Below are 55,822 nucleotides of genomic sequence, written 5' to 3'. Positions count from 1 at the left end.
CGCGGCACAGGCAAGGAGCCTGCGCGCGATCGGGGAGAGTTGCGGCTTCAAGGGCAATCCACCGTGATCTTGTTGGCGAACATCATGCCGAAATTGGTGTTCTCGCCGCTCATGAAGGTCTGTTCGTTGAGCTTCTGCGCGGTCGCGGCGCCGTCACTCGGGCGATCCAGCTTCATCTGGCAGCCGGCGGGCGCCCCGACCAGCTTGACCGGATTGTCCTTGGCCATCTGGAAGTCAATGAAGAAGGAGCGGTCGAACACTTCGAGCACCAGCTGCTTGGGCTTGACCGGATTCTTCAGCGGCAAGGTGAAGTGCAGGGTCAGCACCGTGTCCTTGTAGTCGAGGAAGTAGTCGACTGGCTCCTCGAACCGCTCCTTCTTGCCGTCTGCCTTTGCGAAGGTGAAATAAGCGTACTCCTTCAGCGACTCGACATTGGTCTGCGCCAGCGGCCCGAGCTCCTCGCGCGTATAGGCCCCCTTGGTCTTGCTCTCGAGCCCCTGCACCGCATAGGCCGAGAACATGTCGTCAAACGTCCAGGCGTGGCGAACGCCGGTGACGGTGCCGTCGGCGGCATAGAGCAGTTCGCTGGTCGCGGTGATCCAGACATGTGGATGCGCGCGCGCCGCACCCGCCGCGAGCGTGAGGACAGCGGCGAGCAGCCATCCCAGCAGGCTGCGCATGCCCATCAGGCCGCCTCGGCGTCGTCGAGCAGGCCGCGACGGCGCAGCAGCGCATCCGGCTCCGGCGGCCGTCCGCGGAAGGCTTCATAGGCGGCTTCCGGATCGACCGATCCACCGGTCGAGTAGATGTCGTCGTGCAGACGCTTGGCCACATCAGGATCGAAGATGTTGCCGGCCTCCTCGAACGCGCCGAAGGCGTCGGCGTCCATCACCTCGGACCACATGTAGCTGTAATAGCCGGCGGCATAATGATCGCCGGAGAAGATGTGGCCGAACTGGGTGGGACGGTGGCGCAGCGAGATCTCCTCGGGCATCCCGATCTTCGCGAGTTCCTTCTGCTCGAAGGCGCGGACATCCTGCGCGGCCGCGGCCGGCTGGGTGTGGAATTCGAGATCGACCAGCGCCGAAGAGACGAACTCGACCGTGGCAAAGCCCTGGTTGAATTTTCGCGCGGCGAGGAACCGCTGGAGCAGCTCGTCCGGCAGCGGTTCGCCGGTTTGATAGTGGCGGGCAAACTGCTGCAGCACCTCGGGCCGCTCCTGCCAATGCTCGTAGAGCTGGGAGGGCAGCTCGACGAAGTCGGTGAATACCGAGGTGCCCGACAGGGACGGATAGGTCACGTTGGAGAGCATGCCGTGGAGGCCGTGGCCGAACTCGTGGAACAGGGTGCGGGCATCGTCGGGTGAGAGCAGCGAGGGCTCGCCATCGGCTCCCTTGGCGAAGTTGCAGACATTGATGACGAGCGGCGCGATCTCGCCGTCGAGCTTCTGCTGGTCGCGCAGCGAGGTCATCCAGGCGCCCGAGCGCTTCGACGGCCGGGCATAGTAGTCACCGTAGAACAGCGCCTTGTGCTTGCCGTCGGGGCCCTTCACCTCCCAGACCCGGACGTCGGGGTGCCAGACCGGGATATCCTTGCGTTCCTCGAAGGTGATGCCGAACAGGCGGGTGGCGCAGTCGAAGGCGGCGGCGATCATGTGGTCGAGCGCGAGATACGGCTTGATCGCGGCATCGTCGAAATTGGCGCGCTGGAGCCGGAGCTTCTCGGCATAGTAGCGCCAGTCCCAGGGCGCGAGCTTGAAATTGCCGCCCTCTTCCGTGATCAGCGCCTGCATCTCGTCGCGGTCGGCAAGCGCCCGCGCCCGCGCCGGCTTCCAGACTCGCTCCAAAAGGCCGCGCACAGCCTCCGGAGTCTTGGCCATGGAATCCTCGAGCCGATAAGCGGCGAAGGTCGGATAACCCAACAGCCTGGCACTCTCTTCGCGCAGCTTCAGGATCTCGACGATCGTTGCGTTGTTGTCGTTGGCATTGCCGTTGTCGCCGCGCGCCGTAAAAGCCTTGTAGACCTTCTCACGGAGGTCGCGCCGGGCCGAGCTCTTCAGGAACGGCTCGACCGAGGAGCGCGACAGCGTGACAATGGCTTTGCCTGCCATGCCGCGCTCTTCTGCCGCAGCCTTGGCGGCGGCGACGAAACTCTCCGGCAGGCCCTGGCGGTCGGCCTCACCTAACTCCATGAACCAATCCTGCTCGTCGCCGAGCAGGTGATGACTGAAGCTGGTGCCGAGCTGGGCGAGCTTCTCGTTGATCTCCGCCATCCGCGCCTTGGCCTCTTCGGAGAGGCCGGCGCCGGAGCGGTGGAAGCGGGTGTAGGTGCGCTCCAGCAGGCGGAGCTGCTCGGGGCTGAGACCCAGATTGGCGCGGTTCTCGTGCAGATGGGCGATGCGGCCAAACAGCACGGCGTTCATCATGATCGGATTCCAGTGCCGCGCCATCCGCAAGGAAACCTCCTTGTCGATCTCCAGGATGGCCGGATTGGAATGCGCCGAGACGAGGTCGTAGAACACCGCCGCGACCTTGCTCAGCAGCTTGCCCGAGCGCTCCAGCGCCGTGATGGTGTTGGCGAAGTCGGGCGCGGCCGGATCATTGGTGATCGCGGCGATCTCGGCGGAGTGATCGGCGAAGGCCTGCTCGAAGGCGGGGAGGAAGTGCTCCGGCTTGATCTCGTCGAAGGGCGGGGTCGCGAACGGCGTCACCCAGGCCTTCAGCAGCGGGTTGGTCTCGGTGTCCGTAGTCTGGCGGGGTTCTGACATCACAAGTCCGGATTTCTGAGCTGATTTGTTACCGCCAGCTATAGCACGCGATGGGGCTTTTTTGGGCCATTTGCCCTTGCTCCCGGCCGGCTTTTCGGGGAGATTGCGGCCCTCGAAGCCACGGACCTAAAGCCTCATGAACGCGCCTTCCTCGTCTTCCCGCCGGATCGTCTGGCCGAGCGTCATCACCGTCATCAGCGCCGCGATCCTGATCGGCGCCGAGGTGTTCGGCGCGGCCTTCGCCGGCGGCTGGGCGCTCGCGATCCTGATCGGGCTCGGCGACCAGGGCGCGCACATAATCCAGGCCGTGCTGTTCGCGCTCGGCGTGCTCGTGATGACCGCCTTCATCCGCGCAGCTCAGCGCGTCGAGCCCTTCACCAAGCGCGGCTGACGCGCGCACGCGCGTGAGAGACACGCGCGCGACACAGAAAACTTAACGCGCATTCATCTTCCGCGTCGCTCGCGCAACACCGCGCAAGCGGATGTTAGGCAATTCTGTCCGCAGCCTAAAAAAATTCTTGCGATCGCGATTCAAAACCCTTATGTGCGTTCTTGCCCAATTTCGCACGTGCCTGTGGTCGTGTGTCAGTCGGTAGGTATCCGGACAAGAGGCCGGACAGCCGCCAAGGGGTGAAGAAGCCGAGGGGCTCTTCGGAAGTGCGGAAGTCGGAAGGCTCATCGCCGGAAGACTGAAGGCAAACCCGGAGCGTCCAGCATCTCTCTCAAGAGGTGCCTTGTCGAAGGTGACTTCACTTCTTGCAACCGTGACTGGCAGCCGGAGGCGAACCGGCGCACCCCGCTCTCAACGGGGGACGCGACTTAAAGCAACGACGGATCGGGCTTTTTTGGTCTCTACCGGCAGTCCAACGCCGGCGCGGGCTACTGAAAAGGCTTGTCCTTCATTGCCAGGTGTGCGGGCGGGAAATTCCCAACCAATCCACGGCAGCACAGTCTGGTTTGAGTCTCGTGGCTTCGTCGCGCCTCCATCGCGCGATCCGGCCGGGGTGCTCATATCCGACGCAATTTTTTGAACGGATCCCCGTCGCTGGGCCGTTTGGGAGAGTGCTATGACCGAACGTATTCAGGAATTCCTGCGCAACCGCCGCAGCGAGGGCCGGGACACCGAGCCGTGCCTCGTCGTCGACCTCGAGGTCGTGCGCGACAATTACCAGAGCTTCGCCAAGGCGCTGCCCGATAGCCGCGTGTTCTATGCCGTCAAGGCCAATCCGGCGCCGGAAGTGTTGTCCCTGCTGGCCTCGATGGGCTCCTGCTTCGACACCGCGACGGTCGCCGAGATCGAGATGGCGCTGGCCGCAGGAGCGACGCCCGATCGCATCTCCTTCGGCAACACGATCAAGAAGGAGCGCGACATCGCGCGCGCCTTCGCGCTCGGCATCCGCCTGTTCGCGGTCGACTGCACCGCCGAGGTCGAGAAGGTCGCCCGTGCCGCTCCCGGCGCCAAGGTGTTCTGCCGTATCCTCTATGATTGCGCCGGCGCCGAATGGCCGCTGTCGCGCAAGTTCGGCTGCGACCCGGAGATGGCGGTCGAGGTGCTCGACGTCGCCAGGCGCCTCGGGCTGGAGCCGTGCGGCATCTCCTTCCATGTCGGCTCGCAGCAACGCAAGGTGAAGGCGTGGGACCGCGCGCTGGCGATGGCCTCGCAGGTGTTCCGCGACTGCGCCGAGCGCGGCATCAACCTGTCCATGGTCAACATGGGCGGCGGTTTCCCGACCAAGTACCTGAAGGACGTGCCGCCGGTCGTGACCTACGGCCGCTCGATCTTCCGCGCGCTGCGCAAGCACTTCGGCAACCAGATTCCGGAGACCATCATCGAGCCGGGCCGCGGCATGGTGGGCAACGCTGGCATCATCGAATCCGAGGTCGTGCTCATCTCGAAGAAGAGCGACGAGGACGAGGTGCGCTGGGTGTACCTGGACATCGGCAAGTTCGGCGGTCTCGCCGAGACCATGGACGAGTCGATCCGCTACGCCATCCGCACCCCCCATGACGGCGCAGACATGACCCCGTGCGTGCTCGCAGGTCCGACCTGCGACAGCGCCGACGTGCTGTACGAGAAGAACCCGTATCCGCTTCCGGTCACGCTGGAGATCGGCGACAAGCTGCTGATCGAAGGCACCGGGGCCTATACGTCGACCTACTCGGCGGTGGCGTTCAACGGCATCCCGCCGCTCAAGACGTACCATATCTAAGCTGCCTCTCTTCTGAGGCCTGACGAACCCGGAGCCGGCTTGCCGGCTCCTCCCTGACATTTCGATCTGACGACGTCTTGGATCGGCGCGCCGCGCGCGCGCCGGCTCAAGCGGGGACTGACGCGCCATGACTGCTCCTCGGAAGCCACAAATCGCCCTCAACTCGAAAGCCGCTCCGTTCGCAATCCGCAGCGAACGTGCTGCCGACGTCGCGATGCGTGAAGCGCTGCTCGATGCCTGCTTTGGCGAGAACCGCCACGGCCGCACCTGCCAGCGCCTCCGCGACGGGCGCGCACCTGCCGCAGGCCTTGCCCTGTCGGCCGTGCGCGAGGGGACGCTCGTGGGAACCGTGCGGCTGTGGCACGTCAGCGCTGGAGGCAGGCCCGCTCTGGTCCTCGGACCGCTGGCGGTGGACCCTGCCTGTCGCGAGCTCGGGATCGGCGCCGCGCTGATGCATCAAGCGCTCGCCGCCGCCCGAGCACGCGGGCATGAAGCCGTGATCCTGCTCGGCGATGCGCCCTATTACGCCCGCTTCGGCTTCTCGGCGGACAAGACCGGCGCGCTGTCGCTGCCCGGGCCGTTCGAGCGCGACCGCCTGCTGGCGATCGAGTTCACCGAGGGCGCGCTCGACGGCGCCGAGGGAATGATCGTCCCGACCGGCGCGGCCCTGCCCAAACGGAGGGCGGTTCGCGCCCTCCACGCGCACGCGGCCTAAGGGATTGCCATGATGGCGACGACCCAAGCCGCGTGAGCGGCAACGTCCAGCCGCGCCTGCGCCAAGCTCACTTCCTTTGGGGTTGCGCGGGCTCCGGAAACGCCTTTTAACCCCACGACATTCCCCTTTCAGTCGAGCCCAAACGCATGTCCCGTCGCCTGATCTCCACCGGCTCCCCTTTCGAGAAGACCGCCGGCTACAGCCGCGCCGTGATCGACGGCGATTTCGCCTTCGTCGCGGGAACCACCGGCTATGACTACACGACTATGACAATGCCGGCCGATGTCACGAGCCAGTCACGCAACTGCTTCAAGACCATCGAAGCCGCCCTGAAGGAGGGCGGATTCGAGATGGCCGATATCGTCCGTGCGACCTATTACGTCACTGACGCGAGCTACATCGATGCCCACTTCGTCGTCTGCGGCGAGGTCCTCGGCGACATCAGGCCGGCGGCGACGTTGCTGGTCGTCACCGCCCTCGCGAAGCCCGAGATGAAGGTCGAGATCGAAGTCACCGCCAAGCGCCGCAGCATCTGAAAAGCGCCGCAGCGCCTGATCCACCCCTTCACTGCCAGCACTTTCCGGAGAATCTATCCCATGAGCCCTCCCTCGCAGATCTACGCGAAGATCACCGGTCCCATCGTCATGGTCGGCTTCGGCTCCATCGGCAAAGGCACCTTGCCGATGATCGAGCGGCATCTCGATTACGACAAGTCGCGCATCACCGTGATCGATCCCAAGGACGAGGGTCGCAAGGCCCATTGCGAGAAGCACAATGTGCGCTTCATCCAGAAGGGCGTGACCAGGGATAATTATCGCGAGCTGCTGACGCCGCTGCTGACCGAAGGCGGTGGCCAGGGCTTTTGCGTCAATCTCTCGGTCGACACCGGCTCGACCGACATCATGGAGCTCTGCAACGAGCTCGGCGCGCTCTACATCGACACCGTCAACGAGCCCTGGCTCGGCTTCTACTTCGACAAATCCAAGGGTCCGGAAGCGCGCTCCAACTACGCGCTACGCGAGGTGACGCTGGCCGCCAAGCGGGCGCGCCCTCCGGGCTCGACCACGGCCGTCTCCTGCTGCGGCGCCAACCCCGGCATGGTCTCCTTCTTCGTCAAGCAGGCGCTGCTCAATGTTGCCGCCGACCTCAAGCTCAATGCACCCCGGCCGAAGACCAAGGCCGAATGGGCGGACCTTATGCGGCAGGCCGGCATCAAGGGCATCCACATCGCCGAACGCGACACCCAGCGCTCCAAGACGCCGAAGGAGCCTGATGTCTTCGTCAACACCTGGTCGGTGGAAGGTTTCCTGTCCGAGGGCGTTCAGCCGTCGGAGCTCGGCTGGGGCACCCATGAAAAATGGATGCCGGAGAATGCGCGGACCCACGAAGCCGGGTGCGGCGCTGCCATCTATCTGATGCAGCCCGGCGCCAACACGCGCGTGCGCACCTGGTGCCCGACCCGCGGCGCGCAATATGGCTTCCTCGTCACCCACAACGAGTCGATCTCGATCTCCGACTACTTCACGGTGCGCGACGCATCGGGCAAGGCGGTTTACCGGCCGACCTGCCACTACGCCTATCATCCGGCCGACGATGCCGTGCTGTCGCTGCATGAAATGTTCGGCCGCGCCGGGAAGATGCAGGAGAAGCACCACATCCTCGACGAGAACGAGATCGTCGACGGCATCGACGAGCTCGGCGTGCTGCTGTTCGGCCACGACAACAACGCCTATTGGTACGGCTCGCAGCTCTCGATCGAAGAGACCCGCAAGCTTGCGCCCTATCAGAACGCCACCGGCCTGCAGGTGACCTCCGCCGTGCTCGGCGGCATGGTGTGGGCGCTGGAAAACCCGAACGAAGGCATCGTCGAAGCCGACGAAATGGATTTCGATCGCCTGCTGGAAATCCAGCTGCCCTATCTCGGCCCGGTGAAGGGCTTTTATACCGACTGGACGCCGCTGACGGATCGTCCCGGACTGTTCCCGGAGGACATCGACACCAGCGATCCCTGGCAGTTCAAGAACATTCTGGTGCGCTGAGGGCGCACCTGTCCGAGCCGCAACGAACGGGAGGCTAATAGCCTTCCGGCCGCCCGGATGCTAACCAGCCGCCCGGTCGCACGGCAACCGGAAGGTCCACATGAATCATATCGCCTGCATCGCGGGAGGCGTCAGCCTCCTGATCGCGTCCCACGCCTTGGCCGCGGACACCGGTCAGTTGCCCTGCAAGACCACGCAGGAATGCAACGAAAACGCCGCCAAGATCGGCGCCAACGCCCCGAGCGCCGCGCAGCCATCGACCAGCAATTCGGACGCAGCAGAGGACCAGTTCTACTGGCTCAACAAGATCAACAAGGCCTCCACCGTGACGCTGGTGGAGGAAGGCATCTTCCCGAAAAATACCGGCCAGTTGATCGCCGGGGGCGTGGACTACACGATCCGCCAGGCGCGTGAGCCCGACGGCAAGCGCCCGAGCGACGTCCTTCAGATCGAGAAGATCATGACCGACAAGGTCGGCGAGGAGGCCTCCGTCATCCACGCCGGGCGCAGCCGTCAGGACATGTACGCGACCTATCGCGCTGCCAAATTACGCAACCAGACGCTGGATTTTGCCGAAGCGTTGCTCGGCTTGCGCGGCAAACTGCTCGCCAAGGCGGCCGACAATCTCGATGCATTGATGCCAGGCTACACCAACGGCGTGCAGGCGGTACCAATCACCTATGGTCACTACCTGCTGGCCTATGAGGAATCGTTCGAACGCGACCAGCAGCGCATCAGCGAGGCCTATCGCCGACTCAACCTCAGCCCGATGGGCGTTGGCGTCATGTCCGACTCGATCTGGCCGCTGAACCGCACGCGTCTCGCCCAACTGCTCGGCTTTGACGGCATCGTCGAGAATTCGATGGACGCCAACCAGGTGATCCCATTCGACAACCAGCTCGAGGCCACCGCGATCGCCAATTCGGCCGCCATCCGCATCGGCGTGATGATGCAGGACCTGCATACGCAATACGCCGAGGTGAGACCGTGGCTTTTGCTGCAGGAGGGCTCGACCTACACCAGCAGCTCGATGCCACAGAAGCGCAATCCGGGTCTGATCATGCAGGCGAGGATTGCAGCTTCAGATGTGGTGGGGCTGTCGGGGGCGGTATCGATCCGCGCTCACAACGTCACGTCGGGCATGGTCGATTCCAAGGCCCAGTCCGAGGATATCGGCCTGTTCCCGCGTGCCATCAAGATGGTCACCGCGACCGACCGGGTGTTCGATGCGATCGTGGTCAACAAGGCCCGTGCCAAGGAAGAGCTGGAGAGCGACTGGACCTCGACAATGAACCTCGCCGAGCTACTGTTGCAGGCGCACCAGATCCCGTTCCGCGTCGGGCATGGCTTCGCTTCACAGATGGTCAGCTATGCGCGGCCGCTGGATCTCACGCCCAAGACCATACCGTTCAGCGAAGTGACTGACCTCTTCGCCAAGACGCTTGCCAAATTCAACATGCCGGCGAGGCCCTTCCCGATGAGCGAGGCCGAATTCAGGGAGGTGATGTCACCGGAATGGATCGTGGCGCACACCAAGGGGGTCGGCGGTCCGCAGCCGGAGGAGACTGCACGCATGCTCAAGCTGGCTCAGCAGCGCCTAGATGCCGACAAGCTCTGGCTTGCCGCCCAGCGCGACAAGCTCGCGAAGGCCGATACCGCGCTCGATCAGGCGTTTGCGGCGCTCTTGCCGAACGACCCGGTGCGTTAGCGGCGGACCGGGGCGCGCGCCGAGGCGAGATCATTAAGTCGGCATCAGTTGTCGCGTCAGAATAGGCCGGCCGTCGCGGCTACTTGTCCTTGATTGGCGGCGCGATCTTCTCGGCCGGAGCCGGCGGCAATGCCGGCTTGGTCGCCGCGCCCTGGGTCTGCGGATCGGGGCGCGCGGGCTCCGGGGCCGGCGTCGTTGGCCGATCGCCTCCGGGTTTGGCTTCCGCGGGTGTTTTGCTCTGTTCGTCGGACGGCGTGCCTTGCAGCGGCTGCGTCGCCTGCGCCAGCTGCGTCCGGCTCTCGGCGCGAATTTGGGCGAGCGACATCACCGATATCACGAGGCCTGCAGCGAACAGCGAACAGGCGATTGTCAGGTCGAGCTTCAGTCTGCGCTTGTCATCTTGGCCGGGCATGTCGATCACCGCCTTTGTCTGCGGGACCAACGAAATTGCCGGACTGCGGTTCCGTATCGGGGAAAGCGGGAACCCGCTATTGCGCGCCAAAACGCCGCGCTCACTCCGTCGTGCTGACTTCCCAGGTCGCGTGGCGCACGCCCGGGAGGTGCTGGAGATCGGTCGCCACCGCGTTGAGCTCGTTCGGGTCGACCGCGCTTGCGACCAGCTTTGCGACGATTTCCAGATTGTCCTCGCCGATCTCGGCGACCTCGACATCGGCCACCAGATATTGCGCGGCCTCGAGCTTGTCGACAAGACGGTCGCGCATGTCGGGCAAGGCGTCGGGGGCGACCGCAAGCTTGAAATAGTAGGTCGCTTCCGACGCCTTCTCGTTCAGCGGGACGCGGTTGATGGCGTTGACCAGCGGACGCAGCAGCGTGTTGCCGGCGATAACGAACACGGTCAGGGCAACGGCCTGCGCGACCATGTCGGCGCCTGCGCAGGAGCCGACCGCGGCCGAGGCCCACAGCGTCGCCGCGGTGTTGAGTCCGCGCACGTCCATACCCTGCTTCATGATGACGCCGGCCCCTAAGAAGCCGATGCCGGAGACGACGTAGGAGATCACCCGCACCGCTCCGTCAGCGCCGGTCAGGTGCATGGCGAGATCGACAAAGGCAGCGGCGCCGACCGCGACCAGCACGTTGGTGCGCAGGCCGGCGGTGCGCTGCCGGTACTGCCGCTCGGCGCCGATCAGCGTGCCCAGCACGAAAGCCGTGAGCAGGCTGATCAGCGTGTCCGCGAAGTCGGCAAGCTGGAATGTGGTCAGAAACCGCATGGCCCCCTATACGGTCGGAACGATGACAGATTAAAGCTCCAGCAGGCCGCCATCCCCATTTTCATCAGCGAAGGCCAGCAGCGTGCCCTTGGCGTTCCAGGCGAGCGCGGAGACGGGCGGGGTGCCGTTGCGGCGCACCAGGATCTCGGCGCCGTCCTCCAGTCGCACCATCAGCACGGTGCCGTCGCTGTAGCCGGCGGCGAGAATGTCGTTCTTGGGATGGCATGCGACGACAGACACCCGCGCCTGCAGCGGCGCGAGCATCGCGGGCTCCTTGCCCATTGGGCCGTCCTTGCTGCCGAATGGCCAGACGATGACGGTGTCGGCGCCCGAGGTCGCCAGCCCCTTGCCGCCCGCGCTCCAGGACATCGAGCGGACCCGGCCGGGATAGCCGGTCATGCGCATATGCTTGTTGTCGGCGAGCCGCCAGCCGTGCAGGGCTGCCTCGTGCATCGAGGTGACCAGGAATTTGTTGTCAGGGCTGAAGGTGACGCCGAGATGCGAGCCGGCCCAGGGCAGGAATTCGGCCGAGCCTTCCATATTCGGAAACCACAGCGTCGCGCCATTGTAATGGGCGATCGCAAGCCGCAGGCCCTTCGGCGCGAAGGCGAGGCCGCCGACGGTTGAGGGCACATCGAGCGATTTCTCCTCGGCCTTGCCGCTCTTGACCGTCGCGGTCTTACCAGCCGACCAGGCGAAGGCTCCGTCGGCGTGCAACGCCACCGCGTCGATCCAGCGCCGCTTCGGGTCGGTCGCAAGCAGCGTCACCTCGCCCTTGGCATCGAGCGACACGACCTTGCCGTCGTCGCCACCCATGACGAGGCGCTTGCCGTCGGAGGCGGTGGAGAGAATGCCGCCGCTGTGCACGGCGACGGTGGTGATTTCGCCTTGGCTATCGACGAACGCGACATTCTCCTCGCCGCCGACGAATGCGGCGCGGTCGGCCAGGAAATGCACCGAGGTCACGCCCATGCTGAGCGTAACAGGCTTGACGCGGTCGGTGACGGAGACGATCGAGGCGGACTCTGGCGCCGGCGTAAACTCTTTCATCACGAGACGATGCAGCTCTCAAAACCCTCGCGAATGGCCTTTTCCGGCAATTCGCGGCCGATGAAGACGAGGCGGCTCTCGCGCGGCTCGCCGTCCTTCCACTTCCGCTGGTGGTTGCCCTCCAGCATCATGTGGACGCCCTGGAACACATAGCGGTCGTCGTCATCGTGGAAGGCGAGAATGCCCTTGGAGCGCAGGATCTTGCCGCCCTCGACCTGCACCAGGTTCTGCAGCCAGGGCATGAACACGTTGGGATCGAGCGGCTTGTCGGTCTTGAGCGAGAGCGACTGCATGTCCTCGTCGTGATAGTGCTTCAGGCCATGACCATGACCTTGGCCGTGATCATGGTGGTGATGATGGTCGTGATCGTGGTGATGATCGTGGTCATGATCATCGCCGGCTTCGAGGAAGTCCGGCTCGATGTCGAGGATGCGATCGAGGTCGAACGCGCCGCGGTCGAGCACGTCGGCCAGCGCCACCGAGCAGCGCTCGGTGCGATGCAGCTTAGCATAGGGATTGATGCCGCGGATGCGCGCCTCGACCTCGGCAAGCTCTCCCTTGGTGACGAGATCGGTCTTGTTCAGCACGATGACATCGGCAAAGGCGATCTGGTTCTTGGCTTCGGGCGCATCCTTGAGCCGGTCGGACAGCCATTTGGCGTCGGCAACCGTCACCACCGCGTCGAGCCGCGCATTCTTCTGCACGTCCTCGTCGACGAAGAAGGTCTGCGCCACCGGCGCCGGATCGGCAAGGCCGGTGGTCTCGACGATGATGGCGTCGAACTTGCCCTTGCGCTTCATCAATCCGTCCATGATGCGGACGAGGTCGCCGCGTACGGTGCAACAGATGCAGCCGTTGTTCATCTCGAACACTTCCTCATCGGCGCCGATGATGAGGTCGTTGTCGATGCCGATCTCGCCGAATTCGTTGACGATGACGGCGTATTTCTTGCCGTGGTTTTCCGACAGGATGCGGTTGAGCAGCGTGGTCTTGCCGGCACCGAGGTAGCCGGTCAGGACGGTCACGGGAATTTTTGGGGAGGTCGCTTCAGACATAACTACTCCGGGTCGGGCTGGTCGCGCGACGCGAGGCGGGGTGGCCCCTGCCCTAATGGTCAAGCGCGCTGGTCAGGGCCTTTATATTGTGCCTGACCATGTCAATGTAAGTGGGTGCGGGCCCCTTTTCGCCGGTCAAACCGTCCGAAATCAGGGTCCCGCCGACCCTTGCCCCGGTCTCCGCCGCGATCCGCCGGATCAGCCGGTCATCGCTGATATTTTCCAGGAACACGGCCGGGATCCTCGCGGCCCGGATCTGGCCGATGATCGCGGCGATGTCCCGCGCGCTGGGCTCGGTTTCGGTGGAGACGCCCACGGGCGCGATGAACTGGACGCCGTATTCGGCAGCAAAATAGCCGAAAGCGTTGTGGGTCGAGATCACCCTGCGCCGCTCGGGCGGGATTTTTCCAATGGCCTCGCGGACCTCGCGGTCGAGGGCTTCGAGCTGTTCCAGATAGGCCTTGGCGTGGTCGCGGAAGAACTCGGCGTTATCGGGGTCCGCTGCGGCCAGCGCATTGGCGATGTCAGTCACATAGATCTTTGCGTTCGGGACCGACTGCCAGGCGTGCGGATCGGCCGCCGAACCGAGCTTCAGCGGCGCGATGCCGTCGCTGACGGTGACTACCTGCGCCTTGCTGCCTGCAGACTGCACCAGACGCGGCAGCCAGCCTTCGAGCCCGAGCCCGTTGACGATGACGAGCTTCGCCGCCGCGATCCGCTTCGCATCGCCTGGCGCCGGCGTGTAGACGTGGACGTCGCCGTCGGCGCCGACCAGCGTGGTCAGATCGATGCGGTCACCGCCGACATTGCGGACGAAATCGGCGAGGATGGAGAAACTCGCGACGACGTTGAGCCGCTCGGCGGCATGCAGCGGTGAAGCGATCAGCAGAAGGACGGAGAGCAGAAGGAAGCGCATCGTCACGCTTCCAGATGCCGGCCGGGAAACAGCTGCCTGACGACGCCGCCGACACGGCCGAACAGCACCGAGACGATGTAGAGCACCGTCGCGACCAGGATGATCGCAGGGCCCGACGGCACGCGGGTCTGGAACGACAGCACCAGCCCGGCATAACCCGAGACGGCGGCGGCAACGACCGCGATGCAGATCATCACCGTCAGATCGCGCGACCAGAACCGCGCGATGCCGGCCGGGAGGATCATCAATCCCACCGCGAGCAGCGTTCCGAGCGCCTGAAAGCCATTGACGAGGTTGATCACGACCAGCGCGAGGAAGGCAAGATGCGCAGGTCCTCCCGCTCGGCTCACGGTCCGCAAAAACAAGGGATCGACGCTCTCGATCACCAGCGGCCGATAGATCACCGCGAGCACCAGCAGCGTTACGGTGGCATTGAAGGCGACCACCAGCAAGGTCTGGTCGTCCATCGCGAGGATGTTGCCGAACAGCACGTGGAGCAGGTCGACATTGGTACCCTTGATCGAGACGATGGTGACGCCGAGCGCCAGCGAGGCCAGATAGAAGGTCGCGAGCGAGGCGTCCTCCTTCAGCCCGGTCGAGCGCGCGACCACGCCGGCAAGAATCGCAACGGCAAAGCCGGCGATCAGGCCGCCGGCGGTCATCGCGAACAGGTTGAGACCCGAGAGCAGGAATCCCACCGCGGCGCCGGGCAGGATCGCGTGCGCCATGGCGTCGCCGACGAGGCTCATCCGCCGCAGCATCAGGAACACGCCAATCGGCGCGCCGGCCAGCGCCAGCGCGATGACGGCGGCGAGCGCGCGCCGCATGAACTCGAATTCGGTGAACGGACCGATCAACGCGTCATAGATCATCGGATATCAAGCCGCCCGCGAGCTGGCGTCATCGGCCGCGCAGGCCGCCGCGCTGTCGTCAAACGCTTCGCACATCCGCATCGCGACCATCAGATTTTCCGGCGTCAGCACCTCCACCGTCGGTCCCCACGCCACGGGGCCGCGCGCCAGCACCAAAGTCTCGCTGAAATGGTTGCGCACCATCTCCATGTCGTGCAGGGCGGCGAGCACGGTTCGGCCTTCGGCGTGCCAGCGCCTTACCAATGCGAGCAGATCGGCAATGGTCTTGCTGTCGATGGCGTTGAAGGGCTCGTCGAGCACGATCAGGCGCGCATCCTGGAGCAGCACGCGTGCGAACAGCACGCGCTGCATCTGCCCGCCCGAGAGCGTGCCGATCGGACGATTCTCGAAGCCGCTGAGGCCCACGGACGCAATCGCCCGGAGGATCTTTTCGCGCGCGGCCTTGCCGATGCCGCCGAACAGGCCGGCCTCGCGCCACAGCCCAGTGCCGACGAAATCGAACACCGAGATCGGAAAGCTGCGGTCGATCTCCGCGCTCTGCGGCAGATAGGCGATGTCGCGGCTATCGAGCCCGCCGAGATGGATGCTGCCGTCCAGCGGCCTGAGGATGCCGACGATGCCGCGCAGCAGCGTCGACTTGCCGGCGCCGTTCGGCCCGATCACAGCGACCAGTGCACCGGATGCGACCTCGCCGTTGAGATGGTGCACGGCCGGATGGCGGTCATAACCGAGCGTGACGTTGTGAAAATGCAGCGCGGCCATGGTCACCTCATCGCCAGGAAGACCATGGCCCAGAGCACGGCGCAGACGGCCGCAGCAGCCGCAAGGCGCGCGGCCATGGTCATGCGCAGGATCGACCAGGGCGCGTCCTGGGCCGGATGTGGCGAGGCCGCGTCATGGACATGGGCATGGGTGTGGTCGTGCCCGTGCGAATGGCCTTGGGTATGGTCGTGCTCATGGGCGGGGGACGCGGCGGGAACCATGCCGCAGACGTTATATTATAACATTACGCTTGTCCACGTCCCGGGGGAGCGGTGAATTCCGCACAGCAGAAGGCGGCCGCTTGAGCAGCCGCCTTTTCGATTCATCGCTCGGCGACGAAGCCGAACCCGGAATGTGTAACGATTCAGGCCTTCTCGAACAGGGACTCGACGTATTCCCAGTTCACGAGGTTCTCGACGAACGCCTTCAGATAGTCCGGACGGCGGTTGCGATAGTCGATGTAGTAGGAGTGCTCCCAGACGTCGCAGCCGAGGATCGGGGTGGCGCCATGCACCAGCGGATTCTCGCCGTTTGGGGTCTTGGAGATCTCGAGCTTGCCGTTCTTGACCTGGAGCCAGCACCAGCCGGAGCCGAACTGGCCGACGCCGGCCGCCTGGAAGTCGGTCTTGAACTTCTCGAAGCCGCCGAGGTCCTCGTTGATCTTCTTCTCGAGCTTGCCCGGCAGCTTGGTGCCGCCGCCATTGGGCTTCATCCAGCTCCAGAAGTGGATGTGGTTGTAGTGCTGGCCGGCATTGTTGAACACCGCGGGGTTCTTGCCGAACGAGCCCTTGACGATCTCCTCAAGGGACTTGCCTTCCCATTCGGTCCCCTTGAGCGCGTTGTTGCCGTTGGTGACGTAGGCCTGATGATGCTTGTCGTGATGATATTCCAGCGTCTCCTTCGACATGTACTGGCCAAGGGCGTCATAGGCGTAGGGGAGTGGGGGCAGCGTGAAGGTCATGGCTTGTTGTCCGCAACTGATGGGGAACGAGGCTTAACGGTCACTCTTATAGAAGGTTCCGCGGCCGTTAAATACCGCCAATTTGCGAAAACGCGTGATGCGACCGCTGGGCCGGATTGCATAAAATCGACGCAGCACGCAGACATTCGCTGCAGACGTGACGGCTCGACGCAAAATATCATTGCCATTGAAGCGCTTATGACAGAACGAATGCGCCGCGAAGCGGAGCTACAAAGGACCACGCCATGAGCATCGAAATCGACATCCTGAACGGGGATGCCTCGTGGCCGATCGCAGAGCCGCTGCATCAGGCGGTTTGGGGCCCGCACATGGTGGCGGGCAAGCCTTGGGCTCACGTCAAATGGGACAATGCCCATCTCCGCGTCCTGCTGGAGACCCCGGAGGATGGCCTCGTCTGCCACGTTGGCGTCTATTTCCGTACCATCACCTGGAACGGACAGAAGGTCCATGTCGGCGGCATCGGCGGCGTCGCTACACGTGAGGACCGCCGCCGCCGCGGTTATGCGACCTTGGCGATCGACGCGGCCATCCATACCATGCGCGCCAACGAGGCCGTTCGCTTTGCGCTGCTGTTCTGCGAGCCGCACAATTTTGCGTTCTACGAGGCCCGCAACTGGCTGCCCTTCAAGGGCGAGGTCTATTGCGAGCAGCCGGAGGGGCGGATCCGCTTCGAGTACATGGCGCCCTATGTCTTAAACATCGTCCGCGCGCCGACGCTCGGCACCATCGACCTATGCGGGCTGCCCTGGTGAGCCCTGCGTGAACGGAGGGCTGGCGCGGACACCGGCCATCCTATAGTATGTCGATCATCATCTCATATCGCGCGGTGACACATGACGATCGACGCCCCTATAGACGCCGCGCCGCCGCGTGCCGCCGTCGCCTCCCCCATTGCCAGCCTGCTGACGGCACCGATCCTGCCGACGCTGCTGCGGCTTGCGATCCCCAACATGGTGGCGATGGTCGGCAGCACGCTGGTTGCGATCGCCGAGACCTCCTATATCGGCCGGCTCGGCACCCTCCCGCTCGCCGCCATCGCCCTGGTGTTTCCGTTCGCGATGCTGACGCAGATGATGAGCGCGGGCGCGATGGGCGGCGGGGTCTCGTCCGCGATCAGCCGCGCGCTCGGCGCCGGGGATCGGGACCGCGCGGCGACGCTGGCGCTGCATGCCGCGATCATCGGTCTTGCCGGCGGACTGTTCTTCACGGTGATGATGCTCGCCTTCGGGCGCTCGTTCTTTACGCTGCTTGGCGGGCGCGAGCGCGTGCTCGAGGAGGCCTGCGGCTATTCGCAGGTGCTGTTCTCGGGCGCGGTCGCGATCTGGCTCGTCAACACGCTGGCTTCGGTGATCCGCGGCACCGGCGACATGCGCCTGCCCTCGATGACGCTGATCGGGGCGAGCGTGCTCCAAATCGCGGTCGGCGGCACGCTCGGGCTCGGCCTGTTCGGCGTCAAGCAATTCGGCATGCCCGGTGTTGCCGCCGGCCAGCTGATCGCGTTCAGCTGCGCCGCCTTCTTCTTCCTCTGGTATCTCCTGTCCGGCCGCAGCCGGCTGCCGCTGAATTTTCGCGCATTCGATTTCGAGCGCGCCATGTTCCTGGACATTCTCAAAGTCGGCGCGGTGGCCTGCCTGTCGCCGCTCCAGACCGTGCTCACCATTTTGATCTTCACAAAAATACTGGCAACTTTCGGCACCGAGATGCTGGCCGGCTACGGCATCGGCTCGCGGCTGGAATTTCTGCTGATCCCGATCACCTTCGCCTTCGGCATCGCCTCGGTGCCGATGGTCGGCATGGCGATGGGCGCCGGACATATCAAGCGCGCAAGGCGCGTGGCCTGGACCGCGGCTGCAGCCTCCGGACTGACCGTCGGCCTGATCGGCCTCGCCGTCGCGCTCGATCCCGCGCTGTGGGTGTCGCTGTTCACGCGTGATCCCGGCGTCACCGCCGCCGCGCACAGCTATTTCCACTGGGCGGGCCCCGCCTTCGTGTTCTTCGGCATGGGCGTGTCGCTATACTTCTCCTCGCAAGGAGCCGCGCGCGTTGGCGGCCCGGTGCTGGCCTCCACCGCGCGGCTTCTGATCGTCGCGATCGGCGGCGTCGGCCTGATGACGGCGCAGGCGCCGGCCTGGACCTTGTTCGCGCTGGTCGGCGGCGCCATGGTGGTGTTCGGACTCTCGACGGCTGCCTCGGTCGCTTTCGCACGCTGGGGCAAATGAGCGCAGGCCAGATAAGCTCAGGAATGTGATTCCATCGGCGTTGCACTATCCTGCCGGGCTGCTATGGAGGCGCCTCCATTTTCGGGGCTCTTCATGTTCAGCAGATTCGCGATTCCTTCAGTCATCCTGGCTGCGCTGCTTGGCGCGATGGTCGCCCATGCGCAGAGCATTGATGCAAGCGGGACCTGGCTCACCCAGGCGGGCGATGCGCGCGTCAGAATCAGCAAATGCGGCAGCGGCATCTGCGGCCATATCGTCTGGCTGCGCGAGCCCATGGACACCGCGACCGGCCAGCCCGCCACCGACAGCAAGAATCCCAATCCCGCGCTCGCGAAGCGCCCGATGATCGGCCTGCCCTTGTTCAACGGCATGCAGCCGTCAGGTCCGGCCAAATGGTCCGGCCAGATCTACAATGCCGACGACGGCAGCACCTATGCGAGCAGCGTCGCGCTCACGGGCGCGGATTCGCTTCGGGTCGAAGGCTGCGTCGGCGCGCTTTGCGGCGGCGAGACCTGGACGCGCGCGGGACGCTAACTCGCCACCAGCATCGCCTTCAGTGCCGTCGCCGCCGAGGCGTAGCCGCCTCTTGCGCCGTCGATGAAATGGACGTGATCGCTGCGCAGCGCCGAGGGCGTGAAGCAGGTCATCATCGCGGCATCCTGCTGGTAGAGACCGTAGCGCACGATGCCGTCGCGCGCCGCAGTCGCGAGACGCTCGCTCAGCGCGCGTTCGAGCTGCGGCGTGCAGTCGAGGATCATGCGCAGGCCGTCGTCATATTTGCGGAAGTCTGAATTCTCGACCACCTGGCGCTTGTAGATTTTTGGCACGAAGCCGCCGACCTTGAGGTCGAAACGCATGATTAGATAGACGAACAGCGTAGAGGCCAGCACTCTGGCGCGGCGCGCAAGCAGCGGACCACCGCGCTTGGTGCGGGCCTCGTAATCCAGCCCCTGTGGCGGCCATTTCAGCGGCGGTCCTTGTGGTGGCACGGGACGGCCGCCATCTGGACTGCTATCGACGAGGTGGATGACGTCTTCGATCACCTGGCGGAAGGCGTGTGGGTCGGCGCCGCGCGCCGGCATTACCAGCACCGAGAGGATGAGACCGCGCGCGGACGGCATCACCTCGAAGCGGCAGGACAGGCCGGAGAGATCGGGTTGCGTGCCCGCAGGTGCCTCATTGACCGCGAACTCGCCGCGCTTCATCGCGGCGTCGGCCCATGCGAGCCCGCCGCCGGAGAACATCGCATAGGACAAATTCGCCGACGGACCGAACCGCGCGATGCGCACGTCGAGGCCTTGCGCGCGGATGGCGCTGACCGGCACCAGTGCGACGCGCATCTTCAGATCGAGGTCTTCCCGCACCCAGCTCGCGGTCGCCGCCAAGGCATCGCGTGCGGCTTCGAGATCGGACGGCGCGACCGCAAAGCTCGCGCCGTCGCCGCCGAATACGAAGGGGAATTCGCGGCCCTCAAGTGCATTGGTCACGGCCGCGATCACGGCGGCTCCGGCCATGTTGACCGCCTTGTAGCGCTGCCCGGCAATTGCCTTGGTGGAGTCCACGATGTCGGCGACGCCGATGCTCCAGTCATCCGGGAGCGGCGCATAGAGCGCGGGGTCCATCAGGCTGGTAAAGCCGCGGAAGACGGGAATGCCGCCATAGAAGGAGTCGCTTGATGTCATCGGGTGATGCCGGATGTTAGGACGCGTCCGAGAAGGTACGAGGCTGGATCGATCCGGGTTCGCCCGGCCACGTCCCTTGTTCCGATCATTGGCTGAAATGATCCGGACAACAAGACCGCGCACGAGCGCAGTATCTGCCGCCTCGCCGAAGGCCGCCTGGATTTTTCCCACGAATGGATTGATTTGTCGAAACACTCGCCGCGAGTGCTGGGACCGGCTAGTGCAGCTTCTCGTCCTCACGCTTGCGCAATGCTTCGAGAGACGCGTCGTGGCAGCCGACAAGCCGCACGAATTGCTGCGGATACATTTCATGGCCGTGGCCGCCGGAATTCTGCTGCGCCATCGGCGGGCAATGGATGTCGTCCTGCTTCGCGCCCGGCTGCTCGGCTCGGCCGTGATTCGAAGCGGTCATGTCTTGCGTGGTCATGGACGGCTCCCTGTCGATTAGGACAGATCGATTGACGTAACCCAATCGATTGCGCGGCATCTTACGACCATTTCCGGCTGAATGTCATTGCGCCGGATCAATGCAATCGGGGCAGCGCGGTTCCTTCTACGCCGTGTTGCCCGCGTCGATCGTGAAAACGGCGCCCGTTACGTTGCGGCCGCCCTCGCCGAGCAGATATTCCACCATGCGCGCGACGTCGTCCGTCTCGGGCAGGCGACGCAGCGCGCTGCGGCCGGCAATGCGCTTGCGGCCTTCGTCGGAGAGATTGTGCGTGAGCTCGGTGTCGATGAAGCCCGGTGCGATCGCATTCACGGTGATGCCGAGCTTGCCGACCTCGCGCGCGAGCGAGCGGGTGAAGCCGGTGGCCGCGGCCTTGGTCGCGCCATAGACCGACAGGCCATTGTAGCCCGTGGTCGCGATGATAGAGGAGATGTTGACGATGCGACCGGCGCCGTCCGCCATCATCTGCCGTGCGACATATTTGGTGAGGATGATCGGCGACAGCACATTGAGTTGCACCAGCGCCTCGATCTCCGAATTGCGCATGGTGGCGAGCAGCCCTTCGGAGCCGAGGCCGGCATTGTTGACGAGGCCGTAGATCGGGCCGAACTCGTCGCGCACCAGTTTTGCGAAGGCGGGGATTGCGTCGATCACCGCAAGATCGCAGGCACGGAAATGCAGGCGGCCCTCGGACGTCGCGATCGCGGCTTTGAGCTCGTCGCTCTCGCGCCGCGCCGCCGCGATCACGTTGAAGCCGGCGCCAGCGAGACGCCTGCCGATCGCAAGGCCAATACCGCGGCTGCCGCCGGTGACGAGGACATTATGCATCGGTGCGCGCCAGTTTGCCGGCCGGGGTGACGTCAAGCGTCTCAACGAAGCGGATCACCGCGGGCACCTTGTGGGACGCCAGCTGGGCGCGGCATTGATCGAGGATCTGGTCGCGGATTTCCTTCACGCGCGCCTGTTCGGTGCCCTCAGTGAGGATCACGTCGGCGACGACGATGCCGCCTGTGATCGGGCTCTTGCGCGATTTGGCCCGCGACATCCGCACGCCGGGGTGGCGGTTGATCACCGCCTCGATTTCCTCGGGGTGGACCTTCAAACCACCGATATTGATGATGCCGCCGCGGCGGCCGACGAAATAATAGCGGTCGCCGCGGAGCTCGACGATGTCGCCGCTGTCGACGAACCCGTCGGCGTCGGTGAGCGCGGCGGCGTTGGGGCCGACATAGGCATGCGCCGTACGTGTCGAGCGGATGCGCAGCGAGCCATCGACGACCTTCATCTCGACGCCATTGCGGTTGCCGAGATAGTCGGCCGGAAAGCCTTCGAGCCCGTCGTTGACGGCGAAGCCGACGCCGGCCTCGGTCGAGGCATAGGCATGGCCGACCGAGGCGTTCGGGAACGCCGCCTTGAGGCCGTCGAGCACGGCCTGGTCGGCGATCTCGCCGGAGAGGCGGACATAACGGGGGGCGAACTGTGCGGCTGCGCCGCTCATCAGCAGCTTGCGCCAATGCGACGGTGTGCCTGAGATATGCGAGACGCCGCGCGCGTTCAGCCGCGCGACGTGATCGGCGAGCGCCTCACGCGGGTCCGAAAGCACCATGGAGCCGCCGGAGAGGATGGCGCGGAGGAATATCTGGAGGCCGCCATAACGGCGAATGTCATAGAACGTCGCCCACACCGGCGGAGGGCCTTTCGCGGGACCCTCGGCGACGATGGCGCCGGTGAGTGCTTCCAGCGTATGGCCGACGATCTTCGGCACGCCCGAGGTGCCCGAGGTCAGCATCAGCCATTCGGTGGCGCGCTCGGTCCTGGCCGGCGTGGCGGCTTGAAGCGGCAATTGGGCGGTGACGACGAGCGACACGCCGGCATCAGTCCAGCGGCCGGGCTCGTCGGTGACGACCGCATCGATGCCGGCGTCAGCGATCAGCGCATCGAGATGCGCCGGGTTGAGATCGGGCGGGCACAGCAGCATGCGACGGGCGATGCCATCGAGCTCGACCATGGCGAGGCCCGAGCGGAGCTGATCGGACAGCTTGAGCAGCACGGCACGGCCGGACAATTCGGGCAGGCGGCCGCCCAGGACCGTCTGCGACAGGATATCGGTCAGCGACACGACGTGGTGCGCATCCGACAGCGTGCGGCCGGTCAGCTCCGCGCCGAGATGGTCGCGGAGCGCAAAAATCTCACGCGGGGACATTTTCGTAGGCCCGCACAAAATCGCCCACAGTCGCGGGGAACGCTGCGTCCTCTGAAATGGTGAAGGGGTCGACGCCGGTCTCGTCCTCGAGGCGCGCCACCAGAATGGCAAAGGCGAGCGAGTCGAAGCCCGTCTCGTGCAGGGACAGGTCGTCCGAGAGGGCGGGAAGCGTCACGTGCTGCTCTTTGGCGATCTGCTGGATCGCTTCGATGACCTTGGACCGTACCGACATGGCTGGCTCGCTCTTGTTTTTGATCCCAGAGTTACGGCGGCGCTTGATGACCGCCTCCCCATGGCCAACTGTTTACCCGACAGAAGTAAATGGCCTCTTGGACAATTCAGATAAAATTGGACACATCTTTCGAATTTCCGCGGCGCTAGAGCCGGATCGTGCCGTCGACAATTTTGGTAAACGTCCCTGAATGGAGCGCGACATAGGCACCGGATGTCGGGTCGAGCATGAACAGCGGATCGCTTATCGCGCCCGGATCAAATCCCTCCCGCGCCAGCTCACCCTTTTTCTGCTTGAAGGTCTCGGTCGCATCGAGCTCGCGCGAGATGCGGATGAAGACGGGACGGGCATAGGCCGGCAGGCGCTGCGCAAGATGCGCAGGGAATGCAGCGATATCGAAGCCCTCATTCACGACGATCGCGCTCATGCCGGCGCGCCCGTCGGTGCCGGGAATGCTGACGCCATAGGTGGTGGCGTCTACGACGCCGGAAAAATCGCGCACGGCATCATTCACCTCGGAGGTCGCGACATTCTCGCCCTTCCAGCGGAAAGTGTCGCCGATGCGATCGACGAAATGGAAAAAACCCTTGTCGTCGAGCCGCATCAGATCGCCGGTGCGGAACCAGGCATCGCCCTTGGCGAAGACATCCCGCAGGATCTTCTTCTCGGTCTCGCCGGCGTCGGTATAGCCCTCGAAGCGTCCACCGCCGTCATCCGCCGTGCCGATCCGGCCGATGGCTTCGCCGGCCTCGCCGCGGGCGCAGGCGATGCAGATGCCATCTTCATTGCGCAGCGGCGCGCCGCTGTCGGGATCGAGCCTGACAAGGCTGGCGGGGAAACGATGCCCGAGCAGCGGCGGGATGCGGCCGATCGCGCCCGGCTGGCCCTCGACGTTGAACAGCGAAAAATTGCCCTCGGTGGCCGCATAGAATTCGAGGATGCGCGGAATGGCAAATCGCCCCTGGAAATCCTCCCAGATGTCGCCGCGCAGGCCGTTGCCGCAGATGAGCCGCAGCCGATGGCGGTTCTCGTATTCCGACGGCGGCGCCTTCAGCAGATAGCGGCAGAGCTCGCCGATATACTGCAACAGCGTGCAGTCGTGCCGCACGATGTCGGGCCAGAAATTAGAGGCCGAGAATTTCTCCGCGATCACCACCGAGCCGCCGGCGGCCAGCACGCTGCACGGCGCGACGATGCCGCCGACCGAATGGAACAGCGGCAGGCAGTCATAGAGCCGGTCCTGCGGCGTGGCACTGGTGAGGCCGGCGAACCAGAAACCCCAGTTGAGGATGCGGCGATGGCTGATGCTGGCCGCCTTCGGCAGCCCAGTCGTGCCCGAGGTGTAGATCAGCAGCGCGCGGTCGTCGATGGTGACGTCGCCATGCTCGTCCGGCGACAGCGGCGCATCGTCAAGCACTGCAAGCGCGACCTCGATCGCGCGCTCGCTGCCGGCATCGCCAAGGGTCCAGACTTTTGCGCGGGTCTTCGAATGCGGTGTTGCGCCCTCCAGCATCTCTACCAACGCATGCGCGACGACGATGTGTGAAGGCTTTGCGACGTCGATGCAATGCGCGAGCGACTGTCCGACCAGCCTGGTGTTGATCAGCGCCACCACGCCGCCGATCCGGCTGATGCCGAGCCAGGCCGCGACATAGTCGACGCCGTTCGGCATGATCAGGGCGACGGTGTCGCCCTTGGCGATGCCCACCGAGCGCGCCCAGCGCGCGTAGCGGTTGATCCGTCTCGACAGACTATCGTAGTCGAGCGTCGTCTCGTCTGCGACCAGTGCGACGCGGTCGGGCTGGCGCTGCGCCCAATCGTCGATGACATCTGCGAACAGACGGCCCGGCAAGGTCTCGATCCGCGCCGTGAGCTCGATGGCCTTCAGCCAGATCTTTGAAGCCGAAGGCGCACGCGCGGCTTTTGGTTGCTCGATAATGCCGGTCGTCATGCCGTTCATTCTTTCGGAACGTATCTGCTGGTTCCGGCAGCTTAGCCCGCGCCCCCTGCCCAGGTGTTAAGAGACAGGGTAAAAGCCGGTTAGTGCGTGATTAACGCCAGTCATCCTTTACCAAGCCGACGGGATCGGCGTGCGGTCTGGCGCGATCCCGCTGCACCGGCAATGCGGGCGAGTTCGGCACCATGCTGAGCGCGGCGACCGACCGCTGGCGCAAGGTGGTCGAACTGTCGGGGATCGGGAAGGAGTAGCGGCAGGTCGCTAGCCACCTCGCCTGTGGCGCAGGCGCGGCGGCGGCACGTTGACCGGATAATACGGATTGAGATCGCAGGTCGCGGGTCGGCCGGAGGCTGTGGCGCGGCACTGCGCCAGCGAGATGAAGGAGCAATCGTACCATTCCCCACCGCCGCCATTCGCGCCGGAATAGACGTGCATGCAGACGGGATAGCGCGGATCGAACGTCTGCGCCTGCGATGGCGCGGCCGCCAGCAATGCGCTGACAGTCATGATCAAGCCAAATGAGAATCGCATGAGTGCTCCTGCACGCCCATCCTGGATCGCTAGTGCACCTTCTTGTGACGCCGGCGCGGCGGCGGCGGTTCATCGAAGGCGTAATAGGGATTGAGGTCGCAACTTGCGGAGCGGCCCGACGCCGTGGCGCGGCACTGCGGCAGCGAGGTGAAGGAGCAGTCGAAATAGTCGCCGCCGCCGCCACCGAAGCCGCCGGGCGTATAGACATGCATGCACACCGGATAGCGCGGATCGTAGGTTTGCGCGCCGGCATCCGCCGCAGCAAACAGCGAGGCAATCGCGGTCAGGGTCAAAATCGGCAGGCGCATCGGACAATTCCTCGAATCGGTAGCAACGGCACTCGTTATGTCATTTCGATATGGCACAACGGCGCGCAAGAAGCGATTGTTCCTGTTCATACCTCCCCCGCTTGTGACACGCGGTGAAATGGATGGGACACAGCGCCGCAACAGCGTGAAAACGGAAACGCGCGACGTTTTCGCGCCTGCAACGAACGCATAACTCGCTGCGGCTCCTCTCCGACAAAGGTCGCAAGCATCCGGCGCTGGAATCCGTTCGCACGCGAGAGCGAACAGATTAGTCTTCCGATCACAATGCTGGCCCTGGACCAACGACGTTCCAGGGCGATCAACAAACAAATAGGCTGAAGGAAACGCACATTCGCGCTCGGCGCTCCGGGCGCGGCTCCGCCATGCGCGGGGGGAAGATGCGCTGGCCGATCCGTGGGCTCAGGGCATGCAAGAGAGCTTTTCGTCCCCGTTCATCCGCTATCCGATCGGCACCTCGCTGCTGATGGCCGGCATCCTGTTCGTAGGCCTTGTGGCCTATCCGCTGCTGCCGGTTGCACCGCTGCCCCAGGTCGACTTTCCCACCATCCAGGTGTCCGCGTCGCTGCCGGGCGGCAGCCCCGAGACCATGGCCTCCTCCGTGGCGCAGCCGCTCGAGCGCCAGCTCGCCCAGATCCCCGGCATCACGCAGATGACGTCAACGAGCTCGCTCGGCTCGGCGTCGATCACCATCCAGTTCGATCTCAACCGCCTGATCGATGCCGCCGCCAACGACGTGCAGGCCGCCATCAACGCCGCAAGCGGACAGCTGCCGAAGAACCTGCCCTCGCCGCCGACCTATCGCAAGGTCAACCCGGCGGACTCGCCGATCATGATCCTATCGGCGACCTCCGACACGCTGCCGCTGACCACGGTCAGCGACCGCACCGACGCCCAGCTCGCCCAGCAGATCAGCCAGATCCCGGGCGTCGCCCAGGTGTTCGTCGGCGGCCAGCAAAAGCCCTCGGTGCGCATCCAGGTCGATCCGGCCAAGCTCGTCGCCAAGGGATTGTCGCTGGAGGACGTGCGCAGCCAGATCGCGACCGCCACTGCCGACAGCCCGAAGGGCAACATCGACGGCACCCGACGCTCCTACACCATCTACGCCAACGACCAGTTGCTCGAGGCGGCGCACTGGAAGGACGTCATCGTCGCCTACCGCAACGGCGCGCCGTTGCGGATCCGCGACATCGGCGAGGCGGTCTCCGGCCCGGAAGACATGAAGACCGCGGCCTGGGCCGACGGCAAGCGCGGCGTGTTCCTGGTCATCTTCAAGCAGCCCGGCGCCAACGTCATCGAGACGGTCGACCGCATCAAGGAGAAGCTGCCGCGCCTGATCGCGGCGATCCCGCCCGCGATCAAGATCAAGATCATCAGCGACCGCACCATCACCATCCGCGCCGCGGTCGACGACGTGCAGATCACACTGATGATCACGATTGCGCTGGTGGTGATGGTGATCTTCATTTTCCTGCGCAGCTTCTGGGCCACGATCATCCCGAGCATCACGGTGCCGCTGGCGCTGCTCGGGGCCTGCTCGCTGATGTGGGTGTTCGGTTATTCGCTGGACAATCTCTCGCTGATGGCGCTGACCATCGCGGTCGGGTTCGTGGTCGACGACGCCATCGTGATGCTGGAGAACATCACGCGCTATGTCGAGCGGGGCGAGAGCCCGCTCGCTGCGGCATACAAGGGTGCGGCCGAGATCGGCTTCACCATCGTCTCGATCAGCATCTCGCTGGTCGCGGTGCTGATCCCGCTGCTGCTGATGGGCGGCATCATCGGCCGGCTGTTCCGCGAATTCGCGGTGACGCTGTCGATGGCGATCTTCGTCTCGCTCGTGGTGTCGCTGACCCTGACGCCGATGATGGCCTCGCGCTTCCTGCGCGCCGACCACGAGGCGCGGCGCGGCCGGTTCTATCAGTGGAGCGAGCGGATGTTCGAGCGCCTGCTCGGCGCTTACGAGCGCGGACTGGACCTCGCGCTGCGGCACAGCTTGGTCACGCTGCTCATCTTCTTCGGCACCGTCGCGCTCTCGGCGCTGCTGTTCATCCTGATCCCCAAGGGCTTCTTCCCGCAGCAGGACAACGGCTTCCTCACCGCGGTGTCCGAAATGCCCCAGGACATCTCCTTCGCCGAGATGAAGCGGCGGCAGGAAGAACTCAATGCTATCGTGCAGGCCGACCCTGCCGTCGATTCCATCGCGATGTTCATCGGCGGCGGCGGCACCGCGCTGAATTCGGGACGCATGTATGTCACGCTGAAGCCGATCGGTGACCGCGACGCCAGCGCGCAAGAGATCATCGCACGGCTGCGGCCGAAGCTCGCCAAGGTCGAGGGCGCGCGCCTCTATATGCAGGCCTCGCAGGACGTGCGGCTCGGCGGGCGCGCCACCCGGACCCAGTTCGAGTTCACGCTGCAGGACGCCAATCTCGCGGAGCTGAACGAGTGGGCGCCGAAGATCCTGGCCGGCATGCGAAGCCTACCGCAGCTGCGCGACGTCGCCACCGACCAGCAGACCGAGGGCACGACGCTGCAGCTCAGGATCAATCGCGACACCGCGGCACGCTACGGCATTCAGCCGCAACTGATCGACGACACCCTCTACGATGCCTTCGGCCAGCGCCAAGTCGCGCAATATTTCACCCAGACCAACAGCTATCACGTGGTGCTCGAGATCACGCCGGCACTGCAAGGCCAGCTCGAGACGCTGGAGAAGCTCTACATCAAATCGCCGCTGACCGGGGACCAGGTGCCGCTCTCGGTGATCTGCAACTGGACCAACGTGCCGGTGCGACCGCTCGCGATCGCGCATCAGGGCCAGTTTCCGGCGGTGACGATCAGTTTCAACCTTGCCGAGGACGTGGCGCTGGGACAGGCCACCGATGCGGTGCTGCGCGCGGTCGGCGCGATGGGCGCGCCGCCGACGCTGTCGACGAGTTTTCAGGGCACCGCGCAGGCGTTTCAGCAATCGCTCGGCACGGTGCCGATGCTGATCCTCGCCGCGCTGGTCGTGGTCTACCTCGTGCTGGGCGTGCTCTATGAGAGCTACATCCATCCACTGACCATCCTCTCCACGCTGCCGTCGGCCGGCGTCGGCGCGATCGCGATCCTGATGATCTTCGGTTTCGATTTCAGCCTCATCGCCCTGATCGGGGTCATCCTGCTGATCGGGATCGTCAAAAAGAACGGCATCATGATGGTGGACTTCGCCATCGCCGCCGAGCGCGAGCAGCATTTGACGCCGGAGCAGTCGATCCGCCAGGCCGCGCTGCTGCGCTTCCGCCCGATCATGATGACGACGATGGCCGCACTGCTCGGCGGCGTCCCCTTGATGCTCGGAACCGGCACCGGCGCCGAGATCCGTCAGCCGCTCGGCTATGCCATGGTTGGCGGCCTCTTGGTGAGCCAGGCACTGACGCTGTTCACGACGCCGGTGGTCTATCTCTACCTCGACCGCTTCTCCAACCTGTTGTCACGCTGGATGGAGAAGAAGCCGGAGGCGGAAGAAGAGAGTGACGAGCAGAAGGATGCGGCGGAGTAGTCAGGCCCGCTCCGCCGGCCCCGTCATTGCAATGACAGCGGAGACGAGCAGAGCCGTCAGCCCAATCCCTGCAGCACCAGGCGGTTCAGCCTTGCCGCGAACGCCGCCGGATCCTCCGGCAGTTCGCCGTCCAGAATCTGCGCTTGTTCGAGCAGGAGCAGGCTGAGATCGTCGACCACACCGGAGCCGGCTTGCGCCTTGGTGATCGCCGTCACCAGCGGATGGCGCAGATTGATCTCGAGGATCGGCTTGGTGCGCATGCCGCGGTTCTGTTGCGACAGGATGCGCTCGAGTTCGCGGCTCGGCCCCTGGCTGTCGGCGACGAGGCAGGAGGCGGAGCTGGTCAGGCGGGTCGAAGCCTTGACGTCGCTGACGCGCTCGCCGAGCGCGGCCTTGATCACCGCGATGGTGGCGGCCTCATCCGCTTCCGGCTCGTCCTTCTTCGCCTCGTCCGCCGCGTCGAGCCGCGGAATCAGGTCGAGGTTGAGATCGCCCTGGCTCAGCGACTTCAGCGGCTTGCCGTCGAACTCCGCCGGCATCGAGGTCCAGAAGGCGTCGACGGGATCGGACAGCAGCAGCACCTCGATACCGCGCGCGGTCGCAGCTTCCAGCCGCGGATTGGACTTCAGTCGCTCGATGCTGTCGCCGACGAGGTAATAGATCTCGGTCTGGTTCGGCTTGAAATCGGCGATCACCTGCTTCAGCGACCGCTTCTCGCCCGAGGTCGTGGTGAAGCGCGACAGCGCCAGCAGCTTTTCGCGCCGTTCGAAATCCTCGTAGATGCCTTCCTTCAGCACCGCGCCGAAGGCGTCCCAGATCTTTGCAAAGTTCTCCGGATCCTTGTCGGCAAGGCCTTCCAGCTCGGACACGACCCGGGTCGCGACTGCCTTGCGGATCTGCGTGAGCTGCGGATTGTTCTGAAGCATCTCGCGCGAGATGTTGAGCGGAAGATCCTCGCTGTCGACGACGCCGCGGATGAAGCGCAGATAACCTGGCAGCAGATCGGCATCGTCGGTGATGAAGACGCGGCGGACGTAAAGCTTCACCCGGCCTTTGCGGTTCGGCTCGAACAGATCGAACGGCTTTGCCGATGGCGCGAACAGCAGCACGGCATAGGAGTAGCGGCCCTCGGCGCGGTAGTGCAGCGTCATCGCGGGATCGTCGAAGGCGGACGCGATCTGCTGATAGGCCTTCTTGTAGTCTTCCGCCGTCAGCTCGGATTTCGAGCGCTGCCACAGCGCGCTCGCCGAATTGATCTGGCGCGACTCGCCCTCTTCCGGCACGAGCTCGATGGGGAACAGGATGTTATCGGAATAGGCTCCGACGATACGCTCGATCTCGTAGGTTTCGAGATATTTCTTGGCATCGTCTTTCAGGTGCAGGACGATCTCGGTACCGCGCGCCACACGCGCCGCTTCCGCCTCGCTCGCCCGCGCGATCTCGAAGCCGGAGCCGCCGGAAGACGTCCAGGTCCAGACGTCGCTCTCGCCGGCGCGGCGGCTGATCACGACGATCTTCTCGGCGACCATGAAGGCGGAATAGAAGCCGACGCCGAACTGGCCGATCAGGCCGAGGCCGTCCTTGGCCTCCTTCAGCTTCGACACGAACGCCTTGGTGCCGGAGCGGGCGATGGTGCCGAGATGGTCGATCAGCTCCTGCCGCTCCATGCCGATGCCGTTGTCGGCGATCGTGAGCGTTCCGGCCGTCTTGCTCGGGATGATGCGGATCTTGAGCGCGTCGCCCTCGCCCAGCAGAGCGGGACTTTCGATCGCCTCATAGCGCAGCTTGTCGCAGGCATCCGAGGCGTTGGAGACGAGCTCGCGCAGAAAAATGTCGGTCTCGGAATAGACAGAATGCACCATGAGGTGCAGCAGCTCGGAAACCTCGGCTTGGAAAGGCTGCGTATGCGTGGCCGTATCGGACGTCGTCATGCGTTTACCCGGTCAATCAAAAGTGGAGAAAGCCGGGATATAACGCGATGGGACAGGGGATCAAGTGGACGCACAAAGTCGCCCTCCAGCGGGAAGGCGGCTCTTTGCATGAAGGCGATGCGGATCAGGTCACGCAGCGGCCGGGCTGGAGCAGCTTTGCGACCTCGGTCAGCGCGCTGACCATCGGCTCGCAGGCGATCGCGGGCTTGTGGCGGCCCTGCTTCTGGTCCTTGTCCTTGAGCAGCACCGGCGGCTTGGCGTTGCCGGTCTCGACGACCGCAGGGACCCGTAGCAGCACCGAGGTATCGGCAAGATCGTTCAGCCGCATCGACACGGTGCGGGTCGGAACCGGGGCCGGCTTGATATCGGCGAGCCGATCGGACTTGCCGGAGCGGTTGACGTTGTGGGCGGGCTTGTCGGCGATCGCCTGCCAGCGGTCGGCCAGATCCTGGCCGGGGGCGAGTTGTACGGCGCCAACCTGGACAGCGCCCAACGTCGCGGCAACCGCAACGGCGGCCAAAAATATCTTTTGAATCTGTGACATGGCTAAGTATCCCTCGCCCCATGGCGATCGCGGGAACAACGCGAGGAGAGGATCGGAGTTTCCCAGTCGTTAAGATCACTTAACCGTGTGCGCAAATCACCTCAGGCGGCACAAAAAATTTTGCAACCGACGGGAACGACTCTGGGGCCCGGGAGTCGTCTCAGCAGCCGGCTATTCCCCCCTGCCCCATAAGCCGGTGACGTAGGGCGCGACTGTGGTGATGCCAGTCGCGCCTTACTTTTGTCTGGGGTTCAGTTCGCCTTCGCCGCCAACCACTCCCGTCCCTCGCCATAGAGCTTCTGGACCTCGGGCCCGACCAGCCCCGGCATGTCGCGCTTGACCTTGTAGCCGATCAGCTCTTGCATGTAGGCGAGATGGCGGTAGCCTTCGGGCAGTGCGGCCAGCGCGTTCTGGTCGAGTTGAAGCGTTGCGGCGGGGTCGACCGGATCGATGCGGTCCTTCTCATAGATCGGCTGGCGCCGGACGATGCCCCACTTCCCCTGCCGCTTCTCCAGAAAGTCATAGAAGCGTCCGGTGCAGACGACGTCGCAGAGCACGTCATGCACCAAGGCGCGCTGCGAGATCGTCATCTTGGTCTGCGCGATCGCCCGCTCGCCTGAAAGATCGATGCTGGTGCCGCCGAGGAAATGCAGGATGCGCACGCCCCGGGCAAAACCCTCCTGGCTGACGCGCATGAAGTCCCGCGCCGGCCCCTGAAACCAGGTGGCGGACATCCAGCCCTCATCGTGCCACACCGTCGCAAAGCGCTCCCAATCGCCGGCGTCGCGCCAGACCGCCCAGTTCTCGACGAGGTCGCGGATCGCGAGGCGATCGAGCAGTTGCTGGTCCATGTCCATGGGCACGTCTCCGGCTGGGATCAATGCACGAGGTATGAGCGGCGAATTCGATCGCCGTCAAGCGCGGGGCAGGCGGCCATGAAAAATCCGGCGTACCTTGCGGCACGCCGGATGAATCACTTGGCCGCAGCGCCTTATCAGGCCGCCGGCGCCTTGGGCGTACGGTTGCGCGAGTTGCGCTGGAAGAACAGCGCCTGGCTTGCCACCGCCGACACCATCGCGGGCTGGAACGGCTTCGAGATCAGGAACGCCGGCTCGGGACGCTCGCCGGTGAGGAAGCGCTCCGGGTAGGCGGTGATGAACACCACCGGCACCTCGAAGGTGCGCAGCAGCTCGTTGACGGCATCCAGGCCCGACGAGCCGTCGGCAAGCTGGATGTCGGCGAGGATCAGACCCGGCCGCTTGTTCTTGGCCAGCGCCACCGCATCGGCATGGGTGCGCGCGACGCCGACGACGTTGTGGCCGAGATTTTTCACCAAGCTTTCGAGGTCCATGGCGATGAAAGTCTCGTCCTCGATGATCAGCACGTCGGTGGCGATCTCGGCCGCCATCTCGCGTCCGGCGGCGTCGGCCAGCCGGCGCGTCTCGGCGACGTCGGTGCCGAGGATGTAGCCGACTTCCTCTTCCGAAAATCCCTCGAGCGAGAGCAGCAGGAACGCCTGCCGCGGCAGAGGTGTGATGTTCGACAGCCGCCGCTCCGGCGGCATCGGCAAGGTCGTCACCTCGGAATCGTCGTTGACGGAAACGGAATTCCAGATCTGGGTGAACAGCCGGAACAGACCGGCGCGCGGTCCATGGCTTTCGTCGAGCACCGACGGATCCCCCAGCATGGCTTCCAACATGGCTGCGACGTAGGCGTCACCGGAGGCCTGGCTGCCCGTCAGGGCGCGTGCGTAGCGGCGCAACAACGGCAAGTGTTCAGCGACAAGCTGTGAACGGGACATCCCCACTCCATTCATCTTCGGGCCAACCTTGGGTCCGGCGGTACGCGGGGGGCCCGGGTTCCCCTGCTCGGCTGTTTACGCATCAGGACAATAAAAGTTCCGCAGAGGCGCGGAACTTTTTATCTCACGTCGCATTGTGCCTATCTAGGGAACGGCTCCCGGTTGAGAAAACCTCTCGATTTTACAGTCACTTAACTCGGGGAAACGTGGAACAGGTCATGAAAGATCTCAAATCTCAAGCCAGCAAAAGCACGACCCCCGGCAAAGGAGGGCTCACTCCGGAGATTCAATCCAGGATTGGGCATCAGCTCCGCGCCATGTACGATGACGTCGTGCGGCAAGGAGTTCCCGACCGGTTCGCGGAGCTCATCAAAAAGCTTGATGCGCCGGGAGCGACATCCCAAGTGGGAAATGATGGGGGATCCAACGACAACAATGGGAGGGACTAATGCCTCTCACGGAATCCCTTCGTAACGACATCCTGGCCGCCGTGCCCAGCCTGCGCGCGTTCGCCATCTCGCTCAGCGGCAACGCGGACCGCGCCGACGATTTGGTGCAGGAGACGCTGTTGCGTGCGCTCGCCAACATCGACTCGTTCCAGCCGGGCTCCAATCTGCCGGCGTGGCTGTTCACGATTCTCCGCAACCTGTTCCGCTCCGACTATCGCAAGCGGCGGCGGGAGGTCGAGGATGCCGAGGGCAACTACGCCAAAACGCTGAAGACGCAGCCGTCGCAGAATGCGCATCTCGAGTTCGAGGAGTTCCGCACCGCGCTCGACAAGCTTCCGCAGGACCAGCGCGAAGCGTTGATCCTGGTCGGTGCCTCGGGCTTCTCCTATGAGGACGCAGCTTCGATCTGCGGCTGCGCGGTCGGCACCATCAAGAGCCGCGTCAATCGCGCGCGCTCGAAGCTCGCCGCGCTGCTCTATGTCGACGGCGCCGAGGATTTTGGCCCCGATGAGACCGTGCGGGCCGTGATCGGCGGCAGCGGCGGCTAGCGGCCCGCGTCAATCGGATAGTGACTGCTACGAAGGCGGCCGTTCACGCGGCCGCCTTCGTATGCGTGCGAGCACCTGATCCTCGCTCGATCAGTCCTCGACGAACGTCACCGTGTCCGCCACGCTCGCGCGCGAGGTGCGGTAGCTGTTGACCTTGTGGGCATGGTCGGCATAGCCGAACGAGATGCCGCAGACGACGCGGCGGTCGTCAGCTAAGTTGAAGTGGCGGCGAATTAGGCCGGAATGGCGCGCCAGCGCCGCCTGCGGAATGGTGCCCAGCCCAAGCGCCTGCGCGGCCAGCATGAAGTTCGAGACGTAGGCCCCGCAATCGATCGCACCATAGATGCCGAGCGGCTCGTTGGTGTGGATGATGGCGACGTGCGGGGCGCCGAAGAAATTGTAATTCTCCAGCGCCTGTTTTGCGTAAGCGCTTCTGTCGCCGCGGGCGATACCGAGCGTATTGTAGAGCTGAAAACCGCTCTCGCGGCGGCGCTCGAGATACACCCCGACATATTCACGCGGCGGAGTGAAATCATAGTCGTCGCCGAGACCGCTGGATGCCTCCTTGTAGATCAGCTGGCGGAAGCGCTCCTCGGCCTCGCCGCTGGCGATGATGACCTGCCAGGGCTGGCTGTTGCACCAGGACGCGGTGCGCTGCGCGGTCGTCAGCACATGCTCGATGGTCGCGCGGTCGACCTCCTTGGGGAGGAAGGCGCGGACGGAGTAGCGCTCGTTGAGGAGTTCTTCGAGCACGCCGATGCGATCTTCGTTGGAATGACGGGCGTTGGGCACTTTGGCGTCCATGGCTTTGACTCGCTTTCGTGCCCCGGACGCGACGCAGCACGAATTGATGCGGCGCAGAGCCGGGGCCCATTATGGCCTGTCTATTGCGGCTCCTGGGTTCCCGGCTCCGCGGAGCGGCACTTCGCGCCGCACCGCGTCCGGGACACCGAACCTCTCATCGTCCCTTCGTGGGAATCTTGTTGTACGGCACGTCCTTGTCGACGCGAATGTCGCCCGGCAATCCCAGCACACGCTCGGCGATGATGTTGCGCAAGATCTCGTCGGTGCCGCCGGCGATCCGCATCGAGGGCGAGGACAGCAGCATCTGCTGGAACTGGCCCTGCACCGTCTCCTCGTCACTGCCGGTGAGAACGCCGGCCGCGCCCTGCAGGTCCATCGCGTAGGTCGCGATGTCCTGAAGCATCATGCCCGAGACGAGCTTGCCGATCGAGTTCTCCGGCCCCGGCCGCTCGCCCTTCGACAGCGCCGAAATCGCGCGGTAGCTGGTGTATTTCAGCCCGCTCGACTTCACCGCCCAGCTTGCAAGCTTCGAGCGCACGGCGGGATCGTCGATGGCGAGCCCGTCCTCCAGCATCAAATTCGAGCAGAACTCGAACATTTCAGGCACGCCGGTCGCAAGCCGCGCGCCGATCGACATGCGCTCGTTCATCAGCGTGGTCAGCGACACGCTCCAGCCTTCGCCGACGGCACCGAGCCGCTGGCCGTCCGGGATCACGACGTCGGTGAAATAGACCTCGTTGAACTCCTGCATGCCGTTGGCCTGCTTGATCGGACGGACCTCGACGCCCGGGCTCTTCATGTCCAGGAAGAACATGGTGAGGCCCTTGTGCTTGGGCACGTTCGGATCGGTGCGCGCGATCAGAAGACCATAGTCGGAGTAATGCGCGCCGGAGGTCCAGATCTTCTGGCCGTTGACAACCCAATTGTCGCCCTTCTTCTCCGCGCGGGTACGCAGGCCCGCAACGTCGGAGCCGGCTGATGGCTCGGAGAACAGCTGGCACCAGATCTCCTCGCCCGAAGCGAGCTTCGGCAAATAGCGGCGCTTGGCGTCCTCACTGCCGAAAGCCATCACGGTCGGCCCGCACATGCCCTCGCCGATCTGGAACGGCTGCGTCAGTTTGCCGTAGACGCCCTCTTCCTGCTGCCAGATCACGCGCTCGATCGGCGTCGCGCCGCGACCGCCATACTCCTTCGGCCAATGCAGGCAGGCCCAGCCGCCTTCGGCCTTCTTCTTCTGCCAGGCCTTGCCGACGTCGACGATGTCGTGATTGGCAAGGCGGATGCGACCGAGCGAGGATTTTGACAGCTCGGCATGGAGCTCCTTCGGCGCATTGGCCTCGATCCATTTGCGCGCAGTCTCGCGGAATGCGGCTTCCTGCGGGGTATCGTCGAAATTCATTTTCGAACTCTCCTCTCTCGTGCCCCGGACGCTGCGCAGCGCGTAGCGGTGCGCTGCAGAGCCCGGGCCTATTTGCGTGGTCCCGGCTCTGCGAAGCAGCGCTACGCGCTGCATCGCGTCCGGGACACGATCAGCCTCTTCCCTTGGTCGGGATCTTGTTGAACGGCACGTCCTTGTCGACACGGATATCGCCGGGCAGGCGCAGCACCCGCTCGGCGATGATGTTGCGCATGATCTCGTCGGTGCCGCCTTCGACGCGGGTGCCTGGCGCACGCAGCAGCATGGCCTGGAAACGGCCTGCGAGTTCGGCATCCTCGCCGCCGATCACTCCGCCCGCGCCTTGGAGATCCAGCGCATAGGTCGCAACGTCCTGGATCATCGAGCCGGCCACCAGCTTGCCGATGGAATTCTCAGGACCCGGACGCTCGCCCCTCGACAGCGCGGAGATCGCGCGCATGCTGGTGTATTTCAGCCCGCTCGCCTTCACCGCCCAATTGGCGAGCTTCGAGCGCACCGCACGATCTTCGATCGCCGGGCCGTCGTCGAGCATCAGGTTGGAGCAATATTCGAACAGTTCGGGAAAGCCGGTTGAGACGGCCGCGCCTATGGCGCTGCGCTCGTTCATCAACGTGGTCAGCGAGACGTTCCAGCCGTCACCGACCTCTCCGAGGCGCTGATGGTCGGGGATGCGGACATCAGTGAAATAGACCTCGTTGAAGTCGGAGGCCCCGCTTGCCTGCTTGATCGGCCGCACCTCGACGCCAGGGCTCTTCATGTCCAGGAAGAACATGGTGAGCCCCTTGTGCTTGGGCACATCAGGATCAGTCCGGGTGAGTAGAATGCCGTAGTCCGAGTAATGCGCGCCCGAGGTCCAGATCTTCTGGCCGTTGATAATCCAGTCGTCGCCGTCCTTCTCCGCGCGGGTGCGAAGGCCCGCGACGTCGGAGCCGCCGGCCGGCTCGGAGAACAGCTGGCACCAGACCTTTTCGCCGGAGGCGAGCGGCGGCAGGTATTTGCGCTTATGCTCCTCGCGCGCGAACGCCATCATGGTCGGTCCGCACATGCCATGGCCGATGATGAACATGCGCGACAACTGGCCGAACGGCCCCTCTTCCTGCTGCCAGATCACGCGCTCGATCGGCGAGGCGCCGCGCCCGCCATACTCTTTTGGCCAGTGGAGGCAGGCCCAGCCGGCATCGGCCTTCTTTTTCTGCCAGGCCTTTGCCACACCGAGGATGTCAGCGTTCTTGAGTTGGGTCCGGCCGAGCGAGGATTTGCGCAGCTCATCCTCGTATTGCTTGGGTGCGTTGGCGCCGATCCAGGCGCGAGCTTGGCTACGGAATTCGGCTTCCTGCGGGGTGTCGTCGAAGTTCATGGTCTCATCTCTCGGTTCGTTCCCCGGACGCTGCGCAGCACGAAGTGATGCGCTGCAGATCCGGGGTCCATTGCGGCCTGGGGTCCCGGCTCTGCGAAGCGGCACCGCGTGCCGCATCGCGTCCGGGACGCGAGCGGCGGATTACGCCGCGTTCTTCTTCCGCATCCGGTCGATCAGCTGATCTTCCCAATAGGACAGGCTGCCGAGACCGAGCGCCATCGCGTTGGCGCGGCGATAGTACATGTGGCAGTCGAACTCCCAGGTAAAACCCATGCCGCCGTGAACCTGGATATTGTTCTTGGCGCAGTGCTGGAACGCCTGCGTCGCGCTGATGCGCGCAGCGGCAGCCGCTTCCGGCAATTCGGCCGCGTTGGTCGAAAGCGCCCAGGCGCCGTAATAGCTGTTGGAGCGCGCGAGCGTCGCCGACACGTACATGTCGGCCAGCATGTGCTTCACTGCCTGGAACGAGCCGATCTGACGGCCGAAGGCGATACGGTCGAGCGCGTAGTCGCGGCCCATCTCCAGCGCGCGGTCGGCGCCGCCCACCTGCTCGAAGGCGCAGAGCACGGCGGCGCGATCCAGCACTTGAGTCAAAATGCTCCAGCCTTCGCCGGCGGGGCCGAGCGGCTCGGCCTTGCAATCCCTGAACGTGACCTCGGCCTGCCCGCGGGTCGGATCGAGATTGGTGAGGCTTTTCACCTCGACGCCGCCGGCCTTGAGATCGGCCAGGAACAGCGAGATATCGCTATCGCGCCCACTCGATCCCGTGCGCGCGGCAACCACAGCGAAGTCGGCGATGGCCCCGTCGGCGACCGGCTTCTTGACACCATTGAGCACGCCGCTCGCAGCCGTCAGCTTCACGTTCTTCGGCGCCGGATTGCCCTTGCCCTCGAACAGCGCCAACGTGCCGATCGCCTCGCCTGCGGCAATGGCCGGCAACCACTTCTTCTTTTGTGCCTCGCTGCCGGCGATCAGCAAAGCCTCGGCGGCGAGATACACCGTCGAGGAAAACGGCACCGGCGCATTGGCCCGGCCCATCTCTTCCGCGATCACGCAGAGCTCGAGATGGCCGGCCCCGGCGCCGCCAAACTCTTCCGGGATCGCAACGCCGAGAAAGCCCATCTCGGCGAGACCCTTCCACAGTTCCTTGTCGTACGGCGTCTTGCCATCGAGCACGATTCGCACCGCCTTCGGCGAGCATTTTTCAGCGAGGAATTTGCGCGCCTGATCGCGGAGCTGCTTCTGGTCGTCGGAGAAATCGAAGTTCATGGCGCGTACCTGTGTTGATGATGTTGATTACTTGAGAATGATGACGTCCTGATCCGGCTCGTCGGCATACAGCCGCTCCACCAGCGCCCCACGGCGTTCCAGGCCGGCGCGCTGGTTGATGTAGCCCTTGTCGGTGAGCTCGTTGCCGTCGATCGAGGGCGGCTCGGCCATCAGCATTGCGCGCGAAATGACGCGGCTGCTGGCGCCTCCGCATTCCTTGTTGTGGGCCTCTAACCCACGCTTGAAGCAGGCGATCACCTCAGGATGCCTCACCGCCTCCTCGAAGCTGAGATCGGCACTGCCGACGAGCTGCCGGCAGGCGTGCAAATTGGGCCACGCAAGCAGGCCGATGAAGGCGCGGTCCTGCCCTGCGACCAACGCATCATGCACGACAGGCGTCGCAGCCGCGATCGCATCGGTGCGGAGCGACCCGACATGCACAAAGGTGCCGGTGGTGAGCTTGAAGTCCTCGACGACACGACCGGCAAAGATGATGCCCTGCGCCGGATCGGCATCGTCGACGAAGACGCCGGCGTCGCCGATACAGTAAAAACCCTCCTCGTCGAACATCTTCCTGGTCAGATCAGGCTGACCGAAATAGCCGGGCGTGACGTTGACGCCGCGCAGGCGCAGCTCATATTTCGAGCCGCACGGCACCATCTTCAGTTCGACGCCGGGGAACGGCAGGCCGATCAGGCCGACGCGCTCGGTGTCCCAATAGGTGCCGGTCGAGGTCGGCGCGGTCTCGGTCGAGCCCCAGCCGGTATAGAACACGATGCGCTCGCCGGTGGTCTTCACGGCGAGAGCCTGCATGCGATCATAGAGATCATCCGGCAGCCGCGCACCGCCATAGGCCATGATCGACAGGTTCCTGAAGAACGAGCGGCACAGCGCGTCGTCCTTCTCCATCGCCGCTGCGAGCGCGGCGTAGCCGGCCGGCACATTGGCGTAATAAGTCGGCGAGATCTCGCGCAGGTTTCTGATGGTCTCCTCGAGCTGGCCCGGCATCGGCCGGCCGTCGTCGATGTAGAGCGTGCCGCCGTCGACCAGAACGGGATGGAACGCGGCATTGCCGCCCATGGTGTGATTCCACGGCATCCAGTCGAGCACGACGGGCAGCGGTCCGCCCGGGACACGCGGCCGCACCTGCATCATCATCGCCGCATTGGCGCACATCATGCGTTGCGTGTTGATGACGGCCTTAGGCATGCCGGTGGAGCCCGAGGTGAACAGCAGCTTGCCGACGGTGTCGGGCGTGATCTTCGCGATCGATGCATCGACATCAGCTGTCACCGGCGTTGCCGCGAGCTCGGCAAAGCTGACGCTCTTGATGCCCTCGCAAGGCCGCACGACGTGAACGACGGTGACGCCGGTGAGATCGAGCGCTTTCAGCGCCTTCTCGAAGGTCGCGCCGTCCTGCACCATCACCACGGCCGGCTTGATCAGGTCGAACAAATATTTCAGCTTGACGTGATCGTGGCTCATCAGCGAGTAGGCCGGCGACACCGGCGCTGCCGGAACGCGTGCCTGCATCGCCGCCTGCGTCATCAACGCGTGCTCGATCGAATTGCCGGAAAGGATGGCGACCGGCCGTCCGTCCAGCTTGAGATCGAGCAGCGCCTGCGTCAGTGCATCGACAATGCGCTTGGCTTCACCGTAGGAGACCTTGCGCCATTCGCGGTTCGGGCCGCCGCGCTGCGCGAGCCAGATGCGCTCGGGCGCTTCCCTGGCCCATTTCGCCAGCGAAGCCGGGATGTGCGTCTCGTAAGCCTGCAGCGGAATGCGCGACTTCAACACGACCGTGCCGTCAGCGCGCCGCGCGACATCGATGTCCCGTGCGAGCCATTCGACCTTGCGAAAGGCGGGCTTTGACATCACCGCCACCGCGCTTCCACTCATTTTGCGTCTCCCGGAATTATTGTCCTTTGCGGATCTTTGTCGTTCAGCGCTTGATATAGACAGGCTTTCGCTTCTCAAGGAAGGCCCTGATGCCTTCCGAAAATTCCTCGGAGCGGCTGCACAGGACCTGGTTGCGATCCTCCATCGCGATCACGGCTTCCAGCGATCCGGCATCGACGCTCATGTTGAGACATTCCTTTGACAGCCGCAGCCCCACGGGCGAGGCCGTCATCATCGCATCGACATAGGGCTCGGCCGCCGCATCGAGCTTGTCTTCATCCACGACCTCGGAGACGAGCCCGACCGCGAACGCGCGCTCGGCGCCGATGAAGTGTCCCGTGAGGATCAGCTCGGAGGCGACGGAGACACCGACCAGCCGCGGCAGAAAGTAGCTGGTGCCGATGTCGCAGCCGCCGAGACCAAGCTTGATGAAGGCGCAGTTCATCCGTGCCGATCTGGTCGCGATGCGAATGTCGGAGGCCAGCGCCAGCGCAAAGCCGCCGCCGGCCGCCGCGCCCTGCACCAGCGAGATGATTGGTTGCGGACAGCGCCGCATCAGCATCACGATGTCGGCGATGCGCCGCTGCGAGTCCAGCGACTCCGTGACGCCGGACGGCTCCTGCTGCCCGGCACGCCGCGCCATCGCGGCCTTGAGGTCGAGGCCTGCGCAGAAATTCTTGCCGGCCCCCCTGAGCACGACGACGCGCGTGTCGCGGTTGCGCTGCAGGCCTTGGAAATAGACGTTGAGCGCATCGATCAGCGCCGGATCGAGCGCGTTGAGACTGTCAGGACGATTGAGCGTCACCCGGTCGACGCCGTCGTCATGCTCGATCAGCAGCGGTTGGGACATGGGGCGTTCCTGCTACAGGTGCCGGTCAGTCACCCTCCCCTCGAGGGGGAGGGTCGGCTCACATTGAGCGCAGCGAAATGTGAGACGGGGTGGGGTGACAGTCTCTCTGCTTGAGATGCTGCCCGTGTGGAGAGATCACCCCACCCCGCTCGCGCTTCGCGCGATCGACCCTCCCCCTCCAGGCTAAGGCGTGCACACGATTTTTCTTGCCTTGAGGGAATCGAGTCTGATTCCTTGCGGTGCGGTTTGCAAGAAGGATAACCGCATTGAAGGCAGGAATGGATTGGTCAGTCGGCCGTTTTGGTGACGTTCGACTGGCCAAAAGGGGGCGCTGTTGTTGCAGCGCGCCGTCGAACGCGTCACGATGAACCTGCGCGCAGCCGCCGATGGCCGTGCCGAATGGGTGGGGTTCAGCCGCTGGCTGAACAATCCGAGCGTGACAGTGGATGAGATCGCCGGGCATGGCGCAGAGGTGCTGTCGGAGCGGGTTGCAGGGCTGCATGCGCTTGCGATCCAGGACACGACGGAACTGAACTATGCGAGGCATGCCGGCCGGGTCCGGGGCCTTGGCCCTTCCGGTAACGGGATTGACCCGGGCTTGTTTGTGCATCCGGTATTGGCAGTTGACGCCGGGAGCGGAGCCTTGCTCGGGCTCGCTGGGATGCAGATTTGGACGCGCCGGGGGCCTGCATCGCCTGATTACCGAAACCAGCCGATCGAAGAGAAGGAGTCCTATCGTTGGATCAAGGGCGCTGCGGGCGCCAAGAGTGCGCTTGCTGCGGCGGCGATGATCACGGTGATTGGCGACCGTGAGAGCGACATTTACGAAGAATTTGACCGGATTCCTGACGCTCGGACCCATTTGCTCACGCGCGTCTGTCGCGATCGCGCCTTGGTGGGTGGCGGAAGGTTGTTTGATATTGCCCAGAACTGGCCGGTCCAGCATCGCTTCGATTTGGAGGTTCGGGCACAGCCCGGCCGTCCGGCCCGAACGGCCAAGATCGCACTGCGCTTTGGCGAGGTGACCATCAAGCGCCCGGCCAACTGCAGCGACCGGAAAGCGGCGCATCAATTGACGTTGCGTTTGGTAGAGGTGAAGGAACTCGATCCCTCTGTCGAAGAGCCGATCCACTGGCGCCTTGTTACTACTCATGCGGTGACGACGGTTGAGCAAGCGCTGCAGATTGTCGCTTGGTACCGTCAGCGCTGGCACATCGAGCAGCTGTTCCGCACCAGCAAAAGCCAAGGGCTCGACATCGAGAGCAGCCAGGTCGAGGCGGCCGAGGCGCTGTTCAAGCTCGCCGCCATCGCGGTGATGGCAGCTATCAAGATCATGCAACTCGTCCTCGCCCGCGACGGCACGGTCGACCGTCCGGCCACTGACGTAGTGCCGGCGGACCAGCTGCCGATACTCAAAACCTTGCAGGTCAAGCTCGAAGGCAAAACCGTCAAGCAAAAGAACCCTCATCCCGAGCACTCCATCGCTTGGCTTGCATGGATCATTGCTCGGCTCGGAGGATGGACCGGCTACGCCTCCGAGCGGCCGCCCGGCCCCATCACCATGCGAAGAGGTTGGCACCGCTTCGAGCAGATGGCTCTCGGTTGGAGGCTCCGAGAAGTGTGCACGCCTTAGCCCTCCAGGGGAGGGTAGGAAGTGCAGCGCGCTACCGCGGCGCCATGCGGATGGCGCCGTCGAGACGGATGGTCTCGCCGTTGAGCATGGCGTTCTCGACGATGTGCACGGCGAGTGCACCGTATTCCCTGGCATCGCCGAGGCGCGAAGGGTGCGGCACCTGGGCGCCCAGGCTCTTGCGAGCTTCCTCGTTCAGGCCCATCAGCAGCGGCGTGAAGAACAGGCCGGGCGCGATGGTGTTGACGCGGATTTTCTGGCTCGCGAGGTCGCGCGCAGCAGGCAAAGTCAAACCGACGACACCGCCCTTCGAGGCCGAATAGGCGATCTGGCCGATCTGACCTTCGTAAGCGGCCACCGAAGCGGTGTTGATGATGACGCCGCGCTCCTCGCCGACCGGCTCGATCGTGACGAGGCGCTCGGCGAATAGGCGCAGGCAATTGAAGGTGCCGATCAGATTGACGTTGATGATGCGCGCGAACTTTTCCAACGGATAGACGCCGTCGCGGCCGACGATGCGCTGCGAGCCGCCGATACCGGCGCAGTTCATTAGCACGCGGGCGACGCCGTGCGCGGCTTCCGCCTTCGCGATCGCCGCCTTGATCTGCTCCTCGCTGGTGACGTCGGCATGGAGCGCGACGCCTTTCACTTCAGTGGCGACCTTCTCGGCGTTCTCCTTGTTCTGGTCGATCACGCCGATCCTGGCGCCCTTGGCCGCCATGGCGCGGGCGGTGGCTTCGCCGAGGCCCGACCCACCGCCGGTGATGAGAACGGCTACGTCTTTCAATTCCATGACAGGCTACCTTTCCTTGGGCGTTTCTTCTCTAGACTTGGGTGATGGCCGGATTATCCGGCCGCGGCAGCTTCCCCGGCTTGCGCGAGGATGCCGCCGCAGATCAGCGTTTCCATGTGCTTGATGTATTGCCGGCAGACGTCGTCGGTGACCGGACCGACGCCGGTCGCGCGGGACATTGCGTGCCGGCCGAAGAACAGATGGTCGCAGGCGCCGATCAGGCTGGTGTAGAACAGCACCGGATCAGTCTGGCGAAACTCGCCGCGACTCACGCCTTCGGCAAGCAGGCGGCGATGAAAGTCCAGCAGCGGCGCCACAAAGAATTTCGAGACTTCGTCGGCGGAGCCGGCCACGCTCTCATGCAGCAGATAATGGATCAGCCGGTTCATGTAGGGGAACCGGTGATAGGCACGGATGATGCCGGCGATATGCAGCTTCAGCTTCGCCGTCGAGGTGATCGGCTGCGCCAGCAGATATTCGAGATTGGACATCTCGGTCGCGGCATCGCGCGCGAGCAGCGCCAGCAGGAGGCCGTCCTTGTTGCCGAAATGATATTTGACCAGCGCGGCATTGGCGCCCGACTTCTGGGCGATGTCGGAGAGCGAGATCTCGATCGAGGAGCGTTCGATCATCAGCTCGCTCGCGGCCACGAGCAATTTCTCTGCCGTGGAATTTTTTCCGCTGGGGAGCCTGTTCGGTACGCTGGTCGTCACGGAAATCCCTGTTCTCGCCCCCTGGAAGCGGTCCGCAGATAAGCCCAAGCAGCGCCTCCCCACAAGAGTTAATTGATCGATTGACTAAACGAGTTCGCACCCCTTAAATCCATTTCGACAACCAAACCCAATCAAGAATTCAGGGAGAGACCGGCATGGCCGAGGCTTACATCGTCGCCGCTGCGCGTACTGCGGGCGGGCGCAAGGGGGGCCGGCTCGCCGGCTGGCATCCGGCGGATCTCGCCGCCAAGGTGTTGGACGAGCTGGTCGATCGCACCAAGGTCGATCCTGCGCTGGTCGAGGACGTGATCATGGGCTGCGTGATGCAGGTCGGCGAGCAGTCCAACAACGTCGCGCGCAACGCGATCATGGCGTCGAAGCTGCCGGAGAGCGTGCCGGGCACCTCGATCGATCGTCAGTGCGGCTCCTCGCAGCAGGCGCTGCACTTCGCCGCACAAGCTGTGATGTCCGGCACGATGGACGTGGTGATCGCCGCCGGCGTGGAGTCGATGACGCGCGTGCCGATGGGCCTGTCCTCGCAGCTTCCGGCCAAGAACGGCTTTGGTCACTACAAGAGCCCGGGTATCGAGCAGCGTTACCCGAATATCGTGTTCAGCCAGTTTACCGGCGCCGAGATGATGGCCGAGAAGTACGGCCTGTCGAAGGACGAGCTCGACGAATATTCCTTCCAGAGCCATCAGCGCGCGATCGCGGCGACGCAAGCCGGCCACTTCAAGAAGGAGATCGTGCCGCTTGAGATCACCCGTGCCGACGGCAGCAAGGATACCCACCACATCGACGAGGGCATCCGCTTCGACGCCACCCTCGACGGCATCAAGGGCGTCAAGCTGATCGCCGAGAACGGCAAGCTCACCGCGGCGAGCGCCAGCCAGATCTGCGACGGCGCCTCGGGCGTGATGGTGGTGAACGAGCGCGGCCTCAAGCAGCTCGGCGTCAAGCCCTTGGCGCGCATTCATCACATGACCATGATGGGCGGAGATCCCGTGATCATGCTCGATGCGCCGCTGCACGCCACCAAGCGCGCACTGGAGAAGGCCGGCATGACGATCGACGACATCGACCTGTTCGAGGTCAACGAGGCCTTCGCCTCGGTGCCGACCGCGTGGCTGAAGACCACCGGCGCCGATCCGGAGCATCTCAACGTCAATGGCGGCGCCATCGCGCTCGGCCATCCGCTCGGCGGCTCCGGCACCAAGCTGATGACGACGCTGCTCCACGCCCTGCACCAGCGCGGCAAGCGCTACGGCCTCCAGACCATGTGCGAAGGCGGTGGCATGGCGAACGTGACGATTGTCGAGCGGCTGTAAGAAAAACAAAAGCGAATAGTGGGTGGCGAGTAGCGAATAGCGAGTAGGCGAAGAGCGGGCTGTCCTTCTTCCCTATTCGCCATTCGCTGCTCGCCATTCGCGTTTTGAGGAAACGCCATGACCCATCCGTCCGTCTACGCGAAGACCACGCCCGACAAGATCGCCTATCAGATGGCCGGCACCGGCAAGGCGATCACCTATCGCGAGCTCGACGAGCTCTCCAACCAGGGCGCACAGCTGTTCCGCTCGCTGGGTCTGAAGGCCGGCGACCATATCGCACTGCTGATGGAAAACCGGCTTGCCTTCATGGAGATCTGCTGGGCGGCACAGCGGAGCGGGCTCTATTACACCGCGATCAGCCGCTATCTGAAGCAGGACGAGATCGACTACATCATCGGCGATTGCGGCGCCAAGGTCGTCATCACCACACCGAAATGCGCCGACCAGATCAAGGATCTGGTCAAGGACGCCGCCGGCGAGCCGATCTTCTACATGGTCGACGAGCCGCTGCCCGGCTTCCGCTCCTACGACAGGGAAGCAGCGGCGCAACCGGTGACGCCGATCGCCGACGAGGTCGCCGGCTACGACATGCTGTATTCGTCGGGCACCACCGGCCGGCCCAAGGGCATCAAGAAGGCGTTCGAAGGCAAGCCGATCGACGAGCCGAACGCGTTCCTGCGCGTGCTCTGCGCGGGCATGTGCGGCATGAACGACGAGAGCATTTATCTCTCGCCGGCGCCGCTCTACCACGCAGCTCCGCTGCGCTTCAACATGATGGCGATCGTGCTCGGCGGCACCTCCGTCATCATGGAGCATTTCGACGCTGAGGAGTTCCTCAAGCTGGTCGAGAAATACCGGGTCACACAGTCTCAGCTCGTGCCGACCATGTTCGTGCGCATGCTGAAGCTGCCCGACGAGGTCCGCGCGAAGTACAATGTTTCGACGCTGAAGGGCGCGATCCACGCCGCTGCCCCCTGCCCGGTCGACGTCAAGGCAAAGATGATCGAATGGTGGGGGCCGATCCTGATCGAATATTATGCGGGCTCGGAAGGCAACGGCGTCACCGTTTGCAACTCGAAAGAATGGCTGGCACATCGCGGCAGCGTCGGCCGCGCCGTGGTCGGCAAGATCAAGATCCTCGACGAGAACGACGAGGAGCAGCCGGTTGGCGAGATCGGTACGGTCTACTTCGCCGACGCGCCTGCCTTCACCTATCACAACGATCCCGAGAAGACGAAGAAGGCCTATAACGCCAAGGGATGGTCGACCCTCGGCGACGTCGGCTATCTCGACAAGGACGGCTTCCTGTTTCTCACCGATCGCAAGTCCTACATGATTATCTCGGGCGGGGTGAACATCTACCCGCAGGAGACGGAGGACGTGCTCATCACCCACCCCGACGTCGCCGACGTCGCCGTATTCGGCGTGCCGAACGAGGAGATGGGCGAAGAAGTGAAGGCGGTGGTGCAGCCGCACGATATGAAGCGCGCCGGCAAGGCGCTCGAGGCCGACCTGATCGCCTACTGCAAGACGCGTCTCTCGGCGATCAAGTGCCCGCGCTCGATCGATTTCGAAACCGAGCTGCCACGCACGCCGACCGGCAAGCTGGTGAAGCGGCATCTGCGCGATAAGTATTGGCCGAAGACGGCGGCGAAGATTTAGCGGTTTCTTACCCTCCCCCTGGAGGGGAGGGTAAGGAAGCGATGTCCAGACCGGATAGATAGGTAACAGAGTAGACCGGATGGATGGGTGACAGTTCTCTGTCGGCTGGGAGGATCAGCCGATGCCTTGGCGGGAGAGCTGTACAATGGACGAACGAGTTCGCTTCATCTCGGATCAGCGAACCGGCTTGTGGACGATGACGGAGCTTTGCGAGCGCTACGAGATTAGCCGCAAGACCGGTTATAAGTGGCTGGAGCGCTACCGGTTGGAAGGACCTGCCGGGCTGGCGGATCGCTCCCATGCCGCGCGGGTTCATGGACGGGCGACACCACAGCACATCGTGGATGCGATTGTGGGGCTGCGGCTTGAGCGGCCGAGCTGGGGACCGCGCAAGATCGTCAGCAAACTTGAGGCTCGCCAAGGGGACGTCGATTGGCCGTCGGCCTCGACGGCGGGCGGGATTCTCAAACGGGCGGGACTGGTGAGCAACCGTCGGACCCGGCGGCGTGCGCCGCCGCGCATGGGGCAACTGACGGTGCCTCAGCATGCCAACCATGTATGGGCGCTCGATCACAAGGGCTGGATCCGCCTGGGCGACGGATCTCGCGTTGAACCGTTCACGGTGACCGATGGCTTCAGCCGCTATTTGATTAGCCTGGCGGCGACGGGCAGCACGCAACATGCCGAGTGCCAACCGCTGCTGGAGCGGGCGTTTCGCGAGTACGGCTTGCCGCAGATCATCCGCTCCGACAACGGCTCGCCGTTCGCCTCGACCGGAACCACGGGCCTGACGGCACTGTCGGTATGGTGGATCAAGCTTGGCATCCGCCATGAACGGATTGATCCCGGCCATCCACAGCAGAACGGCCGCCACGAGCGTTTTCACCTCACGCTTCTGGAGGCCATGCAGCCGCCGCCGCCGACCCAGGCCGCGCAGGCTCGTCGCTTCGCGGCATTCGTGCGCGACTACAACGAAGAACGACCGCACGAGTCACTTGGCCAGCGCCCACCTGCCAGCGTCTATCAGCCTTCGTCTCGTGCGATGCCGAGGCGGCTTCCGGAGCCGGATTATCCAGCCGAAGCCGCGGTGCGCCAGGTCCGCTCCAACGGCGAGATCAAGTGGCGCGGCGAACTCATTCACATCTCCAGCGCTCTCATTGGTGAGGCCGTTGCCGTCGAGGAGGCCGCCGATGGGCAATGGCAAGTGCGCTTCTTCCACATACCGATCGGCATCATCGACCAGAAAACACGCAGGCTGCGGCGCTGCGCTAGCGCAGCGCCGCAGCCGACCAAACCATGAACGATTGTTACCTATCCATCCGGTCTGTTTTGTTACCCATCCATCCGCTGGACATCGATCAACCAAACAGGCTCGGCGTGTGGTTCACCAGGGCGCCTTCGATCTCCAGCATCTTCAGCTTGGTCACCACGCCGCCGTTCGCCGAGAAGCCGCCAGGCTTGTTGCCGGCCGCCAGCACGCGGTGGCAGGGCACGACGATTGGGCACGGGTTGCGGCCGAGCGCCTGGCCGACATCGCGGGACAGCTGGACGCCGCCGAGCTGCTTGGCGATGTCGCCATAGGTGATGGTCTTGCCCGGCGGAATGGCGCGGGCGATCTCGTAGACGCCGCGGTTGAAGTCGGGCACGCCGTCGAGGTCGAGGGGGATGTCGGTGAGGTCATCGGGCTCGCCCGCGAGCAGCCTGATGATGCGGTCGATCGCCTGCTGCACCTCAGGGGTCGGCTCGGCCTCGGTGGCGTCAGGATGGCGCTGGCTGATGCGGGTGCGGATCTTCTGCTCGCCGCCCATCGGCAGCTGCGTGCCGTTGATACCGCGGGGGCCCCAGGCAATGGCGCAGAGGCCGATCCTGGTGTCGAACAGGGCAAAATGCTGGTCGGTCATGGTCCAATTCCTGGCTTGCTTCCTGGTAGCAGGCCCCCACTTTCATCTCCCGCCAAATCTAGGCTTGGAAATAGTTGCGATCCACCCGGTTTCCGGGAATCTTGCACAGGAGTTCCGCCCCCTTCCGCGAGCCTCGAATGCAAAGCCTTCACGTCAACGGATACGACATGCCCTATCTCGACGTGGGCGAAGACAGAGGCAGGCCGCCGCTGGTCTGCGTGCACGGCTCGCTCAACGACTTCCGCGTCTGGGGCTGCGTGCTCGGCCCGCTGACGCAGCGGCACCGGGTGATCGCCGTCAGCCTGCGGCACTTCTTCCCCGAGCGCTGGGACGGCGTCGGTGACACCTATTCGATCGCCCAGCATGTCAGCGACTTGATCGCCTTCATCGAGAAGCTCGATCTCGGCCCAGTCGATTTGATGGGCCATTCCCGCGGCGGGCATATCTGCTTTCGTGTGGCACAGCAGCGGCCGGAGCTGCTGCGGCGGCTGATCCTGGCCGAGCCCGGCGGCGAGCTCGATGCGAGCCTCGATCCCGATTATGCCGGCGGCCCCTCGCCGCTGCTGGCGCGGTTCACGGCCTCGGCCGAGAAGATCAGGGACGGCGATGTCGACGGCGGGCTCGCCGTGTTCGTCGACACGCTCGAGGGCGCCGGCACCTGGCCGCGGCTGCCGGCGATGGTGAAGCAGAACTTGCGCGACAACGCATACACGCTGATCGGCCAGGTCCGCGACAACCGCCCGCCGTTCTCGAAGGCGGATGCGGAGCAGATCAGGATGCCGACGCTATTCATCCTGGGCGCGCGGACCAAGGGCCTGCTGCCGACGGTGCTGCATGCACTCGCGGCGCATGTGCCCTATTCCAGGACGGCGATCATCCCGAACGCGACCCATCCGATGTTCGAGCAGGCGCCGCAGAAATACTCCGAAGTCGTCCTGGACTTTCTGGCGGGCTGAGCATGCAGAGCTTTCGCGTCAACGGTTACGACATGGCCTATCTCGAAGTCGGCGAGGGCCCGCCGCTGGTCTGCGTGCATGGCACGCTCGGGGATTTCCGCACCTGGTATTCGGTGCTCGGCCCGCTGTCGAAGACGCATCGGGTGATCTCGGTCAGCCTGCGGCACTTCTTTCCCGAACATTGGGATGCCGCCGGCGACGATTACAAGATGGCACAACACGTCTCCGACGCGATCGCCTTCATTGAACAAGTCAAGCCGGCACCGGTCGATCTGATGGGCCATTCGCGCGGCGGCCATATCGCATTCCGCATCGCGCAGGCGCGGCCTGATCTGTTGCGCAAGCTGGTGCTGGCCGAGCCTGGCGGCGATCTCGATGCCAGCCTGCCGGTCCCGGCGGGAACGCGCGCGCATCCGCTGCTTGCCGCGCGTACGGCGCGCTCGGTCGAGATGATCCGCGCCGGCGACATCGAGGGCGCACTACAGAACTTCTACGAGGGCATCGAAGGCGACGGCTCGTGGCGACGGGTGCCGGCCGCGGCGAAGCAGCAGCTGCGCGACAACGTGCTCACCTTGCTCGGCCAGCTCGACGAGCAGCGCCGGTCCTACACGCTTGCCGATGCGCAGGCGATCAAGACGCCGACGCTGCTGATCGGCGGCGGCGCCACCACAGGCAGCCTGTCGGTGATTTGGCGCGTGCTGGCCGGGCACATCGCCGGCGCAAAGACGGCGGTGATCCCCAATGCCGGCCACTGGATGTTCGAGCAGGCGCCGCTGGAGTTCGGCGAGGTGGTGAGCAGGTTTTTGGCCGAGTGAGGGTATTTGCGCGAAAACAACCCCATGCACAGTAGACTGCCCTAATAGAATCAAAGGCTTATCCAGCAAGCGACGGCCCGATTGACGCCCCGCCTCTCGCGCGATAGCTTCGAATACGGAATTCCGTATTCCCTCTTCGGAGCCGCCGGCGTGATCCTCTCGACCCGCTCCCGAACCTGATCGACCAGGTCTACGCCAGGATCCTCGAGGCAATCTCCGATCGCACGCTGCAGCCCGGCCAGCGCATCCGGCAGAACGAGCTCGCCGACAAGCTCGGCGTCTCGCGCCAGCCGGTGTCGCATGCGCTGCACCTGTTGCACCGGCAGGGGCTCGTTGCTGAGAGCGGCAAGCGCGGCTTTGAAGTCACCCAGCTCGATCCCGCACGCATCCGCCAGCTCTACGAAGTGCGCGGCGCCATCGACGCGCTCGCAGCCAGGCTTGCCGCCGAGCGCGTGGCAACCGACGCGCCGGGGCGCGCACGGCTTAATGCGGCGCTCGCTGCCGGACGGAGCATCGACCGCAAGACTGCGCTCGCCGAGCTGATTGCGCTCGACGTCGACTTTCACCGCGCCATCTATCAGCTCGCCGGCAATCCCGTCATCGAGGAGACGATCACGCCGCAATGGCCGCATATGCGCCGCTCGATGGCGACGGTGCTGTCGGAGCTCGATTATCGCGACAGCGCCTGGGCGGAGCATGCCGAGATCGCGAAACACATTCTCGCAGGCGATGCAAAATCGGCCGAGCGCGCGGCGCTGGCGCATGCGCAGACGGCGGGACGGATGACGGAGGAGAGATTGAGGGCAACGGACGTAGTGGCGGCGTAGGCCGCCGTCATTCCGGGGCAATGCGCAGCATCGAACCCGGAATCCATCGGACGGCATACACCGAGGAGAAATGGATTCCGGGTTCACGCTTCGCGTGCCCCGGAATGACAAAAACAAAACAAACCAAGGAGGACGAGCCATGAAACTGTCCCAGGAGCAATTGGAGTTCTTCCACCGCGAGGGCTGGCTGTTCCTGCCGGAGCTGTTCAGCCAGGAGGAGGTCGATCTGCTCGCCCGCGAGGCGGTGGCCATCTACGACGCCAACCGGCCGGAGGTCTGGCGCGAGAAGAGCGGCGCGCCGCGTACCGCCTTTGCCGCACATCTCTACAACGAGGCCTTCGGCATTCTGGGTAAGCATCCGCGCATGATCGAGCCGGTCGAGCAGCTCTTCGGCGAGCCGGTCTACATGCACCAGTTCAAGATCAACGCGAAATCGGCCTTCACCGGCGACGTCTGGCAGTGGCACCAGGATTACGGCACCTGGAAGCGCGACGACGGCATGCCGGAGCCGCGCGCGATGAACATCGCGATCTTCCTCGACGAGGTGATGCCGATCAACGGACCCCTGATGCTGGTGCCGCGCAGCCAGAACGCCGGCGATCTCCAGGCCTCGCATGACCTCTCGACGACGTCCTATCCGCTGTGGACCCTGGACGAGGAGACGGTGATGCGCCTGGTCCAGCAGGGCGGCATCGTGGCGCCCACCGGCAAGCCCGGCGGCATGCTGATGTTCCACGGCAATCTCGTGCACGGTTCGAGCGGCAACATCACGCCCTACCCGCGCAAGATCGTGTACCTGACCTTGAATGCGGTCTCGAACCACATCCGCAACCCGACACGGCCGGAATATATTGCGCACCGCGATTTTACGCCGATCAAGACGGTGGATGATGATGCCCTGCTGCGGCTTGCCCGCGCGTCAAGACAGGCGGCGGAGTAGACAGGACTCGTGCCCCGGACGCAGCGCAGCGCGCAAGCGGTGCGCTGCTGAGCCGGGGCCCACGCCACACGGATAGTTTCTCTGGGTCCCGGCTCTGCGGAGCAGCGTTTCACGCTGCACCGCGTCCGGGACACGATACGGGTAGCTTCATGAACCTCTTTCGCCTCCTGCAAGCCCGCGCCTCCGCCGGCAAGCCCGTTCGGGTCGCGCTGATCGGCGCCGGCAAATTCGGCTCGATGTTTCTGGCGCAGGTGCCGCACACGCCGGGGCTGGAGGTGCCGATCATCGTCGACATCGACCGAGATCGCGCGCGCGAGGCGTGCCGCACCGTGGGCTGGAGCGACGAGCGGATCGCCGCCACCGTCTTCACCGATGACGGCGCCCGCGCCATCGCCGGCGGCGCGATGGATGTGGTCGTGGAAGCGACCGGCAATCCCGCCATCGGCATCCGCCACGCGCGCGCCGCGATTGCGGCGGGCAAGCACATCGTGATGGTCAATGTCGAGGCCGACGTGCTGGCCGGCCCGCTGCTTGCCGAGGAAGCGCGGAAAGCCGGCGTGGTCTATTCGCTCGCCTATGGCGACCAGCCGGCGCTGACGGCGGAGATGGTCGACTGGGCCCGCGCCACAGGCTTCCGCGTGGTTGCCGCGGGCAAGGGCACGAAATACCTGCCGGCCTACCACGACGTCACGCCTGACGGCGTCTGGCAGCATTACGGCCTCACCCCGGGCGAAGCGCAATCGGCCGGCATGAATCCGCAGATGTTCAACTCGTTCCTCGACGGCACCAAATCGGCGATCGAGATGGCGGCGATTGCGAATGCCTGCGGGCTCGACGTGCCTGCAGAGGGATTGCTGTTTCCGCCCTGCGGCGTCGACGACCTGCCGCACATCATGCGGCCGCGCGAGCGTGGCGGCGTGCTGGAGCGGTCGGGCGTGGTGGAGGTCGTCTCGTCGCTCGAACGCGACGGCAGGCCGGTGTTTCGCGACCTGCGCTGGGGCGTCTATGTCGTGCTGGAGGCGCCGAACGACTACGCCGCAGACTGCTTCAGGCAATACGGCCTCAAGACCGACGCCAGCGGCCGATACGCGGCGATGTACAAGCCTTATCATCTGATCGGGCTCGAGCTGAATATCTCCATCCTGTCGGCCGCGCTGCGCGGCGAGCCGACCGGCCAGCCCTACGGTTTCCGCGGCGATGTCGCCGCTGTCGCCAAGCGAGAGTTGCGCGCCGGCGAGATGCTGGATGGCGAAGGCGGCTACACGGTGTGGGGCAAGCTGGTGCCGGCGGCCGCGAGCCTGAGGACCGGCGCGCTGCCGATCGGCCTCGCGCATCGGGTAAAGCTCAGACATGACGTCGCGCACGGTGACGTCGTGCGCTGGAGCGACGTCGAATTCGATGCCGGCAACGAGGCGGTGAAGACCCGCAAGGCGATGGAAGCTGCGTTCGCAGCGCAGCATTGAGCGGCGGGCAAGTACGACGCGGTCAACTCGCCGGCCTTGACGCGCCTGTTGGCAAGCCGTTCGCCGAAGCTCAGCTACGACAGCTTCATAATGCGGACGCGGACGTGAGCTGCGGCGCACCGCGAGCCATGAAACGACGAAAGCGCCGGACATGTCTCTCCGGCTTTTGGTTAGGGCGCGCTGTCATAAGTTAGCAAAGCGACTTGTCCGCCATAGCTCGAAGACCGCACACCTTTGCCGACCCCTACGATGCCGAGATATTGAGGACAGGTGCCAACCGGCTTGCGTTCTCGTGCCCCGGACGCAGCGCAGCGGCTCTTCGACGATGCGCTGCAGAGCCGGGGCCCATAGAGCCGAGGCCCATGCATGCGCGAATCCGCGGCTCTCTGGGTCCCGGCTCTGCGCAGCAACGCTGCACGTTGCAGTGCGTCCGGGACACGAGAGTTACCGTCAATTCTGATCATCCCCGAGCGCGGCA

Annotated in this window: 55 protein-coding genes (2 of these 55 only partly in view); 21 read left to right on the top strand and 34 right to left on the bottom strand. The window is 64.6% G+C overall.

The genetic code is table 11. From position 1 onward, the window contains the following. The 3 genes in view from JJB99_RS05815 to JJB99_RS05805 are tightly spaced (each overlapping or abutting the next) and all read right to left on the bottom strand, a layout consistent with a single transcriptional unit that may run on beyond the window. On the bottom strand, positions 1-51 hold the beginning of the coding sequence (locus tag JJB99_RS05815) for a nickel/cobalt transporter (RefSeq protein ID WP_200497837.1). Its footprint begins 1,044 nt before the window's first position; 51 of the gene's 1,095 nt are visible here — the first part of the coding sequence; its start codon is at positions 49-51; the stop codon falls past the left edge of the window. After that, positions 48-686, bottom strand: a complete 639-nt coding sequence (locus tag JJB99_RS05810) for a DUF1007 family protein (RefSeq protein ID WP_200497835.1) — start codon at positions 684-686, stop codon at positions 48-50. Before JJB99_RS05810 ends, JJB99_RS05815 begins: the two co-directional genes overlap by 4 nt. Then, positions 686-2,767, bottom strand: coding sequence for a M3 family metallopeptidase (locus JJB99_RS05805; protein WP_200497833.1), 2,082 nt, complete (start codon positions 2,765-2,767; stop codon positions 686-688). Before JJB99_RS05805 ends, JJB99_RS05810 begins: the two co-directional genes overlap by 1 nt. Positions 2,768-2,903: 136 nt before the next feature. Between JJB99_RS05805 and JJB99_RS05800 the strand changes: the two genes are divergently transcribed. From JJB99_RS05800 to JJB99_RS05775, 6 genes are all read left to right on the top strand, one after another. Next, positions 2,904-3,158 carry a hypothetical protein gene (locus JJB99_RS05800; RefSeq protein ID WP_200497831.1) on the top strand — a complete coding sequence of 85 codons (255 nt, stop codon included), beginning with the start codon at positions 2,904-2,906 and terminating at the stop codon, positions 3,156-3,158. Between the two features lie 676 nt (positions 3,159-3,834). Beyond that, the gene (locus JJB99_RS05795; RefSeq protein WP_200497829.1) at positions 3,835-4,977 is read left to right on the top strand and encodes a type III PLP-dependent enzyme; all 1,143 of its coding nucleotides are present in this window, start codon (positions 3,835-3,837) and stop codon (positions 4,975-4,977) included. A gap of 127 nt (positions 4,978-5,104) precedes the next feature. Next, positions 5,105-5,692: a GNAT family N-acetyltransferase gene (locus tag JJB99_RS05790; protein ID WP_200497827.1), complete on the top strand. Its 588-nt coding sequence runs from the start codon at positions 5,105-5,107 to the stop codon at positions 5,690-5,692. A 146-nt stretch (positions 5,693-5,838) separates the two neighbouring features. Next, entirely contained in the window at positions 5,839-6,228 is a 390-nt protein-coding gene (locus JJB99_RS05785; RefSeq protein WP_200497826.1) for a RidA family protein, read from the top strand. Positions 6,229-6,288: 60 nt separating this feature from the next. Then, on the top strand, positions 6,289-7,731 hold the full coding sequence (locus JJB99_RS05780) for a homospermidine synthase (protein ID WP_200497825.1): 1,443 nt from the start codon (positions 6,289-6,291) through the stop codon (positions 7,729-7,731). 100 nt (positions 7,732-7,831) lie between these two features. After that, positions 7,832-9,439: a lyase family protein gene (locus JJB99_RS05775; protein WP_200497823.1), complete on the top strand. Its 1,608-nt coding sequence runs from the start codon at positions 7,832-7,834 to the stop codon at positions 9,437-9,439. 79 nt (positions 9,440-9,518) lie between these two features. On the opposite strand, the gene JJB99_RS05770 is transcribed toward JJB99_RS05775, so the two are convergent. From JJB99_RS05770 to JJB99_RS05735, 9 genes are all read right to left on the bottom strand, one after another. Next, the gene (locus JJB99_RS05770; protein WP_200497821.1) at positions 9,519-9,851 is read right to left on the bottom strand and encodes a hypothetical protein; all 333 of its coding nucleotides are present in this window, start codon (positions 9,849-9,851) and stop codon (positions 9,519-9,521) included. Positions 9,852-9,951: 100 nt separating this feature from the next. Next, positions 9,952-10,668 carry an MgtC/SapB family protein gene (locus JJB99_RS05765; RefSeq protein ID WP_200497819.1) on the bottom strand — a complete coding sequence of 239 codons (717 nt, stop codon included), beginning with the start codon at positions 10,666-10,668 and terminating at the stop codon, positions 9,952-9,954. A gap of 30 nt (positions 10,669-10,698) precedes the next feature. Beyond that, positions 10,699-11,718, bottom strand: coding sequence for a WD40 repeat domain-containing protein (locus tag JJB99_RS05760; protein WP_200497817.1), 1,020 nt, complete (start codon positions 11,716-11,718; stop codon positions 10,699-10,701). After that, a complete protein-coding gene (locus JJB99_RS05755; RefSeq protein ID WP_200497816.1) occupies positions 11,718-12,773 on the bottom strand; it encodes a CobW family GTP-binding protein in 1,056 nt (351 codons plus the stop codon). Before JJB99_RS05755 ends, JJB99_RS05760 begins: the two co-directional genes overlap by 1 nt. Before the next feature lie 52 nt (positions 12,774-12,825). Continuing rightward, positions 12,826-13,689, bottom strand: coding sequence for a metal ABC transporter substrate-binding protein (locus JJB99_RS05750; protein WP_200497814.1), 864 nt, complete (start codon positions 13,687-13,689; stop codon positions 12,826-12,828). A gap of 2 nt (positions 13,690-13,691) precedes the next feature. After that, complete coding sequence (locus JJB99_RS05745; protein ID WP_200497813.1) at positions 13,692-14,561, bottom strand: metal ABC transporter permease; 870 nt, start codon at positions 14,559-14,561, stop codon at positions 13,692-13,694. A gap of 6 nt (positions 14,562-14,567) precedes the next feature. Further along, positions 14,568-15,323: a metal ABC transporter ATP-binding protein gene (locus tag JJB99_RS05740; RefSeq protein WP_200497812.1), complete on the bottom strand. Its 756-nt coding sequence runs from the start codon at positions 15,321-15,323 to the stop codon at positions 14,568-14,570. A gap of 2 nt (positions 15,324-15,325) precedes the next feature. Then, a complete protein-coding gene (locus tag JJB99_RS35985) occupies positions 15,326-15,544 on the bottom strand; it encodes a hypothetical protein (RefSeq protein WP_210347639.1) in 219 nt (72 codons plus the stop codon). Positions 15,545-15,687: 143 nt separating this feature from the next. Then, positions 15,688-16,284, bottom strand: coding sequence for a superoxide dismutase (locus JJB99_RS05735; RefSeq protein WP_027573470.1), 597 nt, complete (start codon positions 16,282-16,284; stop codon positions 15,688-15,690). 245 nt (positions 16,285-16,529) lie between these two features. On the opposite strand from JJB99_RS05735, the gene JJB99_RS05730 reads away from it, so the two are divergent. The 3 genes from JJB99_RS05730 to JJB99_RS05720 all read left to right on the top strand — a co-directional run bounded on the left by JJB99_RS05730 (position 16,530) and on the right by JJB99_RS05720 (position 19,058). Next, a complete protein-coding gene (locus tag JJB99_RS05730; RefSeq protein WP_200497810.1) occupies positions 16,530-17,057 on the top strand; it encodes a GNAT family N-acetyltransferase in 528 nt (175 codons plus the stop codon). Positions 17,058-17,138: 81 nt separating this feature from the next. Beyond that, on the top strand, positions 17,139-18,524 hold the full coding sequence (locus JJB99_RS05725) for an MATE family efflux transporter (protein ID WP_200497808.1): 1,386 nt from the start codon (positions 17,139-17,141) through the stop codon (positions 18,522-18,524). A 93-nt stretch (positions 18,525-18,617) separates the two neighbouring features. Continuing rightward, the gene (locus tag JJB99_RS05720; RefSeq protein WP_200497807.1) at positions 18,618-19,058 is read left to right on the top strand and encodes a DUF2147 domain-containing protein; all 441 of its coding nucleotides are present in this window, start codon (positions 18,618-18,620) and stop codon (positions 19,056-19,058) included. Here JJB99_RS05720 and JJB99_RS05715 read toward each other — a convergent pair. The 8 genes from JJB99_RS05715 to JJB99_RS05680 all read right to left on the bottom strand — a co-directional run bounded on the left by JJB99_RS05715 (position 19,055) and on the right by JJB99_RS05680 (position 25,885). After that, entirely contained in the window at positions 19,055-20,206 is a 1,152-nt protein-coding gene (locus JJB99_RS05715; RefSeq protein WP_200497806.1) for a DUF3095 domain-containing protein, read from the bottom strand. The genes JJB99_RS05720 and JJB99_RS05715 overlap by 4 nt on opposite strands. A gap of 217 nt (positions 20,207-20,423) precedes the next feature. Then, positions 20,424-20,633, bottom strand: coding sequence for a hypothetical protein (locus JJB99_RS05710; protein WP_200497805.1), 210 nt, complete (start codon positions 20,631-20,633; stop codon positions 20,424-20,426). A gap of 126 nt (positions 20,634-20,759) precedes the next feature. Beyond that, positions 20,760-21,482: an SDR family NAD(P)-dependent oxidoreductase gene (locus JJB99_RS05705; protein WP_200497803.1), complete on the bottom strand. Its 723-nt coding sequence runs from the start codon at positions 21,480-21,482 to the stop codon at positions 20,760-20,762. Next, a complete protein-coding gene (locus JJB99_RS05700; RefSeq protein WP_200497802.1) occupies positions 21,475-22,857 on the bottom strand; it encodes a class I adenylate-forming enzyme family protein in 1,383 nt (460 codons plus the stop codon). Before JJB99_RS05700 ends, JJB99_RS05705 begins: the two co-directional genes overlap by 8 nt. Next, on the bottom strand, positions 22,844-23,089 hold the full coding sequence (locus JJB99_RS05695; protein WP_015688794.1) for an acyl carrier protein: 246 nt from the start codon (positions 23,087-23,089) through the stop codon (positions 22,844-22,846). Before JJB99_RS05695 ends, JJB99_RS05700 begins: the two co-directional genes overlap by 14 nt. 145 nt (positions 23,090-23,234) lie before the next feature. Further along, complete coding sequence (locus JJB99_RS05690; protein ID WP_200497800.1) at positions 23,235-25,049, bottom strand: long-chain-acyl-CoA synthetase; 1,815 nt, start codon at positions 25,047-25,049, stop codon at positions 23,235-23,237. A gap of 258 nt (positions 25,050-25,307) precedes the next feature. After that, positions 25,308-25,577, bottom strand: a complete 270-nt coding sequence (locus tag JJB99_RS05685) for a DUF3551 domain-containing protein (protein ID WP_200497799.1) — start codon at positions 25,575-25,577, stop codon at positions 25,308-25,310. A 29-nt stretch (positions 25,578-25,606) separates the two neighbouring features. Next, positions 25,607-25,885: a DUF3551 domain-containing protein gene (locus JJB99_RS05680; RefSeq protein ID WP_200497797.1), complete on the bottom strand. Its 279-nt coding sequence runs from the start codon at positions 25,883-25,885 to the stop codon at positions 25,607-25,609. Between the two features lie 427 nt (positions 25,886-26,312). Here JJB99_RS05680 and JJB99_RS05675 point away from each other — a divergent pair, with 427 nt between their 5' ends. Then, complete coding sequence (locus JJB99_RS05675; RefSeq protein WP_200497796.1) at positions 26,313-29,447, top strand: multidrug efflux RND transporter permease subunit; 3,135 nt, start codon at positions 26,313-26,315, stop codon at positions 29,445-29,447. 56 nt (positions 29,448-29,503) lie between these two features. Here the strand turns inward: JJB99_RS05675 and htpG are convergent, their stop codons facing one another. The 4 genes from htpG to JJB99_RS05655 form a co-directional block, all read right to left on the bottom strand. Further along, on the bottom strand, positions 29,504-31,378 hold the full coding sequence (gene htpG, locus JJB99_RS05670; RefSeq protein ID WP_200497795.1) for a molecular chaperone HtpG: 1,875 nt from the start codon (positions 31,376-31,378) through the stop codon (positions 29,504-29,506). 124 nt (positions 31,379-31,502) lie between these two features. After that, positions 31,503-31,922: a hypothetical protein gene (locus JJB99_RS05665; protein WP_200497794.1), complete on the bottom strand. Its 420-nt coding sequence runs from the start codon at positions 31,920-31,922 to the stop codon at positions 31,503-31,505. A 251-nt stretch (positions 31,923-32,173) separates the two neighbouring features. Then, entirely contained in the window at positions 32,174-32,773 is a 600-nt protein-coding gene (locus JJB99_RS05660) for a nuclear transport factor 2 family protein (RefSeq protein ID WP_200500058.1), read from the bottom strand. Between the two features lie 143 nt (positions 32,774-32,916). Further along, positions 32,917-33,723: a response regulator gene (locus JJB99_RS05655; RefSeq protein ID WP_026201627.1), complete on the bottom strand. Its 807-nt coding sequence runs from the start codon at positions 33,721-33,723 to the stop codon at positions 32,917-32,919. Between the two features lie 218 nt (positions 33,724-33,941). Between JJB99_RS05655 and JJB99_RS05650 the strand changes: the two genes are divergently transcribed. Continuing rightward, positions 33,942-34,172 carry a NepR family anti-sigma factor gene (locus tag JJB99_RS05650; RefSeq protein WP_200497792.1) on the top strand — a complete coding sequence of 77 codons (231 nt, stop codon included), beginning with the start codon at positions 33,942-33,944 and terminating at the stop codon, positions 34,170-34,172. Next, positions 34,172-34,720, top strand: coding sequence for a sigma-70 family RNA polymerase sigma factor (locus JJB99_RS05645; protein WP_200497791.1), 549 nt, complete (start codon positions 34,172-34,174; stop codon positions 34,718-34,720). Before JJB99_RS05650 ends, JJB99_RS05645 begins: the two co-directional genes overlap by 1 nt. 90 nt (positions 34,721-34,810) lie before the next feature. On the opposite strand, the gene JJB99_RS05640 is transcribed toward JJB99_RS05645, so the two are convergent. The 6 genes from JJB99_RS05640 to JJB99_RS05615 all read right to left on the bottom strand — a co-directional run bounded on the left by JJB99_RS05640 (position 34,811) and on the right by JJB99_RS05615 (position 42,316). After that, positions 34,811-35,524, bottom strand: coding sequence for a nitroreductase (locus JJB99_RS05640; RefSeq protein ID WP_200497790.1), 714 nt, complete (start codon positions 35,522-35,524; stop codon positions 34,811-34,813). Positions 35,525-35,678: 154 nt separating this feature from the next. Next, positions 35,679-36,923, bottom strand: coding sequence for an acyl-CoA dehydrogenase (locus tag JJB99_RS05635; protein ID WP_200497789.1), 1,245 nt, complete (start codon positions 36,921-36,923; stop codon positions 35,679-35,681). Between the two features lie 130 nt (positions 36,924-37,053). Further along, on the bottom strand, positions 37,054-38,298 hold the full coding sequence (locus JJB99_RS05630; RefSeq protein WP_200497788.1) for an acyl-CoA dehydrogenase: 1,245 nt from the start codon (positions 38,296-38,298) through the stop codon (positions 37,054-37,056). Positions 38,299-38,439: 141 nt separating this feature from the next. Beyond that, on the bottom strand, positions 38,440-39,567 hold the full coding sequence (locus tag JJB99_RS05625; RefSeq protein ID WP_200497787.1) for an acyl-CoA dehydrogenase family protein: 1,128 nt from the start codon (positions 39,565-39,567) through the stop codon (positions 38,440-38,442). Between the two features lie 27 nt (positions 39,568-39,594). Continuing rightward, complete coding sequence (locus JJB99_RS05620; protein WP_200497786.1) at positions 39,595-41,466, bottom strand: AMP-binding protein; 1,872 nt, start codon at positions 41,464-41,466, stop codon at positions 39,595-39,597. Positions 41,467-41,509: 43 nt separating this feature from the next. After that, positions 41,510-42,316, bottom strand: a complete 807-nt coding sequence (locus JJB99_RS05615; RefSeq protein ID WP_200497785.1) for an enoyl-CoA hydratase/isomerase family protein — start codon at positions 42,314-42,316, stop codon at positions 41,510-41,512. Between the two features lie 334 nt (positions 42,317-42,650). Here JJB99_RS05615 and JJB99_RS05610 point away from each other — a divergent pair, with 334 nt between their 5' ends. After that, positions 42,651-43,949, top strand: a complete 1,299-nt coding sequence (locus JJB99_RS05610) for an IS4 family transposase (RefSeq protein ID WP_200496377.1) — start codon at positions 42,651-42,653, stop codon at positions 43,947-43,949. A gap of 31 nt (positions 43,950-43,980) precedes the next feature. On the opposite strand, the gene JJB99_RS05605 is transcribed toward JJB99_RS05610, so the two are convergent. Both JJB99_RS05605 and JJB99_RS05600 read right to left on the bottom strand, forming a co-directional pair. Then, positions 43,981-44,739 (bottom strand): SDR family NAD(P)-dependent oxidoreductase, encoded by a 759-nt coding sequence (locus JJB99_RS05605; protein ID WP_200497784.1) that lies wholly within the window; start codon positions 44,737-44,739, stop codon positions 43,981-43,983. Positions 44,740-44,792: 53 nt separating this feature from the next. Next, entirely contained in the window at positions 44,793-45,371 is a 579-nt protein-coding gene (locus JJB99_RS05600) for a TetR family transcriptional regulator (protein ID WP_246775147.1), read from the bottom strand. 236 nt (positions 45,372-45,607) lie between these two features. Here JJB99_RS05600 and JJB99_RS05595 point away from each other — a divergent pair, with 236 nt between their 5' ends. The 3 genes from JJB99_RS05595 to JJB99_RS05585 all read left to right on the top strand — a co-directional run bounded on the left by JJB99_RS05595 (position 45,608) and on the right by JJB99_RS05585 (position 49,742). After that, positions 45,608-46,780, top strand: coding sequence for an acetyl-CoA C-acetyltransferase (locus tag JJB99_RS05595; protein ID WP_200497781.1), 1,173 nt, complete (start codon positions 45,608-45,610; stop codon positions 46,778-46,780). 117 nt (positions 46,781-46,897) lie between these two features. After that, positions 46,898-48,442, top strand: a complete 1,545-nt coding sequence (locus JJB99_RS05590; protein WP_200497780.1) for an acyl-CoA synthetase — start codon at positions 46,898-46,900, stop codon at positions 48,440-48,442. A 145-nt stretch (positions 48,443-48,587) separates the two neighbouring features. Further along, complete coding sequence (locus JJB99_RS05585; protein ID WP_200493737.1) at positions 48,588-49,742, top strand: IS481 family transposase; 1,155 nt, start codon at positions 48,588-48,590, stop codon at positions 49,740-49,742. 58 nt (positions 49,743-49,800) lie between these two features. Here the strand turns inward: JJB99_RS05585 and JJB99_RS05580 are convergent, their stop codons facing one another. Continuing rightward, on the bottom strand, positions 49,801-50,343 hold the full coding sequence (locus JJB99_RS05580; protein ID WP_200497779.1) for a methylated-DNA--[protein]-cysteine S-methyltransferase: 543 nt from the start codon (positions 50,341-50,343) through the stop codon (positions 49,801-49,803). Positions 50,344-50,480: 137 nt separating this feature from the next. Here JJB99_RS05580 and JJB99_RS05575 point away from each other — a divergent pair, with 137 nt between their 5' ends. From JJB99_RS05575 to JJB99_RS05555, 5 genes are all read left to right on the top strand, one after another. Beyond that, on the top strand, positions 50,481-51,299 hold the full coding sequence (locus JJB99_RS05575) for an alpha/beta fold hydrolase (protein ID WP_200497778.1): 819 nt from the start codon (positions 50,481-50,483) through the stop codon (positions 51,297-51,299). Positions 51,300-51,301: 2 nt separating this feature from the next. Beyond that, on the top strand, positions 51,302-52,114 hold the full coding sequence (locus JJB99_RS05570; protein ID WP_200497777.1) for an alpha/beta fold hydrolase: 813 nt from the start codon (positions 51,302-51,304) through the stop codon (positions 52,112-52,114). A gap of 113 nt (positions 52,115-52,227) precedes the next feature. Beyond that, complete coding sequence (locus JJB99_RS05565; protein ID WP_200500057.1) at positions 52,228-52,941, top strand: GntR family transcriptional regulator; 714 nt, start codon at positions 52,228-52,230, stop codon at positions 52,939-52,941. 139 nt (positions 52,942-53,080) lie between these two features. Continuing rightward, entirely contained in the window at positions 53,081-53,881 is an 801-nt protein-coding gene (locus JJB99_RS05560) for a phytanoyl-CoA dioxygenase family protein (protein ID WP_200497776.1), read from the top strand. A gap of 149 nt (positions 53,882-54,030) precedes the next feature. Further along, the gene (locus tag JJB99_RS05555) at positions 54,031-55,344 is read left to right on the top strand and encodes an NAD(P)H-dependent oxidoreductase (protein WP_200497775.1); all 1,314 of its coding nucleotides are present in this window, start codon (positions 54,031-54,033) and stop codon (positions 55,342-55,344) included. Between the two features lie 450 nt (positions 55,345-55,794). Here the strand turns inward: JJB99_RS05555 and JJB99_RS05550 are convergent, their stop codons facing one another. Next, positions 55,795-55,822: the final stretch of a hypothetical protein gene (locus JJB99_RS05550; protein WP_200497774.1), read on the bottom strand. 563 nt of this gene lie beyond the right edge of the window; the window shows 28 of its 591 coding nt (coding positions 564-591); its start codon lies beyond the right edge, outside the window; it ends in the stop codon at positions 55,795-55,797.

The organism is Bradyrhizobium diazoefficiens (assembly GCF_016616235.1).
Classification (GTDB): domain Bacteria; phylum Pseudomonadota; class Alphaproteobacteria; order Rhizobiales; family Xanthobacteraceae; genus Bradyrhizobium; species Bradyrhizobium diazoefficiens_H.
The sequence above is the reverse complement of the archived record's forward strand: the minus strand, read 5'-3'. Positions and strand labels throughout refer to the sequence as shown.

Bases quoted from the DNA above. Each gene is read 5' to 3' on its own strand.
- JJB99_RS05775 (WP_200497823.1), top strand. From the start codon at position 7,832: ATGAATCATATCGCCTGCATCGCGGGAGGCGTCAGCCTCCTGATCGCG.
- JJB99_RS05715 (WP_200497806.1), bottom strand. From the start codon at position 20,206: ATGACATCAAGCGACTCCTTCTATGGCGGCATTCCCGTCTTCCGCGGC.
- JJB99_RS05615 (WP_200497785.1), bottom strand. From the start codon at position 42,316: ATGTCCCAACCGCTGCTGATCGAGCATGACGACGGCGTCGACCGGGTG.
- JJB99_RS05570 (WP_200497777.1), top strand. From the start codon at position 51,302: ATGCAGAGCTTTCGCGTCAACGGTTACGACATGGCCTATCTCGAAGTC.
- JJB99_RS05690 (WP_200497800.1), bottom strand. From the start codon at position 25,049: ATGAACGGCATGACGACCGGCATTATCGAGCAACCAAAAGCCGCGCGT.
- JJB99_RS05760 (WP_200497817.1), bottom strand. From the start codon at position 11,718: ATGAAAGAGTTTACGCCGGCGCCAGAGTCCGCCTCGATCGTCTCCGTC.
- JJB99_RS05770 (WP_200497821.1), bottom strand. From the start codon at position 9,851: ATGCCCGGCCAAGATGACAAGCGCAGACTGAAGCTCGACCTGACAATC.
- JJB99_RS05730 (WP_200497810.1), top strand. From the start codon at position 16,530: ATGAGCATCGAAATCGACATCCTGAACGGGGATGCCTCGTGGCCGATC.
- JJB99_RS05620 (WP_200497786.1), bottom strand. From the start codon at position 41,466: ATGAGTGGAAGCGCGGTGGCGGTGATGTCAAAGCCCGCCTTTCGCAAG.
- JJB99_RS35985 (WP_210347639.1), bottom strand. From the start codon at position 15,544: ATGGTTCCCGCCGCGTCCCCCGCCCATGAGCACGACCATACCCAAGGC.
- JJB99_RS05560 (WP_200497776.1), top strand. From the start codon at position 53,081: ATGAAACTGTCCCAGGAGCAATTGGAGTTCTTCCACCGCGAGGGCTGG.
- JJB99_RS05580 (WP_200497779.1), bottom strand. From the start codon at position 50,343: ATGACCGACCAGCATTTTGCCCTGTTCGACACCAGGATCGGCCTCTGC.
- JJB99_RS05795 (WP_200497829.1), top strand. From the start codon at position 3,835: ATGACCGAACGTATTCAGGAATTCCTGCGCAACCGCCGCAGCGAGGGC.
- JJB99_RS05635 (WP_200497789.1), bottom strand. From the start codon at position 36,923: ATGAATTTCGACGATACCCCGCAGGAAGCCGCATTCCGCGAGACTGCG.
- JJB99_RS05810 (WP_200497835.1), bottom strand. From the start codon at position 686: ATGGGCATGCGCAGCCTGCTGGGATGGCTGCTCGCCGCTGTCCTCACG.
- JJB99_RS05705 (WP_200497803.1), bottom strand. From the start codon at position 21,482: ATGCATAATGTCCTCGTCACCGGCGGCAGCCGCGGTATTGGCCTTGCG.
- JJB99_RS05625 (WP_200497787.1), bottom strand. From the start codon at position 39,567: ATGAACTTCGATTTCTCCGACGACCAGAAGCAGCTCCGCGATCAGGCG.
- JJB99_RS05595 (WP_200497781.1), top strand. From the start codon at position 45,608: ATGGCCGAGGCTTACATCGTCGCCGCTGCGCGTACTGCGGGCGGGCGC.
- JJB99_RS05695 (WP_015688794.1), bottom strand. From the start codon at position 23,089: ATGTCGGTACGGTCCAAGGTCATCGAAGCGATCCAGCAGATCGCCAAA.
- JJB99_RS05605 (WP_200497784.1), bottom strand. From the start codon at position 44,739: ATGGAATTGAAAGACGTAGCCGTTCTCATCACCGGCGGTGGGTCGGGC.
- JJB99_RS05650 (WP_200497792.1), top strand. From the start codon at position 33,942: ATGAAAGATCTCAAATCTCAAGCCAGCAAAAGCACGACCCCCGGCAAA.
- JJB99_RS05785 (WP_200497826.1), top strand. From the start codon at position 5,839: ATGTCCCGTCGCCTGATCTCCACCGGCTCCCCTTTCGAGAAGACCGCC.
- JJB99_RS05700 (WP_200497802.1), bottom strand. From the start codon at position 22,857: ATGTCCCCGCGTGAGATTTTTGCGCTCCGCGACCATCTCGGCGCGGAG.
- JJB99_RS05575 (WP_200497778.1), top strand. From the start codon at position 50,481: ATGCAAAGCCTTCACGTCAACGGATACGACATGCCCTATCTCGACGTG.
- JJB99_RS05710 (WP_200497805.1), bottom strand. From the start codon at position 20,633: ATGACCACGCAAGACATGACCGCTTCGAATCACGGCCGAGCCGAGCAG.
- JJB99_RS05640 (WP_200497790.1), bottom strand. From the start codon at position 35,524: ATGGACGCCAAAGTGCCCAACGCCCGTCATTCCAACGAAGATCGCATC.
- JJB99_RS05675 (WP_200497796.1), top strand. From the start codon at position 26,313: ATGCAAGAGAGCTTTTCGTCCCCGTTCATCCGCTATCCGATCGGCACC.
- JJB99_RS05720 (WP_200497807.1), top strand. From the start codon at position 18,618: ATGTTCAGCAGATTCGCGATTCCTTCAGTCATCCTGGCTGCGCTGCTT.
- JJB99_RS05750 (WP_200497814.1), bottom strand. From the start codon at position 13,689: ATGCGCTTCCTTCTGCTCTCCGTCCTTCTGCTGATCGCTTCACCGCTG.
- JJB99_RS05800 (WP_200497831.1), top strand. From the start codon at position 2,904: ATGAACGCGCCTTCCTCGTCTTCCCGCCGGATCGTCTGGCCGAGCGTC.
- JJB99_RS05600 (WP_246775147.1), bottom strand. From the start codon at position 45,371: ATGATCGAACGCTCCTCGATCGAGATCTCGCTCTCCGACATCGCCCAG.
- JJB99_RS05745 (WP_200497813.1), bottom strand. From the start codon at position 14,561: ATGATCTATGACGCGTTGATCGGTCCGTTCACCGAATTCGAGTTCATG.
- JJB99_RS05755 (WP_200497816.1), bottom strand. From the start codon at position 12,773: ATGTCTGAAGCGACCTCCCCAAAAATTCCCGTGACCGTCCTGACCGGC.
- JJB99_RS05780 (WP_200497825.1), top strand. From the start codon at position 6,289: ATGAGCCCTCCCTCGCAGATCTACGCGAAGATCACCGGTCCCATCGTC.
- JJB99_RS05630 (WP_200497788.1), bottom strand. From the start codon at position 38,298: ATGAACTTCGACGACACCCCGCAGGAAGCCGAATTCCGTAGCCAAGCT.
- htpG (WP_200497795.1), bottom strand. From the start codon at position 31,378: ATGACGACGTCCGATACGGCCACGCATACGCAGCCTTTCCAAGCCGAG.
- JJB99_RS05660 (WP_200500058.1), bottom strand. From the start codon at position 32,773: ATGGACCAGCAACTGCTCGATCGCCTCGCGATCCGCGACCTCGTCGAG.
- JJB99_RS05555 (WP_200497775.1), top strand. From the start codon at position 54,031: ATGAACCTCTTTCGCCTCCTGCAAGCCCGCGCCTCCGCCGGCAAGCCC.
- JJB99_RS05590 (WP_200497780.1), top strand. From the start codon at position 46,898: ATGACCCATCCGTCCGTCTACGCGAAGACCACGCCCGACAAGATCGCC.
- JJB99_RS05665 (WP_200497794.1), bottom strand. From the start codon at position 31,922: ATGTCACAGATTCAAAAGATATTTTTGGCCGCCGTTGCGGTTGCCGCG.
- JJB99_RS05645 (WP_200497791.1), top strand. From the start codon at position 34,172: ATGCCTCTCACGGAATCCCTTCGTAACGACATCCTGGCCGCCGTGCCC.
- JJB99_RS05735 (WP_027573470.1), bottom strand. From the start codon at position 16,284: ATGACCTTCACGCTGCCCCCACTCCCCTACGCCTATGACGCCCTTGGC.
- JJB99_RS05765 (WP_200497819.1), bottom strand. From the start codon at position 10,668: ATGCGGTTTCTGACCACATTCCAGCTTGCCGACTTCGCGGACACGCTG.
- JJB99_RS05585 (WP_200493737.1), top strand. From the start codon at position 48,588: ATGGACGAACGAGTTCGCTTCATCTCGGATCAGCGAACCGGCTTGTGG.
- JJB99_RS05790 (WP_200497827.1), top strand. From the start codon at position 5,105: ATGACTGCTCCTCGGAAGCCACAAATCGCCCTCAACTCGAAAGCCGCT.
- JJB99_RS05680 (WP_200497797.1), bottom strand. From the start codon at position 25,885: ATGCGCCTGCCGATTTTGACCCTGACCGCGATTGCCTCGCTGTTTGCT.
- JJB99_RS05655 (WP_026201627.1), bottom strand. From the start codon at position 33,723: ATGTCCCGTTCACAGCTTGTCGCTGAACACTTGCCGTTGTTGCGCCGC.
- JJB99_RS05805 (WP_200497833.1), bottom strand. From the start codon at position 2,767: ATGTCAGAACCCCGCCAGACTACGGACACCGAGACCAACCCGCTGCTG.
- JJB99_RS05725 (WP_200497808.1), top strand. From the start codon at position 17,139: ATGACGATCGACGCCCCTATAGACGCCGCGCCGCCGCGTGCCGCCGTC.
- JJB99_RS05685 (WP_200497799.1), bottom strand. From the start codon at position 25,577: ATGCGATTCTCATTTGGCTTGATCATGACTGTCAGCGCATTGCTGGCG.
- JJB99_RS05740 (WP_200497812.1), bottom strand. From the start codon at position 15,323: ATGGCCGCGCTGCATTTTCACAACGTCACGCTCGGTTATGACCGCCAT.